The sequence below is a fragment of the Oscillatoria salina IIICB1 genome (assembly GCF_020144665.1).
Lineage (GTDB): Bacteria > Cyanobacteriota > Cyanobacteriia > Cyanobacteriales > SIO1D9 > IIICB1.
In genome coordinates, this window is record NZ_JAAHBQ010000009.1 from 57,672 (window position 1) to 101,852 (window position 44,181).

41 protein-coding genes and 1 pseudogene (1 of these 42 cut by a window edge) are annotated in these 44,181 nt (G+C 41.0%); 22 read left to right on the forward strand and 20 right to left on the reverse strand.

Translation table 11 applies throughout. From position 1 onward, the window contains the following. The 4 genes from G3T18_RS03395 to G3T18_RS03410 form a co-directional block, all read right to left on the reverse strand. Positions 1–321: the 5' portion of a hypothetical protein gene (locus G3T18_RS03395; RefSeq protein ID WP_224409117.1), read on the reverse strand. Its footprint begins 225 nt before the window's first position; the window shows 321 of its 546 coding nt (coding positions 1–321); it begins with the start codon at positions 319–321; the stop codon falls past the left edge of the window. Between the two features lie 380 nt (positions 322–701). Next, a complete protein-coding gene (locus tag G3T18_RS03400; protein WP_224409118.1) occupies positions 702–1,601 on the reverse strand; it encodes an ROK family protein in 900 nt (299 codons plus the stop codon). A 50-nt stretch (positions 1,602–1,651) separates the two neighbouring features. Continuing rightward, positions 1,652–2,524, reverse strand: coding sequence for an ABC transporter permease (locus G3T18_RS03405; RefSeq protein ID WP_224409119.1), 873 nt, complete (start codon positions 2,522–2,524; stop codon positions 1,652–1,654). A 205-nt stretch (positions 2,525–2,729) separates the two neighbouring features. After that, complete coding sequence (locus G3T18_RS03410; protein ID WP_224409120.1) at positions 2,730–4,553, reverse strand: tetratricopeptide repeat protein; 1,824 nt, start codon at positions 4,551–4,553, stop codon at positions 2,730–2,732. Positions 4,554–4,611: 58 nt separating this feature from the next. On the opposite strand from G3T18_RS03410, the gene G3T18_RS03415 reads away from it, so the two are divergent. The 6 genes from G3T18_RS03415 (at position 4,612) to G3T18_RS03440 (ending at position 8,877) form a co-directional block, all read left to right on the forward strand. Continuing rightward, positions 4,612–5,202 (forward strand): Uma2 family endonuclease, encoded by a 591-nt coding sequence (locus G3T18_RS03415; RefSeq protein ID WP_224409121.1) that lies wholly within the window; start codon positions 4,612–4,614, stop codon positions 5,200–5,202. Positions 5,203–5,275: 73 nt separating this feature from the next. Beyond that, positions 5,276–6,073, forward strand: a complete 798-nt coding sequence (locus G3T18_RS03420) for a Uma2 family endonuclease (RefSeq protein WP_224409122.1) — start codon at positions 5,276–5,278, stop codon at positions 6,071–6,073. Positions 6,074–6,218: 145 nt separating this feature from the next. Next, complete coding sequence (locus G3T18_RS03425) at positions 6,219–6,647, forward strand: DUF29 family protein (protein WP_224409123.1); 429 nt, start codon at positions 6,219–6,221, stop codon at positions 6,645–6,647. 64 nt (positions 6,648–6,711) lie between these two features. After that, positions 6,712–7,662: a hypothetical protein gene (locus tag G3T18_RS03430; RefSeq protein WP_224409124.1), complete on the forward strand. Its 951-nt coding sequence runs from the start codon at positions 6,712–6,714 to the stop codon at positions 7,660–7,662. Between the two features lie 77 nt (positions 7,663–7,739). Continuing rightward, on the forward strand, positions 7,740–8,378 hold the full coding sequence (locus tag G3T18_RS03435) for a ThiF family adenylyltransferase (RefSeq protein WP_224409125.1): 639 nt from the start codon (positions 7,740–7,742) through the stop codon (positions 8,376–8,378). A gap of 157 nt (positions 8,379–8,535) precedes the next feature. Continuing rightward, positions 8,536–8,877, forward strand: coding sequence for a hypothetical protein (locus G3T18_RS03440; RefSeq protein WP_224409126.1), 342 nt, complete (start codon positions 8,536–8,538; stop codon positions 8,875–8,877). Between the two features lie 123 nt (positions 8,878–9,000). Here G3T18_RS03440 and G3T18_RS03445 read toward each other — a convergent pair whose 3' ends face one another. Continuing rightward, positions 9,001–11,616, reverse strand: a complete 2,616-nt coding sequence (locus G3T18_RS03445) for a PAS domain S-box protein (RefSeq protein WP_224409127.1) — start codon at positions 11,614–11,616, stop codon at positions 9,001–9,003. Positions 11,617–12,186: 570 nt separating this feature from the next. Between G3T18_RS03445 and G3T18_RS25700 the strand changes: the two genes are divergently transcribed. Beyond that, positions 12,187–13,788, forward strand: coding sequence for a sensor histidine kinase (locus G3T18_RS25700; RefSeq protein WP_224409128.1), 1,602 nt, complete (start codon positions 12,187–12,189; stop codon positions 13,786–13,788). Positions 13,789–13,869: 81 nt separating this feature from the next. Here the strand turns inward: G3T18_RS25700 and G3T18_RS03455 are convergent, their stop codons facing one another. Continuing rightward, complete coding sequence (locus tag G3T18_RS03455) at positions 13,870–15,141, reverse strand: ATP-binding protein (RefSeq protein WP_224409129.1); 1,272 nt, start codon at positions 15,139–15,141, stop codon at positions 13,870–13,872. A gap of 500 nt (positions 15,142–15,641) precedes the next feature. Between G3T18_RS03455 and G3T18_RS25850 the strand changes: the two are divergent. Together G3T18_RS25850 and G3T18_RS25855 are read left to right on the forward strand one after the other, a co-directional pair. Next, positions 15,642–18,062, forward strand: a pseudogene (locus tag G3T18_RS25850) (transporter substrate-binding protein); the annotation flags it as partial. A gap of 18 nt (positions 18,063–18,080) precedes the next feature. Next, a complete protein-coding gene (locus G3T18_RS25855) occupies positions 18,081–20,405 on the forward strand; it encodes an adenylate/guanylate cyclase domain-containing protein (RefSeq protein ID WP_449867630.1) in 2,325 nt (774 codons plus the stop codon). A gap of 103 nt (positions 20,406–20,508) precedes the next feature. Here the strand turns inward: G3T18_RS25855 and G3T18_RS03465 are convergent, their stop codons facing one another. Beyond that, positions 20,509–21,996, reverse strand: a complete 1,488-nt coding sequence (locus tag G3T18_RS03465) for a UDP-N-acetylmuramoyl-L-alanyl-D-glutamate--2,6-diaminopimelate ligase (RefSeq protein WP_224409131.1) — start codon at positions 21,994–21,996, stop codon at positions 20,509–20,511. 385 nt (positions 21,997–22,381) lie between these two features. Here G3T18_RS03465 and G3T18_RS03470 point away from each other — a divergent pair, with 385 nt between their 5' ends. Further along, entirely contained in the window at positions 22,382–22,738 is a 357-nt protein-coding gene (locus tag G3T18_RS03470) for a DMT family transporter (protein ID WP_224409132.1), read from the forward strand. Positions 22,739–22,740: 2 nt separating this feature from the next. Next, positions 22,741–23,052 (forward strand): DMT family transporter, encoded by a 312-nt coding sequence (locus tag G3T18_RS03475; RefSeq protein ID WP_224409133.1) that lies wholly within the window; start codon positions 22,741–22,743, stop codon positions 23,050–23,052. A gap of 62 nt (positions 23,053–23,114) precedes the next feature. On the opposite strand, the gene G3T18_RS03480 is transcribed toward G3T18_RS03475, so the two are convergent. The 3 genes from G3T18_RS03480 to G3T18_RS03490 all read right to left on the reverse strand — a co-directional run bounded on the left by G3T18_RS03480 (position 23,115) and on the right by G3T18_RS03490 (position 26,125). After that, positions 23,115–23,627 carry an N-acyl amino acid synthase FeeM domain-containing protein gene (locus G3T18_RS03480; protein WP_224409134.1) on the reverse strand — a complete coding sequence of 171 codons (513 nt, stop codon included), beginning with the start codon at positions 23,625–23,627 and terminating at the stop codon, positions 23,115–23,117. Between the two features lie 6 nt (positions 23,628–23,633). Then, complete coding sequence (locus tag G3T18_RS03485; protein WP_224409135.1) at positions 23,634–24,353, reverse strand: class I SAM-dependent methyltransferase; 720 nt, start codon at positions 24,351–24,353, stop codon at positions 23,634–23,636. A gap of 458 nt (positions 24,354–24,811) precedes the next feature. Then, positions 24,812–26,125, reverse strand: a complete 1,314-nt coding sequence (locus G3T18_RS03490) for a TMEM143 family protein (RefSeq protein ID WP_224409136.1) — start codon at positions 26,123–26,125, stop codon at positions 24,812–24,814. A gap of 325 nt (positions 26,126–26,450) precedes the next feature. Between G3T18_RS03490 and G3T18_RS03495 the strand changes: the two genes are divergently transcribed. The 5 genes from G3T18_RS03495 (at position 26,451) to G3T18_RS03515 (ending at position 29,519) form a co-directional block, all read left to right on the forward strand. Continuing rightward, entirely contained in the window at positions 26,451–27,479 is a 1,029-nt protein-coding gene (locus G3T18_RS03495; protein WP_224409137.1) for a chlorophyll a/b binding light-harvesting protein, read from the forward strand. A gap of 40 nt (positions 27,480–27,519) precedes the next feature. Further along, the gene (locus G3T18_RS03500; protein WP_224409138.1) at positions 27,520–27,672 is read left to right on the forward strand and encodes a hypothetical protein; all 153 of its coding nucleotides are present in this window, start codon (positions 27,520–27,522) and stop codon (positions 27,670–27,672) included. A gap of 25 nt (positions 27,673–27,697) precedes the next feature. Continuing rightward, positions 27,698–28,210: a flavodoxin FldA gene (gene fldA, locus G3T18_RS03505; RefSeq protein WP_224409139.1), complete on the forward strand. Its 513-nt coding sequence runs from the start codon at positions 27,698–27,700 to the stop codon at positions 28,208–28,210. A 171-nt stretch (positions 28,211–28,381) separates the two neighbouring features. Continuing rightward, complete coding sequence (locus G3T18_RS03510; protein ID WP_224409140.1) at positions 28,382–29,143, forward strand: alpha/beta fold hydrolase; 762 nt, start codon at positions 28,382–28,384, stop codon at positions 29,141–29,143. A 34-nt stretch (positions 29,144–29,177) separates the two neighbouring features. After that, positions 29,178–29,519, forward strand: coding sequence for a hypothetical protein (locus tag G3T18_RS03515; RefSeq protein ID WP_224409141.1), 342 nt, complete (start codon positions 29,178–29,180; stop codon positions 29,517–29,519). Between the two features lie 48 nt (positions 29,520–29,567). Here G3T18_RS03515 and G3T18_RS03520 read toward each other — a convergent pair whose 3' ends face one another. The 3 genes from G3T18_RS03520 to G3T18_RS03530 all read right to left on the reverse strand — a co-directional run bounded on the left by G3T18_RS03520 (position 29,568) and on the right by G3T18_RS03530 (position 31,951). Beyond that, positions 29,568–30,530 carry an SGNH/GDSL hydrolase family protein gene (locus tag G3T18_RS03520; protein ID WP_224409142.1) on the reverse strand — a complete coding sequence of 321 codons (963 nt, stop codon included), beginning with the start codon at positions 30,528–30,530 and terminating at the stop codon, positions 29,568–29,570. An 84-nt stretch (positions 30,531–30,614) separates the two neighbouring features. Next, on the reverse strand, positions 30,615–31,451 hold the full coding sequence (locus G3T18_RS03525; RefSeq protein WP_224409143.1) for a CPBP family intramembrane glutamic endopeptidase: 837 nt from the start codon (positions 31,449–31,451) through the stop codon (positions 30,615–30,617). Between the two features lie 86 nt (positions 31,452–31,537). Continuing rightward, on the reverse strand, positions 31,538–31,951 hold the full coding sequence (locus G3T18_RS03530; RefSeq protein WP_224409144.1) for an AbrB family transcriptional regulator: 414 nt from the start codon (positions 31,949–31,951) through the stop codon (positions 31,538–31,540). A 409-nt stretch (positions 31,952–32,360) separates the two neighbouring features. Between G3T18_RS03530 and G3T18_RS03535 the strand changes: the two genes are divergently transcribed. Continuing rightward, entirely contained in the window at positions 32,361–33,347 is a 987-nt protein-coding gene (locus tag G3T18_RS03535; RefSeq protein ID WP_224409145.1) for a succinate dehydrogenase/fumarate reductase iron-sulfur subunit, read from the forward strand. A 62-nt stretch (positions 33,348–33,409) separates the two neighbouring features. Here the strand turns inward: G3T18_RS03535 and G3T18_RS03540 are convergent, their stop codons facing one another. From G3T18_RS03540 to psbX, 5 genes are all read right to left on the reverse strand, one after another. Beyond that, complete coding sequence (locus G3T18_RS03540) at positions 33,410–34,543, reverse strand: trypsin-like peptidase domain-containing protein (protein WP_397333904.1); 1,134 nt, start codon at positions 34,541–34,543, stop codon at positions 33,410–33,412. A gap of 228 nt (positions 34,544–34,771) precedes the next feature. Continuing rightward, a complete protein-coding gene (locus tag G3T18_RS03545; protein ID WP_224409146.1) occupies positions 34,772–35,293 on the reverse strand; it encodes a TolB family protein in 522 nt (173 codons plus the stop codon). 1 nt (position 35,294) lies between these two features. Next, on the reverse strand, positions 35,295–35,855 hold the full coding sequence (locus G3T18_RS03550) for a TolB family protein (RefSeq protein ID WP_224409147.1): 561 nt from the start codon (positions 35,853–35,855) through the stop codon (positions 35,295–35,297). Positions 35,856–35,897: 42 nt separating this feature from the next. Further along, positions 35,898–36,776 (reverse strand): Ycf66 family protein, encoded by an 879-nt coding sequence (locus tag G3T18_RS03555; protein WP_224409148.1) that lies wholly within the window; start codon positions 36,774–36,776, stop codon positions 35,898–35,900. A 244-nt stretch (positions 36,777–37,020) separates the two neighbouring features. Next, positions 37,021–37,143, reverse strand: a complete 123-nt coding sequence (psbX, locus tag G3T18_RS03560) for a photosystem II reaction center X protein (protein ID WP_224409149.1) — start codon at positions 37,141–37,143, stop codon at positions 37,021–37,023. A gap of 348 nt (positions 37,144–37,491) precedes the next feature. Between psbX and G3T18_RS03565 the strand changes: the two genes are divergently transcribed. Continuing rightward, entirely contained in the window at positions 37,492–37,779 is a 288-nt protein-coding gene (locus G3T18_RS03565; RefSeq protein WP_224409156.1) for a YggT family protein, read from the forward strand. Positions 37,780–38,006: 227 nt separating this feature from the next. On the opposite strand, the gene accC is transcribed toward G3T18_RS03565, so the two are convergent. Then, complete coding sequence (gene accC, locus G3T18_RS03570) at positions 38,007–39,353, reverse strand: acetyl-CoA carboxylase biotin carboxylase subunit (protein ID WP_224409157.1); 1,347 nt, start codon at positions 39,351–39,353, stop codon at positions 38,007–38,009. On the opposite strand from accC, the gene G3T18_RS03575 reads away from it, so the two are divergent. Beyond that, positions 39,274–39,468: a hypothetical protein gene (locus tag G3T18_RS03575; RefSeq protein WP_224409158.1), complete on the forward strand. Its 195-nt coding sequence runs from the start codon at positions 39,274–39,276 to the stop codon at positions 39,466–39,468. The genes accC and G3T18_RS03575 overlap by 80 nt on opposite strands. Positions 39,469–39,691: 223 nt before the next feature. On the opposite strand, the gene G3T18_RS03580 is transcribed toward G3T18_RS03575, so the two are convergent. After that, a complete protein-coding gene (locus G3T18_RS03580) occupies positions 39,692–39,955 on the reverse strand; it encodes a hypothetical protein (protein ID WP_224409150.1) in 264 nt (87 codons plus the stop codon). A gap of 339 nt (positions 39,956–40,294) precedes the next feature. Between G3T18_RS03580 and G3T18_RS03585 the strand changes: the two genes are divergently transcribed. From G3T18_RS03585 to G3T18_RS03595, 3 genes are read left to right on the forward strand one after another with little or no spacing between them, the layout of a single operon-like run. Further along, positions 40,295–41,680: a NupC/NupG family nucleoside CNT transporter gene (locus tag G3T18_RS03585; RefSeq protein WP_224409151.1), complete on the forward strand. Its 1,386-nt coding sequence runs from the start codon at positions 40,295–40,297 to the stop codon at positions 41,678–41,680. Positions 41,681–41,719: 39 nt separating this feature from the next. Then, complete coding sequence (locus G3T18_RS03590) at positions 41,720–43,147, forward strand: NupC/NupG family nucleoside CNT transporter (protein ID WP_224409152.1); 1,428 nt, start codon at positions 41,720–41,722, stop codon at positions 43,145–43,147. 39 nt (positions 43,148–43,186) lie between these two features. Continuing rightward, positions 43,187–44,131, forward strand: coding sequence for a hypothetical protein (locus tag G3T18_RS03595; RefSeq protein ID WP_224409153.1), 945 nt, complete (start codon positions 43,187–43,189; stop codon positions 44,129–44,131). Positions 44,132–44,181: the final 50 nt, after the last annotated feature.

Here is a 44,181-nt window from a genome sequence, read left to right on the forward strand (position 1 = left end):
TTGTTCCCCAGTTAAAGAGTGCTTATCTAACACAGCTTCAATTACCGGAATTAAAGTTTCTGCTTCTTCTCTTAACTCCTCTAACTCCGCCGTTTTCATCAGCAGATTTACCAAAGCTTGAGCATCTTGTTCTAAAGGAGTAGCTGGTGTTGATTTTCTTCTCGGCATTTTATCAATCCTGACAATATTATTTTTACTAAAGCCATTGGGAAAGTATTCTGGTGGTAGTACCCCTTCTTCCCAAAGACGAAACACTGCTTCTAACACTTCCTTTTCTTTTTGACTGCTCTGAACAACTATAAATCCTTGTCGTTCAGACAAAGGTTTTTCTAAATCATTAATCAGTAAATAGTCAATAATCTTACCTCACAATCAAATAATAATTAGTTAGCTGAAATACATAAATCTTTGCTACCCATCATTCTAAAATTTGTAGCATTTTCTCGTTCATTTCATCTTACTATCTATTATAAATTATCTGCTCACTTTCAATTAATTCTAATTGTTAAATTAATTTAAACTAAAACACTTTGTAACCTTAATAGACAAAGTTAATCAACAAACCTCTCCCCCAGCCCCTCTCCTGCAAAGAGAGGGGAGAATTTTTCTAACTATAGTCTAAAAAAATTTATTAATTACTCCCCCTTCCCTGGTAGGGAAGGGGGTAGGGGGGTTAGGTTAGATAACTTTTCTAATTTTCCTCAGCTTTCAACTAATTGCCAAGCCAACTTAGCCGCCCCAACCATACCAGCATTATTACCTAATTCTGCCTTTAATAACTGCAAACCAACACGAGAAATAGCTAACACGCGGCGCTCAATTTCTTGTAAAGTTGTCGGCAAGAAAAATTCTGCACTCGCGCTGACACCACCACCAATAATAACTGCTTCTGGAGTTAAAACATAAATCAAACTAGCTAAACCAACGCCCAAAATTTTGCCATAACTTTGCCAAAATTCTAAAGCTTCTAAATCTCCAGCTTGCGCCAACTTGCCTAATTCTAAAGGTTCTTTACCCGTAGCACGACGAATCGCAGCAATGGAAAGATACTGTTCTAAAGAACCATTATTTCCACTATTACAAACAGGTCCTTCAGGATTTAACGTAATTAAACCTAGTTCTCCAGCTCCACCTTGAGGGCCTGTATATAGTTTACCATCAAGAATAATTGCTCCGCCTACTCCTGTCCCCAAAGTTAACAGAATTAAATGATTAAACTCTTTTCCTGCACCTAACCAAGCTTCGCCCAAACCAGCACAATTAGCATCATTAGCAATAATCGTTGGTAATCCAGTTTTTGAGGTTAACAAATCAGCCAAAGGAACATCTTGCCAATCTGCTAAATTAATTGCAACCCGAACAATTTTACCAGTCACATCCGTAGGTCCAGGAGTACCAATACCAAGAGCAACAATTTTGTGATTTTTCTTGACTTTATTAACAACTTGTGAAATAGATTCAACAACTAATCCTGGAGATGAAGGTTGAGGTGTAGAAATTTGCCAAGACTCTAAACAGGTTCCATCTCGAAGAAAACGCCCTATTTTAATTGCCGTCCCGCCCAAATCGATCCCCATAACTTGAGGTTTATCTTGATTCATAATTGATTATTTACTGTTGCGAACGCTCTAGAAAATTAATCTTGAAATTGCTACTTACGAGGATTAAAAATTTCGCTCAAACCTTCTCCTAACAAAGATAAACCTGTCACCATCAAAGCCATTGCTAAACCAGGAAACAAAGCAGTCCACCAAATTCCCGTCGGTAAAGCATCGAGTGCTAATCTGAGATCGTAACCCCATTCAGGTACTTCTTCAGGTAATCCTAAGCCGAGAAAACCCAAACCACCTAAGATTAAAATAGCATCAGCAGCATTCAGCGTGAATAAAACAGGTACGCTTTGAATTACATTTAAAAATAAATAACGAGAAAGGACTCTTCTTGGTGTCGCTCCCATTGCTTTTGCTGCTTCGATAAAAAGTTCAGTTTTGACACTGGTAGTGTGATTGCGGACAACACGATAATATTGAGGAACGTAAGAAATTGAAAGTGCGATCGCCGCATTCAAGATTCCCCTTCCTACCACAAAAGCTAAGGTTACTGAAAGTAGCAATCCAGGCAAAGTATAAACTGTATCCATCAGAAACAGCAAAATGCGATCGGCAACACCACCCAAATAGCCACTTACCAAGCCCAAAGGTACACCAATTAATAAAGACAGGGTAGTAGCCAAAATAACTACTTTCAAAGCAGCTTGCGTACCATACAAAGTACGAGCAAAAACATCGTATCCTTGTCGAGTAGTACCAAACCAATGTGAGAAACTCGGTGCTTCGTGAATTGGGTTAATTAAAGATGCCGTCGGATCTTGAATTAATCCCAAATTTTGCAACAAAGGCGCAAAAATAGCAATGAGAATGAAACAAACTGTAATAACCAATCCCACCCACATCAAAGTCATCGAGAGACTCGAACGCAGCGAAGAACGTAAAAAAGGCGGTAAAGTAAACTTACTCGTAGTCATTTCTTAAATTAGCTAAGATAGATTACCTATTTATTATTGAGGATCTCGACTTTTTTGGCTATTGAATTAAGTCATCATGTAAGTTTACATTAGATTTAGTAGTCAAATATTTACGGAAATATGTTTCTGATGGTTTAACCAAAAAGAATGTCTGATTCAGTCCCATTTTCTCTAAATCCTCCTAATTTAATTTAGTAGACAAAAATCAACCTTCTTCTTTGTATTTTTGCAGTAGTTGCGGTATATAATCGTAACCATCGATACCGATATGTTTAATAATTTCTCTGCGCGAAAGTTGCAAAGCTTCTTTAAATTTTTCCGGCGCTTGTCCTTGCAAAATTATTAATAATCCGGCTGGTTGTCGCCATTCATCGGCATTAATTTGCGCTAACAAATACATTCCTAAACAACCACAAGTTACAGTTTCTTTCAAACTATTGACTTGTTTATATCCTTCTGCTAAGTAAGCGTAATTAAGTCCTTGTAAATACAAATCGCCCGAAAATTTAGCTGCTTCTAAACCTTTACTTAAAGATTCGATTGCAGCCGAAGGTTGTGCTAAAAATAATTGCGCGATTCCGAGACTACTATAACATAAAGCTTTACTTTGTCCGTCATTTAATCTGATGGCTGCTTGTAAACCTTGTTCTAAATAATTAATCGCGGCTTCGTAAACTTCGGTTTCGGGACGTTCATTTTGAATTGCTTTTAATACTTCACTATAACCTAAATTTGCCAGCGCATTTGCTTGTCCGAGACTATCTCCATACTGACGGCTAAACATTAAAGCCCGTTGACTAGAATTAACCGCTTCATTATAATTTTTTTCGGCGATAAAAGTGCGGCTGAGATGATTAAGATTAGCAATTTCGCAGACGCGATCGCCAGCAGATCCCGCAATTAGCAAAGCTTCTTGGTGAAAGGTTTTTGCTTGGTTTAACCTACCTTGGGCTTTTTGCGAATAACCTAATAAAGTTAAAATTCTCGCCTTTTCTTGCGTACCTTCTACTTCTCGCAAAGGTTCGTCTAAATAATTCAATGCTTCTCGCAAATTTTCGCCACCGAAAAAGGCAAAAACGCCACCATATAAAGGAAAATATTCCCGTTGGGTAAACGTTCGCAAAATTTGCAGCATGATTTGAAAGCAACCTTGAGCATAAGTGTTAGCTGTAGGGGAATTTAAGCCATTAGCTAATTGCGACCAAATGACGGCAAAAGTAAGAAATGTAGAAATGGATAAATTCGCCCCTAATTCACTGTTATAAATCCGTTGGTCGAAAAATTGTACCAAACCGCGTTGCAAACATTGTAAAACTACGGTTAATTCTACCCAAGCAGCAGTTTCAACCGCAGTTTGTTTGCTTGCAAATTCAATTAAAGATTCTCGTTGGGCTAAAGTTTGAAATAATTGCTGAATCAAAGGACTATTAATTAATTTTCCCCAAAAACCCCAAGGTCCGCTATCTTGGGAAGTACCGCTAAAACCTAAAGCAGTTCCTCTTGGTTCGTACATCCAGCTTACAAGATTAGCTGCCAGTTTGTCCCAAGATTTTAAACCACGATTAATACCATCAGCTAAATGTTGTAAATCTTTGTCCGATTGCTGTTGTAAAGCTTGTGCTAATTGTTCTAATTGAGTTAAAGTTAAAGGGTCGCTACGATTAGGGTCAATTACTCGTAAGAAAGCGAGGAAACGACGATCGCGTTCAGTCTGAGTAATTTCTTCTACCGCAGTAGCGATCGCTAAATTAACTTGATTTTCTTCTAACCAGCGTTCCCATTGCTTTTGAATCGTTTCTAATGCTCTGAGAATCCGGGTTGCTTTTATTTTAGTCTCTAATTGCGCTTTAGTGGCGGTTATCCGTTCTAATAAACAACGTTCAAAAATTTCCCCAGTACCGCTAGTAATATTTTGCACCAGCATTCGATAAACTTGCTCCTGAGAACGAATCTTCCCTTGGAGAGTAGTATCGACGATATCATCGATTAATTGTAAGTAGCGATCGCGCACAGAAGTAGAATCAGACATAGATGTTCACATAAACCACGCTTGTAGTGTCAGTTTAGCGAAAAAGGAGAAAATTACGATGATTGCGAATCGAGAATTTCCCGCGATGACTCCCCAAAAGTATTTAGAATGGGAACCTACTCAGGAAATGCGTTACGAATATTTTAACGGGGAAGTTGTCCTGATGACAGGGGGAACCAAACCACATAACAGAATAGCATTAAATTTGGCGATCGCGCTAGATAATCAGCTTCGCGGAGGAAACTGCGAAGTTTACATTACTGACATTAAAGTTGTTATTCCAACCAGGGGTAATTATTTTTATCCTGATGTTGTCGTCACTTGCGATCTCAGAGATCGAAATAACAATCAATTGATTAATTATCCTACTTTAATTATCGAAGTTCTCTCACCTTCTACCGAAGTTTTTGACCGTAGTGAAAAATTTGCTCAATATCGTACCATAGAAACTTTGCAAGAATACGTTTTAATTCATTCTCAACGAATTTCTGTGGAAGTTTTCCGACGGAACGAACAAAATTTATGGGTACTTCATCCTTATGAATCTGGAGATACTGTTAATTTAGCGAGTGTCGGTTTATCTCTACCAATCGCAGAAATTTATCGACAAGTAGATTTAGATTTCTCTGAATTGTCTAGCGAAAATTAAAAAAATCATTTATTTGACTAACTTTTCCCTCTCATTTTGCTAAACTATAGACATCCTCACTCGCCAATTTATTATGCTAGAAACTTCCTTTATCGCACCGGAAATAGAATTACCGCCAACTGCGGCAGAACTTCCTTCTGAAGATAATATTCCCATGGAAACACAACGCCATAAAATGCAAATGGACTTGCTAATCGATACCACAGAAATTTGGTTAGCCCCCAGGTCTGATGGCTACACCAGTGGGAATATGTTTGTTTATTTTAGTTTAGAACAAGTACGCAACCGAGACTTTCGCGGTCCAGATTTTTTTGTAGTTTTAGGTGTCCCCAGACGCGAACGTTTAAGTTGGGTAGTTTGGGAAGAAGGAAAAGCGCCTGATGTAGTCATTGAGCTACTTTCAGAAAGTACCGCACCTTTTGATAAAGATAGGAAAAAGCTGATTTATCAAAATCAATTGCGCGTACCGGAATATTATTGGTTTGACCCTTTTAATCCTGATGATTGGGCTGGTTTTCATCTCCAAAATGGAGTTTATCAGCCTATTTTGCCGAACGAACGCGGACAATTAATTAGTCCGACTTTGGGGTTAGCTTTAATTTGTTGGAATGGGAATTACCGAGGAGTTGAAACTACTTGGTTACGATGGGCAAATTTAGCAGGAGAATTGATTCCTACTTTAGCAGAACAAGAACGATTACGCGCAGATCGTATTCAAGAACAAGCAAATAATGCTGAACAACGCGCAGATCGTGCTGAGTCTCAATTACAGCAGGTAGCACGCAATTTATTGCAGCAAGGAATGAGTCTAAATCAAGTAGCTCAAATGACGGGTTTGTCTGAGTCTCAAATTGAACAATTGAACAGTTAAGTTATTTCAAAGACACTTAATTATTCGTTGAGGAGGCAAAATGGTCAAATGGTTTAAACTTTGAAAATTTTACCATTTTGCTTGCTCTTTGTTCAAGTTAGGTAATGAAATTTAATGTTTCTGTGAATGTTACTAAAGATGATTTATGGAAGAATTATTAGCATTAAAAGATTTACTACTTCAAGGCGATATTACTAACGCTTTAGCTATTGTTGAAGAACTTGAAGAAATGAGCCGAGATGACAAAATAAATAATATCCGGAGTTATGGAAAGATTCTCTTGCTACATTTAATTAAGCAGCAAGTCGAAGAGAGAACAACTCGATCTTGGGATATCTCAATTCGCAATTCTGTTATTGAAATCCAAGAGAAAAATAAGCGTCGCCAAGCTAAAGGTTATTATCTCAAACCAGAGGAGTTACGCGAAGCTTTGGAGTCAGCTTATTTACAAGCGCTTAATGCAGCTTCTTTAGAGGTTGCAGAAGGACTTTATGAAGTAGATGAATTGGCAAATTTAGTTAATCGAAAAGCAATTATCGATTCTGCAATGACTTTAATCTCTGAGACACAGTAGCCAGATCCGCAGAGCCTATACTACAATATAATACATTATTCTTCAGCCACTAGAGGAAACAGCCGTGGCAGATATCCGTAACCTGATTAACGAACTTGCAGCCGCAGAAAACCAATTACAATCTACCGAATTTCTTGCGCCTTGTGTAGGTGGGGGAAAAGTACGCACTTCGGTAGCGAAAATGATTTATACATTTGTACCAAAGCCAAAAAATTTTGAGGGTTGGGGTATTTTTCAGCCTGTGAATGAGAAGGTTGCGAAAGTGGTAGATGAAGCAAGTTTGCCACAAATCGTCGGGTATCTCAACTTATTTCCGCAGTTGCGTTTGCGCTTAGTTTATCCTTTGCAGGGACAAACTTGGTTAGGTTATCCGGTGAATGAGTCGGATATGCAGCAACGTTTTGGTGTGGTGAAACCCGTTCCCGTGTATTTAGTGACCGAAGGGGCGCAATTTGAGCCAATTATTGCCCGTTTTGACGGTCAAGCTTGCTGGTTCGAGGAAATTGACCGTCGCGCGTCACCTCAGCCAGCAGAACAAATGAGGGAACTGTTGCGTCAGGAGAATTTTGCGGAGAATTTGCGTTTTGTAGGGATGACTCCGGAAATGCTGACTGTTTACGATCTGGTTTTGCGACGCAGATATGCGGAAATCAGAAGTCAGCATCGCAGTCAAGCGAGAGGTGAAGCTGTGGAGATGGAAGCTTCTGAAAATTTGGGAAAACGACAAAAAAAGCGCCAGAAAAAGCGTAAAGGGGAAAAGTATCGAGAAAGACAGAATGAGGAAAACAAGATTCGCAAAGCGTTGCGTCAAGGTGGGGGTGAGTTGGATATTTATCGCGATCGCGGCGACTATTGGCAAATAGAATGGCTTACTGCGAATGGGGAACGTCATGTTTCAGCGATCGCCAAAAACGATCTTACCGTAATTAGTTCCGGTATTTGTCTGAGTGGACGCGATCGCGATTTCGATCTTCAGTCTCTCGTCGGTGTCATCGAAAAACGTTATGAGTGGTGATTGGGGACTGGGGACTGGGGACTGGGGATTGGGGATTGGTAATTGGGAGATTCTTACTATTAACTGATAAATAAACAATGTCTATATTCTTTCACGAACAACTGTATCGCACGCCAGAATTAATGTCCAAGCTGGAAAATTTCCCCGTGACGATTTGCGGTGCGGGTGCTTTGGGTGCTAATCTGACGGAAAATTTAGCGCGTACTGGCTTTGGTAAACTGAAAGTTATCGATCGCGATCGCATTGAAGAACGCAATCTTTCGACTCAGCCTTACTACAAATCTGATGTTGGCGCATATAAGGCGAAAATCTTGACAAATAGCCTTTATCGTGCATTAAATGTAGCGATCGATGGTCAAGCGAAAGAACTAACTTCCGATAACGTTGACCAACTACTCAAAAATAGCACATTAGTCGTCGATACCTTTGATAATAGCGTAGCACGTAAAACAGTCAAAGATTACTGCGAAAACGCGCAAATTCCTGGTCTTCACGTCGGTTTAGCTAGCGACTACGCAGAAATAATCTGGAATGACAATTATCGCGTTCCCTCTCCAGTAAACGACGATGTATGTGACTATCCCTTAGCAAGAAATTTAGTTATGTTAGCAGTTGCGATCGCGTCCGAAGTAATTATTAACTTTATCGCCACTGGAGAAAAGAATTCCTATACTTTTACACTAGGAGATTTCGCCGTCAAACCTGTAAATTTATAAATTCTGTGGTGATTTTTTTCGACCTGTGTTAATATACCAACAACCCGTAGCCAAATCGTCGGAGCTTACAAACTACTTTTGTCCAAAGTATAAAAAATAGCTCTACAAACTTCTACGGGTTTTAACTTTTCAGAAATTATTTTGTGAGGAAAGTTCAATGAAAAGAGACGTACTAACAATTTTAGGTTGTTCAAGTTCTCTAGCCTTAATGCTAGCAGCAAATCCAGCCCAAGCCAACCAAGCAGTCTCTCCAGAAACTAACCAAACAAATAACGCTTCTTTCGGACAAAGAGAATTAGTATTTACCGCACCCGATTACGATCTAGCCTTAGATAACAGTAATTGTACTTGCGTTAATTCTGCTGCTTTCGAGGGAGAAAATACCGATTTTACTACTAAATTAGGCATTAATCAAACTGTATTGAATCGGATTAAATTAAAATGTGACTGTAATGCTTGTCGCAACCTGGTTAGTGAGTTAGCCGAATCAACAATTTAAGTTAAACTATTCATCTGTTAGTGTTTTAGCCCTAGAAAAAAAGGGCTAGATCCTCACGAAAAGCTTCCTTCAAGGGTTCGTAGTTAGAATTTTAGTGCGGGAATGAAGGAAATTTTTTAGTAATTAATTGCTACCTTCTTGTAGGGGAATTGTTACCACAAACTCCGTTCCTTTCCCAGGTGTTGAAAAACAATCAATTTTCCCTTGATGTTTATTAACCACAATTTGGTAACAAATAGACAAACCTAAACCGGTTCCCTTACCAACAGGTTTAGTAGTAAAAAATGGGTCGAAAATCTGTTTTTTAATTTCTTGAGAAATTCCCGAACCATTATCTTTAATTCTAATAACTGCTGCCGATTTAGAGTTCTTTTTGCTAACTTCGGTACAAATTTCAATCATAGGAGCAGAAATTTCCGAATCTTCCAACGCATCGATAGCATTACTGAGAAGATTGATAAACACTTGATTTAACTGTCCCGGATAGCATTCTACCTCCGGAATATTACCGTAATTTTTAATAACTTTAATCTCGCCACTTTTCCCATGCAAACGATGGTGTAAAATCATTAAAGTATTTTCCAAACCTTCGTGAAGATCGGCAGGTTTGCGTTCAGCTTCATCGAGTCGAGAAAAGTTACGCAAAGAGATAACAATAGAATTAATGCGATCTGTGCCAACTTTCATTGATTGGAGTAATTTGACGAAATCCTCAGTCAGAAAATCAAGGTCAGTTTCTTCAATTTTGTCTTGAATTTCCACTTTGGGTTGGGGATAACATTGTTGATAAAGTTGCAGTAAATCTAATAAATCGTGAGCGTATTCAGTAGCGTGAGCAATATTACCACGAATAAAAGAAACTGGGTTATTAATTTCATGAGCAATCCCAGCTACAAGTTGCCCTAAACTGGACATTTTTTCGCTTTGAATAAGTTGTGTTTGAGTTTGTTTAAGTTCTTTGAGAGCCTTTTTAAGTCGCGTTGCTTGCTCTTTAAGTTGTGCTTCAGAAGTACGCAAAGCAGCTTCAGCGATCGCCCGTTCTTTTAATTCAGTTTCGACTTGCTCAAAAAGTGCTGCTTGTTGAATCGCGATCGCTAACTGCACGCTCAATTGTCTCAACAATTCGATCTCCCCATCTTGCCAACGACGGGGTTTTGAGCAATGATGAACAACTATTAACCCCCAAAGCTTTTCTCCTTGCAAAACTGGTACAATTAAATTAGCTTTAACTTCAAACTGCGCCAACAAGTTAAGATGACATTCAGTTAAACCTGCATCATAAATATTTTCAATCGCGCGAATGCGACCTTTGCGATACAGAGGAGCGTGGGTAACTTGGAAACAGCGATCTTCCACATTACTACCCAAAGCTGGCGTCCAACCCGCACCTACCGACTCCACAACTACAGCCCCACTCCAGTCAGGATTAAAACGATAGAGAATCACGCGATCGCTTTGCAGCAATTGTCGCACTTCTCGAACCGCAGTCTTGAGAACATCATCTAATTTCAAAGACTGGCGAATCCGTTGAGCAACTTCTCCGACCAACTTTTCTCGCTCTACTAAAGACCGTAAAGCAGTTTCAGTTTCTTTTTGTTGGGTAATGTCTTGCGTCATCACCATTCCCGCCACAATTTTGTCATCATCATCGATAACTGGCACAATCTGAACTGATAAGACACGAGAGCGATATTCGTACTCCCAAACAGTGGTTTTTCCTTGTAGTGCAGCTTGATAGACAGAAGCAAAAGTTTGGTATTCGTGAGGTGAGGATGTTTCCTCAAGAGTTTTACCTTCTAAAAACTCTTTCGAGAGTCCAATATCCTCCATACCTTTGCCTTCTGCAAGCAAATAGCGCAATTGAGAGTCAAAAATCAAGACAAAACCGTTAGGGATATTTTGAGCTAGAGTACGGTAAAGCTTTTCATTGCGGCGAAGTTCCGCTTGGGCAAGGTAGCGATCGCTGATATCTCTAACAAAAGCACAATTATATTCTCGATTGTGAAATTCTAAATAATTAACTGTAACTTCTACAGGAATTAACCGACCATCTTTAGCTCGATGCTCAGTTTCAACTGTAAACGAACCGTGCTGCTTAATTTTCTGCCAATGTTGACTCCAAACTTTAGGGGGAAACTGCAAATCGATCTCGGAAATACTCATCCTTTGCAATTCCCCTTGAGAATAACCCAACAAGCGACAAGCTGCCTCGTTAACATACAACAATCTTCCCTCTGGAGCGATAAAAAAAGCAGCATCTGCCGCACGAGCAAGGGAAAATTCCATTAAGCGTCGAGTTTCTTCTTCCTGCTTCCGCTTGGTAATATCCGTTTGTACGCCCACAAAATGAGTCAAATTGCCTTGCTCGTCACGTACTGGTGAAATTTTTAACTCATTCCAAAATGGCGTACCATCCTTTTTATAGTTCTTGATAACTACTTGACATTCCCCTCCAACTTTTAGCGCCGCTCGAATTTGCTCAATTGCTATAGGATCGGTATCGCTTCCTTGTAAAAACTTGCAGTTTCGCCCAATAACTTCTGCGCGAGAATAACCTGTAATTTCCTCAAAAGCTTGATTGCAGTAGACAATTGGACGATGAGCTTGGCGAGCATCAGCGATCGCCACACCGCAGCTAGTTGCTGCTAAAGCACTGCGATACAAATGTAAACTTTCTCGATTCAGCAATTCTTTGACGCTTGTGTCAGAAGCAGTAAACTTGACCATTTGGTTGACCATTGTGATTTCACCAAGCAAAGGTTAAGGGAAGTCTTGAGTGTAATTTCCACAGAGCTAGAGCTTTTACTAGCCTATATTTTTTCCTAATTTGTTGACTATATCTTAGGGAATAGGTGGAGAAGAGTTAATGTTAGTTTTTCTCCTGCTTCCCTCAGTAGATCTACGGCAAGATTTTTCGTTTTTTTCCCATCATCAATCCAGCAAAGTGTTTGAGTTAAAGAATTTAAACAGCTTGACAATTTGATTTTTCTTAAAATAGGAGAATATTTTCAGCTTGCTTTCTCCGCCAAGCTAACTTTCTTCCTTTCCTCAACTAGTTATTAAAATTATATTAAAAATATTAGAAAAGTGTAAATAGATACAGATTTGCTTGACCAGAGAAGAGGCGCTCCGGAAAAAATTTTGCTAAAAATGAGCAAGCAGCCCAAAAACTAGTTTCATTTCATTGGGATTGTGGAGATTGCGACCTATTAGTTCGGTTATACTGCCATAAGAATAATAACTTATACCGCTACCATCGTAACAACACCTTATGTAAATGAGTAAGCTGGATCTGGGGGTCGATGTAGCGTGAAAAAGTGGTTACTACAAACTATAAGTGAAATTTTAGACCGAAGTACGCCGCACGAGCGCAGCTACGAGTCGGAGAAAACAAGCAAGAAAATAACGATCGTCAGCGATCGCCATCATAATGGAAATGGACGAAGAGCAACAGCGCAACTGCAAGCCGATCGAGAATGGAGTAGCGCGAGATCCGCATTAGAAAAATTACTCTTACAAGTTATTAATAGCGATTGTAACACTTCACCAGAGTGTCAGGGATTAGTTTTATCCGGACCTGCACCCATACTAAGCACCGAAAAAATTCTTTCCCAAGTGCATCGAGGAGTTTTTGCTCCAGAAGCTTCCTCTCTGCGACGCTTAATGCCTTGTCAGCAACAACAAGCTTCGCCGACAGCTCTAGCAAACCACATCTGTCCCGTGGTAGAATTTCCTTTATTATCATCCGATCCCCTAGCAACAGAGCAATTTGCCTTGATTTTCACCTCAAGCTTTGCTTTAGTGATGAGTTTAGGGAAAGATTCTACAGATACTCCTAAATTTGAATTTTCTTTCGATCCAGAAGTAGTATACAAAGCTTGGACAGCTCTGAGAGGGAGATTATTACTTACCAGCGCTCATCAGTTATCCTGGCTGGATAGTTTAGTCGAAAAATATGCTCCCACGATTCCCGATTACCGTCTCGTGATGGAGTTCTCTCGTCAGGCGATCGCCCATCTCTCAACTTTACCAGAATTAGAAGAAAAACGTTTAACTAAGGTGTGGAAAACCCATCCAGAGGAAACACCAGCTAAAGTTATCTCCCTGAGAGATACTAAAGATCGTAAATCTCGGACTTCCTGCGAGCAACAATCTAATTGTAGTAAGAAAAATGCCGATGTAGAACTATTACAAGCATTAACTCATGAAATTCGCACACCTTTAACTACAATTCGGATGCTGACGCGACTGCTCTTGAAAAAGCCCCAAAAACTTACCCAAGATGCAATTAAACGTCTTGAAAATATCGATCGAGAGTGTACCGAACAAATTAACCGCATGGAATTAATTTTCCGCGCAGCAGAATTAGAAACTACCACCGCAACTCAACCGAAAAAAGAAGTTCCTCTAACTTCAATTTCCTTAGAACAACTTTTTCAACAAAATATTCCTTGCTGGCAAAAACAAGCACAACGGCGTAATGTTACCTTAGATTTTATTTTACCAGAAAAACTCCCCACAGTAGTAACTAATCCTAGTATGCTCGAGCAAGTTTTAATTGGTTTGATGGAAAAATTTACTCGCAATTCACCCAGTGGTGGAGAAATTCAAGTACAGGTAACAACTGCTGGCAATCAACTCAAACTGGAACTACAATCTTACAATACTAACAATCACAATCCCATTAAATCAATCGGTCAGTTGTTAATGTTTCAACCAGAAACTGGTAGTTTGAGTTTAAATCTTGATGTGACTAAAAATCTTTTTCATGCTCTCGGTGGTAAGCTAACTGTACGTCAGCGACCTCAGCAAGGGGAAGTTATGACAATTTTTCTTCCTTTAGGTAATACTAATAATTCACAGGTTAATTCCCAGACAAATTTTTTTCTGACTAGATCGGTTAGTTCTTAATTATTTCCAGATTAGTTAAATGTCAGGTTAGCTCTTTTTGTTGAGTAAGAAAGTCTCAACTCGGTGTTTGGCGATCGCTAATTACTCTCGAACAGGTAATAAAATGGTGAAAACTGAACCCACACCGAGTTTACTACTGACAGAAATTGAGCCATGACAACGCAATAGTAATTGTCTGGCAATAGTTAAACCTAAACCTACACCAACAGTATCTTCATTATTTTTAGCTATACTGCCGCGATAAAAGCTATCAAAAATTTTAGGGATTTCTTCTTCGGCAATACCCACTCCAGTATCGCGAAAAGCTAGTTTGACGTATTTTTCTTGGTAAGAAGCTCGTACTGAAACTTTACCACCATCAGGAGTAAACTTAAGGCTATTGTTAAGTAAATTAATAATAATTTGTCTCAGCCAATGATGAGGACAACTTACAGGAGGAAGATTAGCAGGTACAGTATAACCGAGTTGGATACCGCGCTCCATTGCTAAGGGTTGATAGGTGCTAACAATACCAGGAACTAAATCTGCTAACTGAACTTTTTCTTGATTCTGGGATGGGGAAAGAGAGTCTAGTTGTACTAAAGTACGCATCGCTTCAATTAAACCATGTTGCCGATCGCATTCTTGATTTAATAATTGTAAATAGCGATCGCGTTGTCGCTCTGATAACTGATTGGATTTTAAAATGCTTAAGGCTGTTTTCATGTGAGTCAGAGGAGTGCTAAATTCCTCGACGACATCGAAGATAAATGCGTCTTTAAATTGCCAAGGTTGTCGTTTAGTGAGTTCGTCACTGCGCTGAAGATGTTTCCGGACTAGATTAGATAATAAACCAGGAGCGACAGCATCAGGTAAGGAAAATGTTTCTGGCATTTCTGGAGTAGAATCAGTAGGCGCGATCGCGTTTTTTAGTTTTGCTAATACCTGGGAGAGGACATTTGGCTCAAAAGAACAGACTACCTGCAATTTTTCCTGCTGTTGGGTAGCGATCGCCGCACAAAGTTGGGAACCTAGTACAATCAGAAAAGATTCTCGTTGTAGCTCGCTGCTAGTAACGAGCCGTAGGGGAATGACAGTAGGTATTTTTTTGACAGCAGATTGGCGATCGCTACATAAATAAATTGTTGCAGTTTTGATTTGTTGCTGGTAACGTTCGATTTCCGCTTCCCAACTACTGTTGTGAGGTAGTTTAACAAAAATTGTCACAGCTAACTGTTGCTCGATGAGCAAATCAAACAACCCAGCTATTAAAGCTTGGAGTGTCATAGCACTAACACTTAAACCTGAGTCAGAAGCAAGAACTTCTCGAATTACCCGATAAATAGAAACTGAGCCAGTAGAAGACACGAACATAGCGGTTTTCACAGCAGGGAAATCTTACTTCCCAATGCTCCATGCTAGAGGAAGAAAAATTAATTTGCAGTTTGAGTTAGTTAAGATTTATTGCACCCCGCGCCCGAGCGGGCAACTGTTACATCTTCAGAGTACACTACCAACGAGCGATCGCCATCGAAAGTTGTTATACCTGGACAAATACAAGAAAAAATGTTACTAGAATTATTTAATTAGTGCTAATTATCTAGTTTTGGTTGGGTTGCATCAACTCAGGATGAGAAGCTTGGTCTAGTTTCGATTGTCTAAATCTGACCCTCATCCGGATTTATGGGTTAATCTTAAGCAAAGGACCGATCTTCGTGAGAGCCAGAATCAAAAAATTTTCATTTTGATGCGGATTTTTCTCCGACGGCAAAGAAAATAGAGATAGTTAACTCAAGTAGATTTGGGAGTTCGATCGTTTGGGGTGCATAGTTAACCAAAGTTGTAAACCTGAGATTTTCAGGTATAAACAAACTATGTCTAGCGTGCCAGTGGGCATTTTACATTCAAAAAACACAACCGCAGCAATCGCGACGAATGCTCAATTAACCAATGCAGCACTCATGGCGATCGCAGAAATTAACCAAAATGGCGGTATATTAGGGCAACAGTTGCAACCTGTGATTGCGGAAGGTATTTCTGCTGCTTGTTTAGCCAGAAAAGCTCAAAAGCTAATTACAGAAGAACAAGTAGCTACCGTGTTTGGTTGTGAAACTTCCGTCAGTCGCAAAGCAGTGAAACCAGTGTTTGAGGAATTAAATGCTCTGCTCTGGTATCCGGGATTTTATGAGGGTATGGAAAGCTCTCAAAATATTTTTTACACCGGCTCTTGTCCCAATCAACGAGTAGAGCCTGCTTTATCATGGCTCCGGGAAAATGGCAAACAAAGCTTTTTCCTCGTGGGCAGCGATTGCGTTTTATCCCAAGCCGCGAATAAAATTATTAAAGCTCAACTCAAACAACAAGGGATTACCGAAGTAGAGGAAGAATACGTTCGTTTAGAGATAACTGACTTTCAATCAGCGATCGCCGCGATCGAACGACAAAAACCTGATGTAGTGCTCAATAGCCTCACTGGCAGTCATTATCAAGCATTTTATCGCCAATGTTTTGCCTCAACTATCGATTTCCAAACAACGACGATTGTCGCGGTTAATTTAGACGAAACGGAACTCAAAAGTCTGGGGAAATATGCTGTTGGCACTTATGCTAGTCTGAGTTACTTATCAACATTAGAAACAGCCACAAATCAAAAATTTGTCCGGAAATGGCAGCAGGAATTTGGCAGCCTACCCACCGAAGCGATCGAAAGTGCCTATACCCAAGTATACTTGTGGAAACAAGCAGTAGAACTAGCTCAATCCTTTGCTCCAGAGCGAGTCAGAGCCGCAGCGATCGGTTCTCACTTCAACGCACCGAGAGGTAGCGTACGCATCGAACCAAACAACCACGTCAGTAAAAGCTATCGTATCGGCAAAATCCTGCCCAATGCAGAAATAGAAATTCTCACTACAAGCCAAAAATTAATTAAACCTCTACCTTGGTTAGGAGTAGAAGAAGCCCAATTTAACGCTTCGGAAATAGTCATTGACTTACTTGCCGAAGTAAGCTTAGGCATTCAGAAAGCAAGACAGCTAGAAGAAAAATCCCGCGAACTAGAAGCAACCCAAAAGCAATTAGAAAACGAAATCAAAGAGCGTCAGCGAGTCGCAGTAGCCTTACAAGAATCAGAATTAGAATTGCGATCGCTATTCGCCGCCATGAGCGAAATCGTCATGGTAAGAGATACTCAGGGGCGCTGTTTGAAAATTGCCCCAACTAATCCTACTCTTAAAGAGAAACCCGCATCTGAACTAACTGGCGATACCCTGCACAAAGTATTTCCCCCCGCTCAAGCAGATTTATTTTTAAGTTATATTCGCGAAGCGATCGAACAGCAACGTAGCATTAATTTTGAGTACAATCTCACGATCAAAAATCGAGAAGTTTGGTATGCTTGCAGTATCTCGCCGATTGACGACGAATCAGTATTGTGGATAACCAGAGAAGTTACTGAACAAAAACAAGTAGAATCAGCCCTCCAACAAGCTAAATTAGAATTAGAACGGCAAGTAGCCGAACGAACTGCCGCTTTGAGAGAATCCAACGACCAACTCGTCGCTGAAGTAGTCGAACGTTACCAAGCCGAATCAGCACTGCGTGGAACCAAAGAGCAACTACAAGCCGTTTTAGATGCAGTACCAGGAATAGTCTCTTGGATTAGCTCAGATTTACGCTACATCGAAGTTAACGAACAGTTAGCATCGATGTTTGATTTACCTCCAGAAGTATTCGTCGGTCAAGAAATTGGTTTCTTGGGTACTAGCTCCGAGTTTATCAACTTCATGCGATCGTTTTTTGCTAGTTCCTTGCAAGAAAGCTACCGAGAAGTAGAAGCAAACGTCCGTGGTGAAAGACGTACCTACTTAATCGTTGCCCAGAAGTATAACAACTCTCGCGCCGCTTTTACTGTTGGGATTGATATTACCCAGCGTAAACGCGCCGAAGAAGCACTACGTCGGGCTAACGAACGCCTAGAAACTGTTTTAGAAGCAGTACCGGGAATCGTTTCTTGGATTAGCTCAGATTTACGCTACATCGAAGTTAACCAACAGTTAGCATCGATGTTTGGTTTGCCTCCATCTGCCTTCGTCGGTCAAGAGATTGGGTTCTTGGGTACTAGCTCCGAGTTTACCGACTTCGTCGAAAACTTTTTCCAAAGTGCTACGAATGAAACTTACCGGGAGATCGAAGCAAGTGTTGATGGTGAAAAACATACTTTTTTAATCGTCGCTCAAAAGTACGATCGCGCTCAAGCTGCTTTCTTAATCGGTATCGATATTAGCGAACGCAAGCAAGCAGAAACTGATTTGCGGATGGCAAACGAGCGCTTACACGCTGTTTTGGAAGCAGTACCAGGAATTGTTTCCTGGGTGAGTTCGGATTTACGCTATATCGAAGTAAACCGACACCTCGCCTCAATTTTTAAGCTATCTCCCCAAGATTTTGTCGGTCAAGAAATTGGCTTTTTAGGCACTAGCTCAGAATTTAGTGACTTTGTGCGCTCGTTTTTTGCCAGTCCCCCACAAGATGCTTTTCGGGAAATTTCGGCACGAGTTAATGGCATCGAGCGCAATTATTTAATTGTTGCCCAAAAATACGATCGCGGTAAGGCTGCTTTTTTAATCGGTATCGATATTACCGAACGCCACAAAGCCCTTGACGGACTGAGAAATGCTGAAGCTAAATATCGCAATATTTTTGAAAATGCAGTTGAAGGAATTTTTCAAAGCAGCCCAGATGGATATTTTCTTGATGCTAATCCCGCTTTGGCAAGAATTTATGGCTATGACTCACCTCAACAACTTATTGCCAAGGTAACTAATATTTCTGAGCAAGTTTACATTGACCCGCTTCGTCGCCAAGAATTTGTCCAATTATTAGCTGATGTTGGTCGTGTAGTTGGCTTTGAATCCCAAATTTATCGTCGTGATGGTAGTTTGAGATGGATTTCGGAAAATGCTCGTGCTATTCATGACGAGTATGGAAATCTACTTTATTACGAAGGAACTGTTGAAGATATTACTGAACGGAAAGAGGCTGAGGAAGCTTTAAAGAAGTTCAATGAACAGTTAGAAATTATTGTCGAACAACGCACGGCGGCTTTGAAAGAAGCAAATCATCAATTGGTGAGAGAAGTTGCCGAACGCAGGCGGATTGAAACCGCTCTCAGAGACTCGGAAGCTGGGCTGCGGGCTTTGTTTGCTTCGATGACTGATGTGATTACTGTTTTTGATTCTCAAGGATGTTATGTGAAAATTGTCTCGACTAATTCTGAGGTGTTGTACAGTCCGACTGCGGAATTAATCGGTAAAAGCGTTTACGAAGTTTTGCCTCGTCAACAAGCTGATTTGTTTGTCAAAATTATTCAGGAAGTTATCCAAACAGGACAAACTGTCAACATTGAATATAATCTTCCCATCCGCGAAGGAGCGCATTGTCAAGGTGCAGGCGGACATGGATGTATTATCGCAGAAGATGAGCAGGAAGAATTTGCTTCTCTCAAGACTAAAGAAGTTTGGTTTGCTGCGAGTGTCTCACCAATGCCGGAAAATCGCGTTATTTGGGTAGCACGAGATACCACCGAACGCAAGCGGGTACTGGATGCGCTGCAAAAAGCTGAAGAGAAGTATCGTGGTATTTTTGAGAATACCGCAGAAGGTATTTTCCAAACTACACCCGCCGGACATTGTATTAGTGCTAATCCAGCTTTGGTGCGAATGTATGGTTATAATTCGGCGGAAGAGGTGACAGGGAATTTAACTGATGTTAGCAATCAGTTATATGTTGACCCTCAACGTCGTCAGGAGTTTGTGGAGGCGATTGAAAGGTATGGCAAGGTGACAAATTTTGAGTCGCAAGTGTATCGTAAGGATGGCAGGATTATTTGGACTTCTGAGAATGCCCGTGCGGTTCGTAATGGAAGCGGGGAAGTAGTTTACTATGAAGGTACGGTTGCTGATATTACTCAACGCAAACGTAGTGAAGAAGCTTTGCGTGCAGAACAAGAAAAATCCGAACAATTGTTATTAAATATTTTGCCCCAGGCGATCGCTACTCAGTTGAAACAAAACCAATCTAGCATTGCGGAACGTTTTGAGAGTGCGACGATTCTCTTTGCTGATATTGTTGATTTTACTGGACTTTCGGCTCGCGTCTCGCCGACAGAATTGGTTGATTTTCTCAACGAAATCTTTTCTTGTTTCGATAAACTCGCGGAGCGCCACGGACTGGAAAAAATTAAGACAATCGGCGATGCTTATATGGTAGCAGCAGGTATCCCGATGCCGATTCCCAATCATGCTCGCGCGATCGCCGAAATGGCTTTGGATATGCAACGGGAAATGGCTAATTTTAAGCGTTCTGATGGTAAACCTTTTAATCTCCGTATCGGTATTCATACAGGTCCGGTGGTAGCTGGAGTGATTGGCATTAAAAAGTTTGCTTACGACCTGTGGGGTGATACTGTTAATGTGGCTTCGCGCATGGAATCTCAAGGTACTGCTAGCCGGATTCAATGTACGGAGTCTACTTATCGTTTATTAGAGGATGAGTATTTATTTATCAAGCGTGGCATCATTTACGTTAAAGGTAAGGGGGAAATGGTGACTTATTGGCTGACAGGGAAAAAATATGCTTGATTGGGGATTGGGGATTAGGGACTGGGTTCAGTTATCAGTTTATACTCTAATTCCCCCTTGTCCTCCCCCTCTCCCTTGTCCCCCAATTTCCCAGTCCCCAAACCTATTTTAGAAGTTTTAAGGCTTCTCTGGCTTGTTCGCGATCGCTAAAATGGATTTTTTCTGTACCGAGAATTTGATAGTCTTCGTGACCTTTTCCGGCGATAATAACTCCATCTCCCGGTTGAGCATTTTCAATTGCTTGCTGAATTGCAGTCGCCCGATCGCCGATTACAATTGGTTCGATTGAGTCGGGTATTCCTGCTAAAATATCTGCTAAAATCTTCTCTGGGTCTTCTGTCCGGGGATTATCGGAAGTTACTACCGCTACATCAGCTAACTCAGCCGCTATTTTACCCATTAAAGGACGTTTCGTGCGATCGCGATCGCCTCCACAACCAAATACACAAATCATTTTACCCTCAATAAACGGTCTAGCGGCTTTCAGCAAATTTTCTAAACTATCAGGTGTATGAGCATAATCGACAATCACACTAATATCCTGTGTAGAATCAATTTGTACCCTTTCCATGCGTCCCGGTACACCAGGAAATTCCGGTACAAACTTAACAATTGTCTCTAAATCCAATCCTAAACTTAAAGTTGCCCCAACTGCTGCCAAAAGATTCGCTAAATTAAATTGTCCCACCAAAGGAGAACGAAAATCAGCTTCCCCGGCTGGTGTATGAATCTTACCACTAACACCATTCGCCTCATAAGTTAAATCACTCAGCCACAAATCCGCAGCGCGATCGCTAATACTATAACTCCAAGCTTGCTCAGAATCTAGTTGCGCCAAGATACGTTTTCCATAAGAATCGTCGAAATTGGCGATCGCCCGACCTTTGAGATAATCTGTACTAAATAGCAAAGCTTTAGCCAGAAAATAATCCTCCATATCCTTATGAAAATCAAGGTGATCTTGGGTAAGATTAGTAAATACCGCCACCTCAAACGGACAATCCAACACCCGACCTTGAGCAAGAGCGTGAGAACTAACTTCCATTACCGCATATTCCGTACCAGCTTCCAATGCTGCGGCTAACTGTTGTTGCAACTCCACCGCAAAAGGTGTAGTGTGAACAGCAGTTTGGTTGTAACCTTGCCAACGAGCATAAAGAGTACCCAAAAGTGCCGTCGCTTGTCCAGATTTCGCCAACAGAAACTCAATCAAATGACTCGTAGTCGTCTTACCATTCGTCCCCGTTACCCCCACCATCTTTAAACTTTGCGCGGGATAGCCATAAAAAGCCCCAGCCACCTTAGCACAAGCTTGAACAATATCAGCAACCGGAATTACGCAAACATCAGATGTAGGTGGTTTTTTTTCCGCCGCTTGGGGAGTTATAATAGCAGCGATCGCACCACTATTAAGCGCACTTTGCCAAAACTCTCCCCCATCAACCCGCGTCCCCGGCATTCCAATAAATACATCTCCAGCCTTACAAGCGTGAGAATTCGTACAAAGCCCTTTAACTTCCTTATCCAAAGCCAAATGTTCGCTTATTTCAGGCATTCCCGGAACTTTTGCTAACAACTCGCGTAGCTTCATAATTATCTAGTCCTCACAAATAATCAAAAATATAGCTACTTTATCCAGATAATGCTACCACTCAATTCAAATTTAGCTGCTCATCAAACACTCTTAGCGCCTTTCTTTGTGTCTTAGCGCTACTCTGCGAGAACAGCTAACGCCGAATGCGAGAACCCAAAAAAGCCAACTATTAAGTATACAAAAATATTCGATCCCTCAGAAAATCAATTAAACTTTTTGCTTCATTCCCGCGCGAAAAATAATCTAGCAACCAATTAGGTAGTTGACAAAAAAAATGAAATAGGATAAAAACTGAGAGAGCGCTTTCTAGATGCCAAGAGTTTGGTGGAAACCGAGGGTTCAAACTTACAAAAAAAGTTCCGGGAGTTAGGGAGTTTAAGATATGCTAGGTTGGATTTATTTAATTTTAGCGATCGCTCTAGAAACTGCTGGCACTATTTGCGTGAAATTATCAGAAAATTTTACTCTTATCTGGCCTTCTATATTTATCTTTGTATTTTACGGCATCAGTTTCATTGTTTTCTTACCTTTATCTTACAAAAGTATTGAACCTAGCGTTGTCTATGCTGTTTGGGCTGGTTTGGGGGCAGTATTTGTAACTTTGATTGGAGTTTTTGCCATGCACGAATCAATTACTTTTCTCCAATGCGTCGCCATCGCAATGATAATTATTGGGGTTATTAGCTTGAAGCTAAATCAAAAACCTCCAACTGAAGAAGTTAAAAACAACACCGAATAATTATGGATTGGGTTTTCTTAATTTTGTCAAGTTTATGCACCGTTGCAGCCTTTACTTTTCTCAGGCTATCTGAAAACTTTACCAAAATATATCCTTCAATTTTAACTTTTTTATTTATCGCCTTAAATATAGTTTTTTTCTCGTTAGCCATCCAAACTATAGATCTAGGTATTGCCTATACAGCCGCTTGTGGTTTAGGAACTTTACTAACTACTAGCACCAGTATAATCTGGTTTGCTGAATCGGCAGATTTTGTAAAAATCATGGCGATTATTGTCATAGTTTTAGGGGTAGCTTTACTTAAAATCACTTGAGAGATAAACGATTAATTTTTCCTGTTTATTTCCTCTGACCACAAACGGCTGAAATCAAAAAATTAAAGATGTTTATACATTGGAATAATTACTGCTTTTTCCGTATCAGTAGATTCAACAGTAGGATCGGAAAGTGGCGCTCCTATTTGCAAAAAACCATACTTTTTAAACAGGTTAAAATTGCGAGGAAGAATAGCCACCAACAAAGTACAAGCGTTGTGTTCTCTTGCCAAATTGCTAGCAGAATAAATAATTTTGCTAAAAGGAATTTTACCTCGCTTTTCTTTAAGTAAAACGAGACGCGACATTTCGCATACTTTGTTGGGATTGAACTGCTTGAGATTAAAACCAGTTTCCTCTATTGGTAGTCCTAAAGAGTCGTTAGGAAATACAATTCTGTAAGTTCCAATCATAAACTTAGAATCCCGAATCTGCATATAAACTGAGAACCGATCGTAATCGTCAGGTATCTGCATCCCATACAAATTTAGTTCGTGATGAAAGATATCCACTTGCATTTGGTGGCAGTGGTTTAATTGCTCGGAAAGATTAACCTGTTGAATAAAAATAGTCATTGAATGTTACTGCTTTTGATAAACTGCAAAGCTATTGCCCTTACTTGTACCTTGCAAATAAAATCCTGCTTCACTTAACATCTTCTGAGAAATCTCTGGCTTAAAACAGGTAAATAATAATTGTTGTTGAGCCAAAAGTTTTCCATCTTTTTTAAAGAAATAATGCTTTTTAAAAGTATGATATTGACTGGTATCTTCTTCTTCCTCTATAAACTGAGAATAAACAATTTCTCCAGGCAAGGATTTTTCAAAGTCTTCGTGGGGTTTTTGCAGGTGTAATAATAATAATCCTCCTGGTCTTAAGTGGCGAGCTAAATTTATCAACCCCTGACGATTAGGTTCAATGTTGGGAACGTGACCTCCAAATTCCCAGCGATCGCCTAAATCGAGAATTCCCCACACTCCTCCATTAGATATAGCAGCATCGAAATTTCTCTTCAAGTTCATTGTTACTACATTGGCTTCAATCAATACAGCTTTGTTTCCCAAGCGTTTCCTCGCAATCTCAAGCATGGATGGTGTAAAGTCAACTCCTGTAAACTTGCACCTTGGATCGATCTCAATGTACTTTTCTGCTAACAGTCCAGTTCCTACACCTAACTCAAGAACCTCACGACCATTACCGATAATTGAAAGTGCTTCGTTAGCTAAGTAATCGAAGTCGTAGTAGCCAGAAGTTATCCATAGGTCGTAATATTTAGTAATACTTGTATATTGATTGATCATTTTCATTTCTTGGAAAAACGCTTTTTAATTCGTTGTTTTTAACTAATTTTGTAGTCCCGACTATACTGGCGGGTAATCTATGCTGCATTTTCGCATACAATCGGGACTTTTGCTCCCTGTTATTAAAGTAATTTATATATTTTCTTAAATAACTAAAAAATTTTGATTCTATTCCTCGTGGAGTTCTCAATACGACAACCCAAAATGCCAAAGTTTAAGTATACAAAAATATCCGATCCCAAATAGAAGCAACTCAAATTTAGCTGTTCATCAAACCCACTTAGCGTCTTTCCTTTGCGTCTTAGCGCCTCTGCGAGAACCCAAAAACACCAACCATTAAGTATACAAAAATATCCGATCCCAAATAGAAGCAACTCAAATTTAGCTGTTCATCAAACCCACTTAGCGTCCTTCCTTTGTGTCTTAGCGCCTCTGCGAGAACCCAAAAACACCAACCATTAAGTATACAAAAATATCCGATCCCAAATAGAATCAATTAAACTTTTCGCCTCATCCAAAGGCAAAACACGACAAACTCCATCTCGATCTTTTCTCAACAAACAAACCTCATCGCTATTTCCATTAACTTGACCACAAATTTCTTCTAAATTACCAATTGGTCCATTAATATCAAAATCTATCTTCGTGTCAAACTTTTCTAACATCCAAGTTTCAATGCAGTCATCTAATTCGTCTGGAGTTAATGGGACGGAACTTGTCAAGAGGTGATAATAAACTAAAATAATTTCTTTACATTCTTCTTCTTCCGCAGCATCGATTAAAGCTTGAAAAACACTTTCGTTATTTGCTAAATTTTTAAAGAAGAGTGTATCGGTAACATCTTTGCGGAATTTAATCAATTTACTTTTATAATTACTATACTGTTTAAAAGCAAATCCGCCCAGCGCGATCGCTAAAGACAATGTGGCGACTAAAACAGGCATAAAGTCGCGGATTTCTTCTTCTCTCACATTCAAATCCAAAACATTTACTGTCCCAACTGTAAAGAAAAAAATTGCCGCAATAATTAAAGTCAATTGAGGTAAAGTTTTCAAAATTACAGGTATGGCTGCACCAATTGCCGGAATGCCAAATAAAAGTCTATCTTTCAAGGTCATGCTAATTTTTATATTGGGAAAAAGTAGTTCTAAATCGTATTTAGGAATATTCTTATAAAAGTAAAGATACATTTTGCCAGGAGTAAAATTAAGGTCTTTACTCTTAGTTTTTTTTCGCTCAAAATAAGCTTGGTTTTTGAATTTAAGCAATAAAACTACTCTGGAAAATAAATTAATTGTTACTTCTTTTTCCCAAAAGTAAAAATTTTTTAGTTTGATCTTTTCGTAAATATCGCCGCGACAATAACAAATTAAACGATCGAATTCATCTAAATTGACTTTGGTTTTGAGTTTAATTAATGATTCTTCTTCTAACGCTCTCTCTAAACTATTTTGGGGAATTAAAACATAATTTGCTCGTTCGAGAATGTGCTGAAAGTCGGCAACTAATTTAGCTTCTCTATCTGTTAAATCGCGGGAAGAAACTTCGGTTATAGTTTTCGTATCTGCATCGGGATTAAAAAGCGCGTAATTATCTTTTAATCTTTCTAAATAGCTATGAAATTTAAAATGATAATAAGCGGCAAGAATTGTACAAAATTCGCGAAATTTGTCGGCATCACTGGCTGATAATTGACCATCTTCGAGACAAAGCTCAATAATATCTTTGCGACTGTAAGGGATAAATGCTTCGCGATCGCCATAACTAGCCATATCTTTAAGTTAACTCATCAAGCTACAAATACAGACCCCTAATCCATAAGTTTACCGATCTCGGTGGCGATCGCGCTAGTCTGTCAATTTCTTGCAATTAATTATCAATTAGAGAATGTTTTTAGCTTTTGATGACAAAACCAATTCTTCAGTCATAGCCACTAAGCCAATCATTGCAATCGCTCTACCCACATCCAACCATGCTTAGACAAGGTTTGTAACAAAACTTTACTTGAAGCTTATTGAGAAATACTTTAGACTAGCACTCACAACTTGTTGAATATTATTTGCAACAAGCAACCAAACTGATTGGAGACTAAAGCCTATGCAAACTTACGGAAATACCCAGGTGAAATATGACTGGTGGGCTGGCAACGCCAGATTTGCCGACCTTTCCGGCTTATTCATTGCCGCCCACGTCGCTCAAGCTGCCCTAATTACCTTTTGGGCGGGAGCATTCACTTTGTTTGAAATCTCCTGGTTTGACCCAACCCTACCAATGGGCGAACAAGGACTAATTTTGTTACCTCATCTAGCCGCATTAGGCTTAGGCGTTGGAGACGGCGGACAAATTGTAGACACCTATCCCTACTTCGTCGTCGGTAGCGTCCACTTAATTTCCTCGGCTGTCTTAGGTGCAGGCGCATTGTTCCATACATTCAAAGCCCCAGACGACTTAAAAGATGCCAAAGGGCGCGCAAAAGCCTTTGACTTTAACTGGGACGACCCCAAAAAACTCGGCATCATTTTAGGACATCACCTACTTTTCCTCGGAATAGGTGCATTGTTACTCGTTGCTAAAGCCATGTTTTGGGGCGGACTTTACGATGCCACAACCCAAACAGTGCGAATAGTTAGCGAACCAACCCTAAATCCTTTAGTAATCTACGGCTATCAAACCCACTTCGCTAGCGTTGACAACTTAGAAGACTTGGTAGGCGGACACATTTACGTCGGTGCAATGCTCATTGGCGGCGGCATCTGGCATATCCTGGTTCCACCGCTCAAATGGGCAAAAAAAGTGCTGATTTTTTCCGGCGAAGCAATTTTGTCTTACTCATTAGGTGGTATTGCATTAGCAGGATTTGTCGCCGCCTATTTTTGTGCAGTCAATACCCTAGCTTATCCCGTAGAGTTTTACGGTCCGCCTCTAGAAGTGAAACTAGGTATTGCACCTTACTTCGCCGACACAATTAACCTACCATTCGGAGAACATACCTCACGAGCTTGGCTAGCAAATACTCACTTTTTCCTTGCCTTCTTCTTTCTCCAAGGACATTTATGGCACGCGCTGCGGGCGCTAGGATTTAACTTCAAACGGGTAGAAGAGGCATTCGAGACCGTGGAAACCTAAGCTTTTTAGCTAACACTGTTTATTGGCACTGAGATAACAAATGAATTGTCCATTTTGTTCGGGAAAAATGTTGAAGCATATTCGTAGCAATAACTTGTATTGGTTTTGCTCAGATTGTCGGCAAGAGTTACCAATTCAAAATAAACAATTGCGTTGTGTTTGTCTCAGTGCCAAAAGCTTGACCGAAACTTAGCAGCAACATTCACTCAGGAGAAAAAATGGCAAAAATTGGTCTTTTTTACGGAACTCAGACAGGAAATACGGAAACCACCGCCGAACAAATTCAAAAAGAATTTGGCGGAGAAAGTCAGGTTACTTTACACGATATTGCTGAAGCAGAACCAAGTGACTTTGAGCAGTATGAATGTATAATTGTCGGCTGTCCTACCTGGAATGTGGGAGAATTACAAAGTGATTGGGAAGGCTTTTTTGACTTGCTTGAAGAAATTGATTTTGGCGGCAAAAAAGTTGCTTATTTTGGGCTAGGGGATCAAATTGGTTACGCAGATAATTTTCAAGATGCAATGGGAATGCTAGCCGAAAAAATTTCTTCGCTAGGTGGCAAAACTGTTGGTTATTGGACTACGGAAGGTTATGATTTTAATGAATCAAAAGCTTTACAAAATGGAAAGTTTGTGGGGTTAGCACTTGATGAGGATAACCAGTCAGATTTAACAGACAGCCGCATTGAAACTTGGGTGAAACAACTTAAAAGTGAGTTTGGTTTGTAATTATTAATTGTGGTTTAAGCTGTGGCGCATTAGCATCAGTTATCAACGTCCCAGGCTTGAAATTATATCTATTACCTAGATGTTTGAAATGACGAACAGCTTAACCGTTTCTTTCGTAAAAGAGAAACTAAAAAAATTTCTCTCGCTCTGATTTTAGTAAAGGAAATTGTCATGACTAAATTGCCAGATGCACTCTGGATAAATGTGAGTCCTACTTTAGAAAAGTTCGATCGCCCCTTACTCACAAATTTATCGCGAGAAAGAGCGATTAGTGCCATTGCGCAATGGGAGTATCGCCAAAGCCAAGATGAACCAACTTCTCTGGAAATAGCCTTAGTTTTACTTCATGACTATTTGAAAGTTCGCCAAACGCCAATTCATCTTCTCGGACACGGTACAGGTGGCTTGTTAGCAATGCTTTATACTCGTCGCTATCCCGAACGAGTAAAATCTTTAACTTTACTTTCAGTTGGAGTTTATCCGGCAGTTGATTGGCAAGCGCATTATTATGCACATCTCCAGTTATTACCTTGTAGCCGCGAGATAATTTTAACTCAAATGGTACGCAATTTGTTTGGCTATCAAGCTCCGTCTGTCAGTCAAATGTTAGTGGAAACGCTGAAACGAGATTTAGCTTTTTCTTTGTCTCCTCATAACTTGTTTCGGCGGGTGAATATTGCACCGAGTAAAGTTTCTGTTCCTTTGTTAGTTTGTGGTAGCAAAGATGATGTAGTTATCGACCGACAGCAGTTTGACGAATGGCAGCATTGGTTAGGCGAAAAATCTCGTTTGTGGCAATGTCCTAGCGGGCGCTATTTTTTCCACTATTTCTATCCAGAACTGGTAAGCGAACAAATTATCGATTTTTGGGATTCTCTTAACTTAGCTGACTCTTTACCAGGAAATTTATCTCAAGTCGAGCTTAGTTCCTAAACCAAATTACAGCAATAATTTTTTTGAGGCGGTCATGCTTGAGATATTTTCTATACAAACGACTCATCTGTTAGCAGTTTCCTGTCCAGTGTTAATTTGGATAGTGTTGGTAATTTTCTTTTTTTCTGTCTGTTTGGCAATCCGAGATGGAATGATGCGACTCAGACGATTGCACCAAATTCCTTGCAGCAAATGTGCTTTTTTCACTGGTGATTATCGTCTCAAATGTACGGTGCATCCTTCTAAGGCTTTATCTGAAGAAGCCATTGATTGTTTGGATTACGAAGCAATGGGATCGCCTCAAACTCAACAGTTGCAGCCGCGATGTTTAAATGGTAAATGCTGTTCGCAGAAATTTTTGGCTTTCCGAAGATGAAATACTAGCGATCGCTGGTTAGATATTTTACCAACCTTTTCTCATCTTCTACGAACAAGCTGGTAAACTATCCTCAAGACACAATTCCTGGAATAATAGATCGGCGATCGCTTTGTTAGCCGGAATAGTTAAATGTACCCAATCGCGAAAATAATTTGTTAAAGTTGTTGCTGGTAAATTTGACCAAGCAGCATGAGTATCAATAACTTGAATGTCTATTCTATCGAGAAATTGGAAAAATTCTGTTTTGTATGGGGGAGTTTCAGTTAAAGGAAGTAAATCTGCTCGATTGGGTGTATAAACAACAAAAACAGGAATATTTGCCTGACGCGCGCGGTTAGCGATCGCTGCTAGCAGTTGTAAATTTTCCTCAAATTGGCGCTGTAATTCTGTATCGTCAACTACTGCTACCGCATCATTTTTACTTTTTTTCCCAGTTAATCTGGGTATCACATAACGAATTATAGCTTCCTGAATCGCTAACAACGGACGGCGATCGGGATTTTCTCGCAAATGGTCGCCAACACTGGTAGGCTGAACTAAGTCATGAGTACCTATTTGCAAAAGTAGTGCATCGCTGTTAAAGAAGCCAAATTTACGAATATAGCCTAATTGATTCCCAATACCCCAAGAATATGCAGAAGCATTAAGTACTTCGGCTGGTTGTCCTGATGCTGCTATCTTAGATTCTAGTAATTCAGCGATCGTTTCAGTTTGGTCTGAATAATTAGTACCATTAAGAACTGAATCTCCGAGCATCAAAATCCTCAGTTTATCTTCTGGTTTAGCGATCGCCACTGGATCGGAGCGCTGAGAATACTGATTATACTCAATTTTTCTCCCAAAGCGAACCAGCTTTTGATTTGGTTGAAAGAGATATCCCGTCTCCTCATTTGCTTGTGACAAAACTGGGTTTCCTAGCCCGAAACCAAAGCGCAATATCGTCTCAATTGCGACTAAACCCGTCAAAATAGCCAGGAGTAGCCAGTATCTAGCCACAAATTTAATCATCAGGAGTCGCGATCGCCAAGTAAATAATTATTTGCTTATTATACTGATACTCCCACTATTTTTGAAAAAATCAATTCATCTAAATCAAAACCACCACAAAACAACAGCAGTCCCTAACAAACATAAAATACCTGCACCACCAGCCAAAGGTTGTTTTCCCAAACCAGTTAGCCAAACAGAACCTTTTCCAGTGTAAGATATTATTTCTGCGGTATCCAAAGAAGATAAACCGCAAATCCAACCAGTATGTAACCCCCAAGCTAAACCCAAACTGCCATTATCTACCCATCGAGCCAAAACCAAAACCATTCCCAACAAAAAAAGTCCTGGTAGTTGAGGAATTGTTTCTTCGCGCTCCCAAAATAAGTGTAGAAGTGCAAAAATTGTACTTGAAATTACTGCTGCCACCCCAAGAGAATAATCTTGTCTCAACTCGGACAGTAAAAAGCCGCGAAAAACTAATTCTTCGGTAATTCCTACCCAAAGTCCTAACCCTAGCAACGGCAAAAAAACCATTAACAGACGCGGAAACTTTTGGGGATGCCAATCAATCCAGCCTAACAATGACTCCAAAACAAAAACAATTCCTAAACCACCAATACTTAAGCTTAATCCCCAGCCTAAAGAGATAAAAATCCCCTTTTGCCAGCTTAAACCATAATCAGACAAAGACGCTTGCTCAAACCAAATTACCCCCCCGATAATTAGGGGAACAATTAGGTAAAGAGAAGCCAACAGAGGAACTTTTTGCGCCCCTGTCATTGGTTTACCTGGATGCCATTTAACCAGTTTTCCCACCGGAATAGCTATTGGCAGCCAGACAAGCACCCATATTAGGAAAAAAACGATCGCACGGCTGATAGCATTTGCTAATGCGAGCGAAGCAACCCAGTGATAAAACTGGGTATTTGAGATCGCCATCGGCATTTTTTCAACTCACTTAGGGAAAAATCCTATTCGGTGTCAGTGAAGAAACGATCTTTGACACCGAAGGGATTAATCAGAAATTATGCAGGAATAGCTTCTTCTTCCTCTTCCAGGATATTTTCCCTGTCACCTTCCACCTGTTTGAGATGAATGTGCTTGTAGCCCAACTTGATTTCAAACTCATCACCGGGCTTTAAATTCATCGCATTAGTATAGGTTGAACCAATGACAATTTGTCCATTTTTATGGACGCTTACGCGATAGGTAGGTTCCCGTCCGCGACCATCTTTTGCTCCCTCTGGATCTAGAGGAACGCCTTTCGCACCAAGGACTGCATCGTAAAAGTCGGTTAAATTGACGCGAGTCTGCCCACTTTTGGTGACTGTGTAATAACCACAGCGTTTTGCTGTTTCTCGGCGGGGCAAGTGTGCTAGCTCTTTAACTTTTTGCAGGAGTGCTTTTCCTGTTAAGGGAGTGGGGTTGTTCTCTGCCATAATCTCGCAAACTGTCCTTGAATTTCACTTATATATTGTAATGTTAGTTTACTACAAATTACAGACTTTGATTAAAAATATAACGTTAAATTTCTCTAGTTTGACAATTTTTTGCTTTCCGGTTCGGAGTTGGGCAATCACTTTGGCTGTAAAAATTTACCTAGGAACTGAAATATGAAACTCTATTTAGATTCAATCCCAGCTAATTATGCCATTCGAGAGAGCAATTAGGGAAATTTTTCCCAAAAATCGGCTTCGGGTTCAGTCAAGACTGACATAGACTAGAAACAGAGTAGTTAAAATCATCTTACCTATGGGCATTGACAGAAAAAAACAAAAACGCTAAAGTATCTAGCCCTTAAGGATGATGATTTCTGGTGAGAGTAAAAATCTTTAAGAGTAGGTCAATATGGAAGTTAAATTTAAGGTAATTCGACAGAAGCAAAAAATGGCTCCCTTCGTCGAGAGTTATACGCTGGATGTCGAGACAGGTAAGACTATTCTCGAATGTCTCAATCAGATTAAGTGGGAACTGGATGGAAGTTTAACTTTTCGTAAGAATTGCCGCAACACTATTTGTGGTAGTTGCGGAATGAAAATTAATGGTCGTTCGGCTTTAGCTTGTAAAGAAAATGTGGGTAGCGAACTAGCACGAATGGGCAAAACCTCAACTGAGGAAATCCCAGAAATTACGGTTGCACCTCTGGGAAATATGCCTGTAATTAAAGATTTAGTCGTGGATATGAGTGGTTTCTGGGACAATTTGGAGCAAGTAGAACCTTATGTTAGTACGAGAGGGAGAGTAATTCCAGAACGAGAGTTTCTTCAGTCTCCAGAAGAGCGCGAGATCCTCGATCGAATGGGCAATTGTATCATGTGTGGTGCTTGTTATTCGGAATGTAATGCTCGTGCTGTGAACCCGGATTTTGTGGGACCTCACGCCCTTGCCAAAGCACAACGCATGGTGGTAGACTCTCGCGATACAGAAGTTGAGCCGAGGCTGGAAAAATACAACAAAGGAACTCAGGGAGTCTGGGGCTGTACTCGCTGTTATTTTTGTAATGCTGTTTGTCCGATGGAAGTCGCACCAATGGATCGAATTGGTAAAATTAAACAGCAAATTTTAGACCGTAAGAATGCTCAAACGAGTCGTTCAATTCGCCATCGGAAAGTTTTGATCGATCTAGTTAAACAAGGTGGTTGGATTGATGAGCGTAAATTTGGCGTGATGGTAGTAGGGAATTATTTTCGCGATTTACAAGGTTTACTCAGTCTCGCACCTCTGGGATTAAGAATGTTAGCCAAAGGCAAATTTCCACTTTTTTTTGAACCCTCAGAAGGAACTGAAGAAGTGCGATCGCTAATCGAGCGAGTTCAAAATTTACCCAAGGATTAGCGATCGCTTCGTGCTAATTAAAATAAACACTACAAAAGTTATTCCGACTTTTGTAGTTTAAACTAGCGACCAGCAAAATTTGCAGTAGCTCGCAAACGATATTCTCCTGATTGTCCTCCATCATAAGAGTTGACAATCAGGCGATAAACGCCGCTTACTCGTAGTGTTACCGTAATTCTGGCATTATTACCGCCACCACCATCATCATCTTGAGCAACTTCTTCGCCATTGGGATCGAGCAAAATTAAGTAAGGATCGATTTCCCGACTAATCATTTCAATTTGCACGCGCTGACCTGCTCTCCCTTCAAAAGTATAGAGGTCAAAGAAGCTATTATCTACAGGTAAAACACCGTCTCCCTGTTCGAGTCTGCCATTAATCGCTGCACCATTAAGAGGTAATCTTAAAGCAGGTGGTTGATTATCTGGAGATGCCGCAGTTTGAGGCGATGTTGGAGCGCGTCCCGATCGCGCCGCAGTAATAAAAGGTGCTACGCGATCGACGGGAATAGCAAAACCAATACCAATATTACCCGCTCTTTCTCGACTGGTAAAAATTATCGTATTTACCCCAATTAATTCTCCTTTACTGTTGAGCAAAGGACCGCCCGAATTACCCGGATTAAGTGCTGCATCTGTTTGAATTAAACCACGCGATCGGTCGATACGGCTAACTATTCCAATCGTAAAAGTTCCTTGAAACTGACCGAAAGGATTACCGATCGCAAATGCTCTTTGACCGACTTGTACCGATCCCGCAGGTGCAAGTTTAACTGTTGGTAAATTATTATTAGCACCTCGCAGGCGTAACAAAGCCAAATCTAGCCCATTTTCACCAAAACCCATGACTTCGGCTCCGAAGCGTCTCCCATCCTGTAAATCGACAGAAACAGTACGCGCTCCCGCTACGACATGAGCATTAGTCAAAACTAAACCATCGGGACTAATAATTGTACCACTACCTTTACTGCGACCAGAATTAATCGAGACTACCGCCGGACTTGCACGCTGATAAACACGAATATTGATTTGTTCGTCAGCATCTTGAGCTAAGGCGCTTTGAGGCTGAAAAAATTGTAGTTGTGGAGGGAAACCCAGTAGCTCAAAAAAAGAGCGATCGCCAATTAAATTCGTCCCAAAGGCAGCTATGACTATGATTAATACTGACTTTACCCTACGCCGAGTTTTGCTGCTCATCGGAGATTTTCTCATATCTTTGTGGAACGGGGATTGAGGATTAGGAATTGGTGATTAGGGATTAGAGATTGGTGATTAGGGACTGGGGGCTGGGAAGATAAACTGTTCACTGATAACTGTTCACTGATAACTGTTCACTGATAACTGTTCACTGTTCACTGATAACTGTTCACTGATAACTGTTCACTGATAACTGTTCACTGTTCACTGAAATCCCCAGTCCCCTGATTACCTAAGATTTAAAGGTTTTCCGGAACGGTCATAAACTAAAATATCCCATTGACCGTCAGTAGCTACTTCAAAAGCGATAATTTCACCATTAGCACTAATTGTTGGGTTACGGACTTCCCCTTGAACATTGGCTGTTAAGTTTCTTTTAATTTCGAGATTGCGATCGTAGATGTAAATGTTAGTTTGTCCTTGACTGCTAGCTGTAAAAACGATGTAGCGACCATCTTCAGAAACAGAAGGATCGGAAGCGATCGCGTCTAAAGAATTTAGTCCGGGTAAATCTAACAAACGTCGCTGATTAGCATCATATAGATATACATCCTGAGAACCGTTGCGATCGCTAACAAAAACAATATACTCAGAAGCTATTTGCGGTGATAATTCTGATGCAGGACTATTTAAACTGCGTCCACTGCGATCGAAGGGAAAATTTAGCAGTCGAGGATAACCTCCACAGCTAGTTAAAATACTGCTCATTGCTACCACCGCAATTAAGAAAATCTGTTTTTGCTTGACCATTTCATTGAAAATTACGGACAGGAGTACCGTCACGCACATCTAACTCTACTCTCGGTCCGCGATCTAATACCTCAATATCCCATTGACCCCGACGGGCGCTTTCAAAGACGATATAACGTCCATCAGGACTAATTTGAGGATTGCGTACCCAGCTACGATAATTTTGGCTAAGAATTTGCGATCGCTGGATTGCTCGGTCATAAAGAGCTATTTGCGGTCGTCCTGCTTCGTTAACCAGATAGACAATGTAACGCCCAGTACGACTTAAACTGGGACTTTGAGCCAAAGCCCCATTTTTATTTAAACCTGTTACTTCGACAAATCGCTGACGTTCGAGGTCGTAAATTAAGATTTGACTGATTCCATTACGATTAGAAACGAAACTCAAGAAGCGACCATCGCCACTTAAACTCGGTTGCTCATCGTTATAACGGCTATTTAGTTCTCCAGAACCTGTAGGTAAGTTAGGATTCCCGCAAGCGGTAGTTAAACCTAACAAACTCAAAGCGATCGCCCAATGTTGGACGATCTTCTTTCCCCATCGGTGAGTTATCCTGCTCACTAGCTTTTGCTGCGCGATCGCGCTGAACTTTTCACTACTGAATTAATATTCTGTACTACCGAGATTTGGCTCGTCTGTGTCTTCTGGTCTATTTCTCGGTTCTGGTTCCTCTGGACTATCGATTGGCTCGTAATCCACATAATCAGCATAATCTTCCCTCACATTTTCTGTATTTCTGGGGGAAGAATAGTCAGGACTTGAAGGACGAGGATTGCGCGGTCTTGTCGGTCTTGTCGGTCTTGTGGGTCGAGAAACAGGTTCATCTAAACCCACATCCGGACGCGGACGGCGAGGACGAGTTGCACTAGGACGGGGGGGGCTTTCCCAACCATCTGATGATGTATCTTCCCACTCTCCATACCGTTCGCTATAGCGATCTGTTGGTGGTGGACTACTCGGACGTGGGCGTGAAGTACGTGGGGGACGGCTTCGCGAAGGCGGTGCTTCTGAAGTTCCCCGCGTTCTTACGCTACGCGGATCTTCTGTTTCGTAGCTAGAACGACGAGTTGGGCGAGGATCTTGCGTTCCCCGGAGCCGACGTTTTTCATAAATATCTTCTTCGTACGGCTCTAGTTCGTCCAATTCCGCTTGTCGGTACACCTTACTTACCGGACGTACATCATCAGTCATCGGTGTATTCCGTTTTGCTTCCTGGTAAGTTAGTCCTCGCAAACGCAAGGTTTCCACCGCAAAAAATATCGTCGAACCAGTTAACAAAAACTGACCAAATTGCAGAATTGGATCGAGTCGCCATCCCTGAAACAAAAGGATGAAACCGCATAATAATCCTACTGCGGCAAAAAATATATCGTGATCCCTAGATAATTCTGGACGTATAGTACGCAGAAAATATAATCCTGCTCCTGCTACCGCCAGAAATATTCCCAGAATACTTGCTGAGTTCAGCCCAAAATTTACCATTGCTGCTCTCCTAAGTCAGTGTTATCTTAGCGAGTCTCGATCTCAATTTTCTACTTTAAGTCTAAATATTCTGGGTCGCCCTAGCGGAACCTGAACAGTGACTACTTTTTTTATAATAACTTTTTGCTGAGTTTGATTTCAAAGTCAAAGCTTTACTTAATTTCAGCTTTCTCAAAGAGAGTAAATCGAATGGCGATCGCTCCCTTGTGAGAAAACTGAAGTTTAGTTATTTTTCCCCGAAATTTTACGAAGAACGACGGATTCTATCTTTCTGGCTGATAAAGATCAGCGCAACTGTCGCTGGGATGACTACAACTAAAGCTCCAGCTAGCAGGCTATACAAAAAGTTTGCTAATGAGGGTGTCATAGATTCTCAACCTTTGTTAATTTTTGACATTGTTAATTACTAATTTTAATATTTTGTCATCTAAAAGGGAAAGTTTTTTGGGGATTGGGGATTGGGGATTAGGGATTGGGGATTGGGGACCCTTGGATTGGGGATTGGGGGACTTGGGAGAGGGGGAAGACTTGGGAGACAAGGAGGAATAGTTAGACGTTGACTGATAACTGGTAAATGCGGGTACGTGATAACTGATAACTGGTAAATGCGGGTACGTGATAACTGATAACTGATAACTGTTAAACTAAAGTTGTTTTAGTTACAAAACTTGATATTTTTCTCAGTTTAGTCAAATTTAGCTTGACATTATTGCAAATGAATGGTATTGAAGTCGCAAATTTGAGTTTGAGCATTCTTTTAGCACTGATGACATTGTTGTTCATCTTCCGAATTGTCTTAACTTGGTATCCCCAAGCAGAGTTAAATCGCTTTCCCTTGAATGTAATTGCTGTTCCCACAGAACCGTTTCTCGCCCCATCGCGGAAAATTGTACCACCGATAGGCGGAGTGGATATTACACCGATTATTTGGGTCGGTATTTGTTCGTTACTGCGAGAGATTTTAGTAGGACAGCAAGGCTTACTGACGATGATGATGAGGTGATTAGGGATTGGGTTTAGTGAACAGTGAACAGTGACCAGTGACCAGTGACCAGTGACCAGTGACCAGTGACCAGTGACCAGTGACCAGTGACCAGTTTATCCTCCTTGTCCCCCTTGTCCCCCAATCCCCAATTCCCAGTCCAAGGGTCCCCAATTCCCAGTCCAAGGGTCCCCAATCCCCAGTCCAAGGGTCCCCAGTCCCCAGTCCCCAGTCCCCAGTCCCCCCGATCATTTAAGTAGATGTTGTTCGACAAAATTGGTGTAAACTTCTCCAGCCAAGAAAGCAGGAGTTTCGAGAATCTTTTGATGAAAGCCAATTGTCGTGGGAATACCTGTAATCGCGAATTCACGTAAAGCGCGTTTCATTCGTGCGATCGCCGCTTCCCGATTTGGTCCCCAAACAATTAATTTACCAATCAGCGAGTCGTAATAAGGGGGAATTTCGTAATCAGTGTAGACGTGAGAATCAATGCGAACTCCTGGACCTCCTGGAGGTAAATAAGCACTAATTCTACCTGGTTGAGGGCGAAAATTGCGATCGGGATCTTCAGCATTAATGCGACATTCGATCGCGTGTCCCTTCAGTTGAACTTGTTTTTGGTTTAATGGTAATTTTTCTCCATGAGCAATACGAATTTGTTGGCTGATTAAATCTAATCCCGTAATCATCTCAGTGACAGGATGTTCCACTTGAATGCGAGTATTCATCTCCATAAAGTAGAAATTGCCACTGTTATCAACGAGAAACTCAACCGTCCCCGCACCAACGTAGTTAATCGACTTCGCAGCCCTGACTGCGGCAGCGCCCATTTTTGAGCGAAGTTCGCGAGTCATCACTGGGCTAGGCGCTTCTTCCAGTAATTTTTGGTGACGACGCTGAATCGAACAATCTCTTTCTCCGAGATGGATTACATTTCCGTAGCTATCAGCTAAAATTTGAAACTCGATATGACGGGGACGTTCGATAAACTTTTCCAAATAAACCCCAGGATTACCAAAAGCAGCCTCCGCTTCGCCTTGAGCCGCATGAAAAAGCTTAGAAAACTCGCTTTCATCTCGTACTAAACGCATACCGCGTCCGCCCCCGCCCGCCGTAGCCTTAATCATCACCGGAAAGCCAATTTCTTTGGCGATCGCCCTTGCCTCTTTTTCCGACTCCAAAAGTCCTTCACTTCCCGGTACTGTCGGAACTCCGGCTTTTTGCATCGTTTTTTTCGCCGTTGATTTATCTCCCATCGCCAAAATTGCCGAAGCAGTCGGACCGATAAAAGAAATCTGATGATCGGCACAAATTTCGGCAAAGCGAGCATTTTCCGCCAGAAAACCATAACCTGGATGAATCGCTGTCGCATTACGAGTGAGAGCGGCAGCAATAATGTTAGGAATATTAAGATAGCTTTTGTTACTAGGAGGATGTCCGATGCAAACGCTTTCATCTGCTAGCTGAACGTGCAGGGCGTGACGGTCAATTGTTGAGTGAACCGCCACTGTAGCTATGCCCATTTCTTCACAGCTACGCAGTATTCGTAGAGCAATTTCCCCTCGATTAGCAATTAATATTTTGGCAAACGGCATTTTGGGTGCAGTTAATTTAGGATTATCAAAGTTATTCAATCTTGTAGAAACGGTCAAAGCAATTTCTACGGTTGGAGATGGAATGCTGCTTTTATTGCAGGCGCAACCAAGTTAAGCTAACTAAGCTAACTGTCTCAGCAAGCATTTTCAATCTGTTGCTTCTTCTGAGACAGGATCTTGGCAATTAAGCTAGGTGCCACTGTCGGCGCAGCCATCGCCACAGATTCTTTGCTCAGAGATTCCCCATCAAAGAAAACAAGCGGCTTTCCGTTACCCTACTCTACCTTGAGAGAGTACCGATCGCACGCACAAATTATTTTCTGAGAGATTTCGATCGCCTACTCGAAAAACGGGGGACTTTCCCGATTAGCAAACTCTGAAGGCGGGCGATCGCTACTCCAAGCCCACCACGCTTTACCACACTGACAATCATAAAACTCTTGCCACTTACGGCGATAGTCTTCGCTCATTACAGGTGCGCGACGGTTGATCCATACTTGTTTGGCTTCTGCGGCACTTGCACGACAGTTAGGACAGCAAAATTGTACAGCGTGACTAGCTGTTTTTGTCCACTCTGGAGGGGTTGGGCTAGCAAAATCCATCTAAATTTTCCTACGATTTACAGCATCTTTTCGGCTTGTTTTCGTTAAAACAAGCTCTGACACCCATTTTCTAAAAGAATGCGACCGAAAATTCTTTCCGGGCTTCTTATCGGTAATTTTCTGTCAATAAATGAATTGTATTACTGCTTATGCTTCGATCCTAGTATTTCCACGGTCGCGAGAGATGAAAATTATTTTTTGTTGTCTCCTTTACAGTGTTTGCCCAACTGTTATATTCTCGGTTATTGTCTCTCTCGAACTCGGTAGTATGTCTTGAGGATTTGATTTGCAGATGCTCGAACTAGACATCTACACCATTGGTGAGGAAGAATAATTTTTATGTCTCACCCTTTATATCTCAACTTGATTTCTTTTGCCGGTATTTTTGCTCTCGGCGCGATCGCCTGGCTTTTTTCTGAAGATAGAAGCGTTTCTTCTCTACCTTGGCGCGTGATTTTTGGTGGCGTTAGCTTGCAGTTACTCTTAGGTTTTTTCGTTTTTTACTTTTCACCTACTCGCGCTCTTCTCGAGCTTTTAAATCATCTTCTCGATAATATCTTTTTGGCTGCTGATGCTGGTGCGAGATTTGTTTTTGGTATTAACATGGTTCCGGTTCCAGGTCAAGGAGCTGATGTGAATTTAGGTTATATTTTTGCTTTTCGCGCCCTGCCCGCAGTCATTTTCTTTTCAGGTTTGATGGCTTTGCTGTATAACTTGGGTTTAATTCAGCCAATTGTCAAGTTGTTTGCCAAATTATTTTACAAAACGAGTGGTTTAAGTGGGGCAGAAACTTTAAGCGGAACAGTAAATATTTTTGTCGGGATCGAAGCAATTATTGCTGTCAAACCATTTTTAGCAAAAATGACTCGCAGTGAACTTTGTACGATTCTGGCTTGTAGTTTTGGGACGGCAGCATCTTCAACTTTAGCAGTTTATGTTACCTTTCTTAAACCCGTGTTTCCCGAAATTTTGGCACATTTGGTCGCAGCCTCAATTTTGGCGATTCCAGCTTGCTTTGTGTTAGCAAAAATTTTAGTTCCTGAAAAAGAAATTTCCCAGACAGGGAGAGAGATAGAGAATCAGCCAGAACAAGTAAATTGGTCGGAAAGCGAGAAAGGAAAAAGAAGCAGAAGAAATCGACAAAAATTAACTGCCCAAGAAGCCGCGATCGCGGGTGCATTAGATGGTATAAAAATGGCAGTATCGATTGTGGCGGTAGTAATTTTGATTCTAGGCTTACTCTACCTGATCGAGCTAACCTTTATTTCGGTAGCTAGTTGGCGCAGATTTGAGAATCCTTTACCTGCCTCAATCGGACATTTCTTTAACGTTGTTAACTTACGCAATCTCGTGGGTTTCATTTTTTATCCTCTAGCACTGTTAACTGGCGTTCCCTTTGATGAATCCTGGACGGCTTCAGTTTTGGTTGGACGGCGATTAATCGAAACGGCAATCCCTTCTTATCGGGCTTTAGCAGACGCTTATTTAGCAGGAGATATCAGTTCGAGGACATTGTTAATTGTTAGTTATGCTTTGGCGGGAGTTGCTCATCTCGCGTCAGCAGGAATCTTTATTGGTGGGGTTTGCGCTTTGATTCCCCAAAGACGGCGCGAAGTTATTGAATTAGGAGGAAAAGCTTTATTTATCGGGACTTTAGCGACGATAACTGTTGCTTGTGTCGCTGGGGTATTCGATTTCGGTAGTTCGACTATTTTAGGAAACTAATCACCAAGTAAACTTATTCTTTCTCAACCGGAAAAAAAGATGAATCCGATCTTAAATGTAATTTCCTTTCTCGGAATTTTTGGACTCTGCTTTATCGCTTGGTTGGGTTCGGAGAATCGCCGCATTATCCCGATTAAATTAATCGCGGTTGGGGTAGGATTGCAATTAATAATTGGCGCGTTAGTGTTTTTGATTCCACTGACGCGCCAGTTTATTGTCTTCTTGAATGATGTAATTAATGCTTTTATTAATGCTGCTGAGGCGGGTTCTCGTTTTTTGTTTGGTAGCATTATCGTACCCGATCTTTCAGCAGGACCTTCTAGTCCAGGTTTAGCAGGACGTTGGATAGCAAGAGCGATCGGTAGTCCTTATATTACCAGTGCAGGCGATCGCTTGGGTGCTAACGATCTGGATTTGGGTTATATTTTCGCTTTTCGCGCTTTACCTCTGGTAATCTTTTTCTCGGCTTTGATTGGGCTTTTGTACCGTTTGGGGTTAATTCAGCCTGTAGTAAGGGTATTTGCCAAGTTATTCCGTTGGTCGATGAATCTTAGTGGTGCGGAGGCGCTTTCGGGAGCAGCTAATATATTTGTGGGCATTGAATCGGCGATCGCGGTGAAACCTTTTTTGGCAGAAATGACTCGTTCTGAGTTATGCGCGATTTTGACTAGCTGTTTTGGTTCGATCGCTTCCACGGTTTTAGCTCTTTATGCAGGCTTTTTACTACCTGTTTTTCCCACAATTACAGGTCACTTAATGTCAGCTTCGGTACTGACAATTCCCGCTTGTTTCGTAATTTCTAAAATTTTAGTTCCCGAAACCGAAGTACCAAAGACAATGGGTGAAGTTCCCGAAGAACCAGAGGATGAAAGCGAAACTAAACCGAGTCCGATGGATAGTTTAATTGTCGGCGCTCTTGATGGAGTTAAACTCGCAGTGGGAATTGCGGCGGTTTTGATTGCGATCGTTAGTTTGGTGGCTTTGTTAAATAGCTTTTTTGGTTGGTTGTCGGGGCTTTCGGATGCAGAAAATGAGCTGAGTAGATTTATTGGCGATATTTTCACCTATATCACTCTCGATAACATTTTTGGAGTGCTATTTGTGCCTTTGACGTTTTTAACTGGAGTTTCTCTAGATTGGCAAGAAATTTGGACATCTTCGGTTTTAATCGGTCAGCGAGTCCTGCAAACTTCAATTCCTCCATATTTGGGTTTAGCCCGTTTATCCGCAGTGGGAGAATTGAGCGATCGCGCTTTGCTCATTGTTAGTTACGTTCTCTGCGGTTTTGCTCACATTCCTTCTTATGGCATTTTTGTCGGCGGTTTAGCAAATCTCGCTCCTTCTCGCCGCAATGAAATTAGTTCTCTTGGTTGGAAAGCTCTCTGGGGCGCAACTTTAGCTACTTTAATGACTGGTTGTATTGCTGGAGTTTTCGATATTGGTAATGCGACGGTTTTAGGAAGATAGTTATTTGTCGTTGGTCAAGAGTTAGTCTAGTAATCAATTATGAAAAGCATTCGACGAGCGATCGGTTTAGCCGTTTTAACCTTATTAGTAGTAATTCTTTTTGGTCGTTCTCCTTGGTTAATTAATTTCCAGGGAAAACAAACCCTAGAATTATCTGCTGTGGCTCAATCTCCTACTCCTACTGAGTTACCATCTCCCGAAGTTTCCCCAGAAACCGAAGTAACGCCATCGACGGAAGTGTCGCCAGAAACCGAAGCCACACCGGAAGCGTTACCATCACCTTTTGCTTCTCCAGAACCATCGACCGAAACTTCACCTGAAGTAGAAGCAACTCCTACTGAATCACCATCACCTGTGGCTTCCCCGGAACCGGAACCAGAACCAGAAGTAACGCCATCACCTGTGGCTTCCCCGGAACCAGAACCAGAAGTAACGCCATCACCTGTGGCTTCCCCGGAACCAGAACCAGAAGTAACGCCATCACCTGTGGCTTCCCCGGAACCAGAACCGGAACCAGCAGCAGTAGAAACACTAGTTCCGGTGTTACCTTTAGCCGGAGAACCTTATTTAGATCCCGCACAAAGGTTTCAAGTAGGTATTATCGAAGGATTTAGCGTAACTTCCCTAGCAGGTTCGCCATTAATCGAATCACCTGATGGAAATTTAGCTTATACGGTTGTAGTGCGATCGCGGGCTTTTGATAATAATTTAAGCGATGCTGCTTTGGCTCAAATTGCGGTGGATACTTTTGAGCAAGGTGAAGGTTTTATCCCTGGAGAGTTTCAATCGATTGGGGATGGAGTAGTAATTTCTTGGGCTGGTAGCTTAACTTTGAGGGGAAACACTCAACCGATTAGTGGTTTGATTTTGTCTCGTCAAGTACCAGGAAATGTTTTAGTAATGCTAATTTCCGCTACGGAAGAGGGACAAGACAAAGTTGAAGCAGTTCTCTCTACTGTTGCTAATAGTCTTCAGTCAATCTGAAAATAAGTAGAGACGTTGTCAGCAACGTCTCTAACTCTCTTTTTCAATAA

Excerpts from the sequence above, each read along its gene's own strand:
- G3T18_RS03400 (WP_224409118.1), bottom strand. The coding sequence starts at position 1,601 with ATGAATCAAGATAAACCTCAAGTTATGGGGATCGATTTGGGCGGGACG.
- G3T18_RS03405 (WP_224409119.1), bottom strand. The coding sequence starts at position 2,524 with ATGACTACGAGTAAGTTTACTTTACCGCCTTTTTTACGTTCTTCGCTG.
- G3T18_RS03410 (WP_224409120.1), bottom strand. The coding sequence starts at position 4,553 with ATGTCTGATTCTACTTCTGTGCGCGATCGCTACTTACAATTAATCGAT.
- G3T18_RS03415 (WP_224409121.1), top strand. The coding sequence starts at position 4,612 with ATGATTGCGAATCGAGAATTTCCCGCGATGACTCCCCAAAAGTATTTA.
- G3T18_RS03420 (WP_224409122.1), top strand. The coding sequence starts at position 5,276 with ATGCTAGAAACTTCCTTTATCGCACCGGAAATAGAATTACCGCCAACT.
- G3T18_RS03425 (WP_224409123.1), top strand. The coding sequence starts at position 6,219 with ATGGAAGAATTATTAGCATTAAAAGATTTACTACTTCAAGGCGATATT.
- G3T18_RS03435 (WP_224409125.1), top strand. The coding sequence starts at position 7,740 with ATGTCTATATTCTTTCACGAACAACTGTATCGCACGCCAGAATTAATG.
- G3T18_RS03440 (WP_224409126.1), top strand. The coding sequence starts at position 8,536 with ATGAAAAGAGACGTACTAACAATTTTAGGTTGTTCAAGTTCTCTAGCC.
- G3T18_RS03445 (WP_224409127.1), bottom strand. The coding sequence starts at position 11,616 with ATGGTCAACCAAATGGTCAAGTTTACTGCTTCTGACACAAGCGTCAAA.
- G3T18_RS03455 (WP_224409129.1), bottom strand. The coding sequence starts at position 15,141 with ATGTTCGTGTCTTCTACTGGCTCAGTTTCTATTTATCGGGTAATTCGA.
- G3T18_RS25855 (WP_449867630.1), top strand. The coding sequence starts at position 18,081 with ATGGCAAACGAGCGCTTACACGCTGTTTTGGAAGCAGTACCAGGAATT.
- G3T18_RS03465 (WP_224409131.1), bottom strand. The coding sequence starts at position 21,996 with ATGAAGCTACGCGAGTTGTTAGCAAAAGTTCCGGGAATGCCTGAAATA.
- G3T18_RS03470 (WP_224409132.1), top strand. The coding sequence starts at position 22,382 with ATGCTAGGTTGGATTTATTTAATTTTAGCGATCGCTCTAGAAACTGCT.
- G3T18_RS03475 (WP_224409133.1), top strand. The coding sequence starts at position 22,741 with ATGGATTGGGTTTTCTTAATTTTGTCAAGTTTATGCACCGTTGCAGCC.
- G3T18_RS03480 (WP_224409134.1), bottom strand. The coding sequence starts at position 23,627 with ATGACTATTTTTATTCAACAGGTTAATCTTTCCGAGCAATTAAACCAC.
- G3T18_RS03485 (WP_224409135.1), bottom strand. The coding sequence starts at position 24,353 with ATGATCAATCAATATACAAGTATTACTAAATATTACGACCTATGGATA.
- G3T18_RS03490 (WP_224409136.1), bottom strand. The coding sequence starts at position 26,125 with ATGGCTAGTTATGGCGATCGCGAAGCATTTATCCCTTACAGTCGCAAA.
- G3T18_RS03495 (WP_224409137.1), top strand. The coding sequence starts at position 26,451 with ATGCAAACTTACGGAAATACCCAGGTGAAATATGACTGGTGGGCTGGC.
- G3T18_RS03500 (WP_224409138.1), top strand. The coding sequence starts at position 27,520 with ATGAATTGTCCATTTTGTTCGGGAAAAATGTTGAAGCATATTCGTAGC.
- fldA (WP_224409139.1), top strand. The coding sequence starts at position 27,698 with ATGGCAAAAATTGGTCTTTTTTACGGAACTCAGACAGGAAATACGGAA.
- G3T18_RS03510 (WP_224409140.1), top strand. The coding sequence starts at position 28,382 with ATGACTAAATTGCCAGATGCACTCTGGATAAATGTGAGTCCTACTTTA.
- G3T18_RS03515 (WP_224409141.1), top strand. The coding sequence starts at position 29,178 with ATGCTTGAGATATTTTCTATACAAACGACTCATCTGTTAGCAGTTTCC.
- G3T18_RS03520 (WP_224409142.1), bottom strand. The coding sequence starts at position 30,530 with ATGATTAAATTTGTGGCTAGATACTGGCTACTCCTGGCTATTTTGACG.
- G3T18_RS03525 (WP_224409143.1), bottom strand. The coding sequence starts at position 31,451 with ATGGCGATCTCAAATACCCAGTTTTATCACTGGGTTGCTTCGCTCGCA.
- G3T18_RS03530 (WP_224409144.1), bottom strand. The coding sequence starts at position 31,951 with ATGGCAGAGAACAACCCCACTCCCTTAACAGGAAAAGCACTCCTGCAA.
- G3T18_RS03535 (WP_224409145.1), top strand. The coding sequence starts at position 32,361 with ATGGAAGTTAAATTTAAGGTAATTCGACAGAAGCAAAAAATGGCTCCC.
- G3T18_RS03540 (WP_397333904.1), bottom strand. The coding sequence starts at position 34,543 with ATGAGCAGCAAAACTCGGCGTAGGGTAAAGTCAGTATTAATCATAGTC.
- G3T18_RS03545 (WP_224409146.1), bottom strand. The coding sequence starts at position 35,293 with ATGGTCAAGCAAAAACAGATTTTCTTAATTGCGGTGGTAGCAATGAGC.
- G3T18_RS03555 (WP_224409148.1), bottom strand. The coding sequence starts at position 36,776 with ATGGTAAATTTTGGGCTGAACTCAGCAAGTATTCTGGGAATATTTCTG.
- psbX (WP_224409149.1), bottom strand. The coding sequence starts at position 37,143 with ATGACACCCTCATTAGCAAACTTTTTGTATAGCCTGCTAGCTGGAGCT.
- G3T18_RS03565 (WP_224409156.1), top strand. The coding sequence starts at position 37,492 with ATGAATGGTATTGAAGTCGCAAATTTGAGTTTGAGCATTCTTTTAGCA.
- G3T18_RS03575 (WP_224409158.1), top strand. The coding sequence starts at position 39,274 with ATGCCCATTTCTTCACAGCTACGCAGTATTCGTAGAGCAATTTCCCCT.
- accC (WP_224409157.1), bottom strand. The coding sequence starts at position 39,353 with ATGCCGTTTGCCAAAATATTAATTGCTAATCGAGGGGAAATTGCTCTA.
- G3T18_RS03580 (WP_224409150.1), bottom strand. The coding sequence starts at position 39,955 with ATGGATTTTGCTAGCCCAACCCCTCCAGAGTGGACAAAAACAGCTAGT.
- G3T18_RS03585 (WP_224409151.1), top strand. The coding sequence starts at position 40,295 with ATGTCTCACCCTTTATATCTCAACTTGATTTCTTTTGCCGGTATTTTT.
- G3T18_RS03590 (WP_224409152.1), top strand. The coding sequence starts at position 41,720 with ATGAATCCGATCTTAAATGTAATTTCCTTTCTCGGAATTTTTGGACTC.
- G3T18_RS03595 (WP_224409153.1), top strand. The coding sequence starts at position 43,187 with ATGAAAAGCATTCGACGAGCGATCGGTTTAGCCGTTTTAACCTTATTA.